Here is a 47019-nt window from a genome sequence, read left to right on the forward strand (position 1 = left end):
GCTCGAATCATTAGGCTATTCAGAAGAGTTCAAGCGCTTATGGATCTTCTACTTCTGCTACTGTGAAGGCGCATTCAAAGAGCGAGTGATCAGCACTCACCACCTAGTTGCTAGAAAACCTCGTTACTTTGGAGCAAAAGATGAAACGGTTTTGGATTATTAATCTCGTTCTGTTTCAAGCGACCTGGGTTTGCAGCGCATTCTTTACCGCGCAAGCCCCGTTCGTGGCGCCACTGCTTGTGGCCGTTCACTTCTTTCTCTCCCCTACTCGCAGTAGCGATCTAAAGATACTCATACTATTACCGTTGGGGTTATTGCTTGATAGCCTCTTACTCCACTTCGGCGTGTTTGCCGTCGACTCTGAAATCGCTAATCAATCGTGGTTCCCTGTGTGGCTTATCTGCCTGTGGATCATGTTCTTAATCAGTTTTAACCACAGCCTAAATTGGCTTTTAAAATGCTCGAAAGTGATCTTGTTTGTCATAGGGTTCGTAGCAGGTACTAGTAGTTATTGGGGAGGCATCAAAGCGGGCGCCCTTCTCACTACTTGGCCAGATGCATCGGTAGTCGCTGCCCTTGCAATAAGTTGGGGAATTTTGTTGCCCCTACTGGTGGCCGCCTACTCCAACCTAATACAACCGAAAATGGCAATAACGAGGTGACTTATGGCTTATCCACGCAACCCGACACAGGCGCTCAAATCTGAGAGCGTTAATGCTCGCGCTCATCAGCAAGCAAAAAACACACTTCTAAGCTTTATCACTCTCTCGTTAATTTTTGCTGTGCTGCTATTTTCCGGACACGTCAAAGCCTCTGCCGTCGATGATTTGAGCAAGCGCGGAGAGGGTGAAATGAGTTACCTGTTTTGGACCCTCTATTCTGCCGAGTTCTATACCGCTCCCAGCGGCTCTGAGCGAGCGTTAAAGATTGAATATTACCGAGCGATAGATAGCGAAGACCTTGTGGATGCCACTGAAGATCAGTGGAACAAACTCGGTTACTCCAACAGCAACATCCAACGTTGGTTAAAACCCTTGTATGCAATGTGGCCTAACGTTGAAGAAGGAAGCACACTTACCATCCGCGTTGCAGAAGACAACGTGAGTCGTTTCTACTTCGATGAACAACCCATTGGCACTATTCAAGACAAGAACTTTGGTGATGCTTTCCTTGCAATTTGGTTATCTGAAAACACCTCCGAGCCCGGTCTTCGTAAACAACTTCTAGGTCTGAATAAATGAACCCAAAAACAACAATAACCAAATTTGCTTTGGCACTCTTTTCACTGACTTGGCTAGTCGGGTGTGGCTCTGCAAGTTTAGACAGCCACGTAGACACAACGCCAGAGCTCAAGCTTGAATCCTTCTTTGATGGTGAGCTAATGGCTTACGGCATGGTACTCGATCGCTCTGGTAATCTACTGCGCCGCTTTGATGTTAAACTCATCGCGACGTGGGACGGCAACAACGGAGAGATAAAAGAGTGGTTCTCTTTTGCTGATGGCGAGCGCTCTACCCGCATTTGGAATCTAATTAAAACGGGTGAAAACACCTACTCTGGCACCGCCAATGATGTCGTAGGTACGGCTTACGGCGAAACTCAAGGATCTGCCCTCTATTGGAAATATGACCTAGAGATTGAAGTGGACGGCAGCACCTATGAAGTGGTGCTCGACGATTGGATGTTCTTGATTGACGACAAACGATTGTTCAACAAAACGGAAATGTCCAAGTTCGGCTTTAAAGTCGGAGAGGTCATCTTATACATAGAGAAGATTTGATTTAACCGCCATTTCTGGTTCTCAGTTTCAAAGACGACGGCCTTCAACTCAAACAATTCCACGACAAAACAGCCCACAATGAAAATTGTGGGCTGTTTTGTTTAATCCCTCGAATAGCATGCCTGCATGACCAAGCCTCTATGCTAAGATGCGCCACCAGCATACAAATGGGCTAGACTCTCAATAAGCAGTCCCCATTTGTTTCGCTAAGCGTAGATTCCCTACCATGAATAATTGAAAAGGCTTTAAAGCATGAGCAAGTTGACCTCAGCGGAGCGTAAAGCTCGCGACAATGAACGTTTCTCACAACGCGTAAACGACCGCAGAGAAAAAGGTGAAGACGTAGTTGCTTACGCACTGACCAACAAAAAAGCTGTAAAATTCCTGACTAAGTCAGAGAAGAAACGTTTAAACGAAATGAAGGCGACTCTCCAAGAAGAGAAGCGAGTTAAAGAACAAGAAGAGCTTAACCGAATCGAAGACGCGTTCACGATCAAACAGTTCGACGACGAATAATCACTTATGATTACTCAAAAGCGCTAGTTCTGCTTAGAAAACCTAGGCAAGCGTGCTCTTAAATTATTATGTCTGAGTGAGTACAAAAGTGTGCGACAATACTCAGCGTAAATTCATATTCAAGGTTTATTATGAAACTTCTAGTTCGTAACCTATCGCGCTCTACTTCTGAGCAAGACATCCGTGTACTATTTTCTGAGTTCGGTTCAGTAAAAGAGTGCAGCCTAGTTTTAGACCAAGAGACTGGCGACTCAAAAGGCTTTGCTTTTGTTGAAATGCCAGAGCAAGAAGAAGCTAAAGCAGCACTGAACAAGCTAAACATGACTAAGCTTGGCAAAAACACGATTCGTGTAAAAGTAGCTAACTCTTAATCGAGTAAACGCTTTGTGAGCCGCATGGCTTAGCTTAACAGCAGCACAAGCACAGATGATAAAGCCCGTAACGATATTACGTTTTTCAGCGCAATATCGTTACGGGCTTTTTGCTGCTCGCGATTCTCTTTTCACACAGTTCAAATACGCCTACAGCCCTTCATGTTCATCAATGGCACGTCTGGCTTCTGCCATTGAACACCCAGACTCCATCACTAACTGAGCGACCGTCATTGAGGGTGTTGCCGCCAACAGCGAAGCCAAACACACCACAGGTTTAGGCAATACTTTGTCGATTGCGATGACTATCCACTGATGAGCCTCATCTGATAAGTGTTCTTTTAACTCTAAAAGCTGCTGTTCTTCTCCAATGAGTAACCAATTTCGAGAACGGCGAATACGTTTTAGCTGACAACCACACGCCCCCGCATATTGCACAATGATTGTTTTATCTGGAACTCGGTGAACAAAGCTATTTAAAGGAACAGAAAACATAGGCCACTAATTTAACGAATTTCGATCACGATTTCCGTTTTTACGGAGTTCGCTATAAAGCAGTTTTTATGCGCTAAATGATGAAGTTTTTCAAGTTGTTTAGTCGTTGGTACTTTCGAACCTAAAAATACAATCTCAGGTCGCAGAGTGACCTTAGTGACAGACGAGCGGCCAGATTCATCTTCTTCCAGCACACCAATCGCATCATCGACATAAGAGTCGATCACGTACTTCTGCTGAGCCGCAATGCCCAAAAAAGTCAGCATGTGGCAGCTAGAAAGTGCCGCGATAAAGGCTTCTTCTGGATCAACATTCTCAGCCACCGAAAACGGCAGTGGCACCACATGAGGAGAAGATGAAGCAGGCACAGTAACTCCGCCATCAAATTCCCACGTATGACCGCGACTGTATTGGTTATCGCTAAAAACCTCATCGTACGCTTTTTGCCAGCGAATGACCGCTCCATATTCAGACATAATTAATTCCTTTTATATTGTGTAACGACTTAACGGTCAGCAGGATGATTAACGCCATCATTGGTCACCACATCACCAATATCAAACGGGTTTACTCCTTCCAAACAGCCGATGTTAAAACCATATTCGTTTGGGCTAGAACGGCGTTGATGGTGAGTATAAATTCCGCAGTTCGAGCAGAAGTAATGCTTAGCGGTGTTGGTATTGAATTGATAAAGCTTGAGGTGCTCTTCGCCTTTGATGATCTTAATGCCGTCCAGCGCCACAGAGCCCACTATCGCACCTTTGCGACGACAGATAGAGCAATCACAACGGCGCGGCTTTTCTATTCCGTTAGGTAGGCTGAGTTCTAATTCCACCGCACCGCAGTGACAGCTTGCCTTGTGAAAAGGTTGGATAACCGTGTTACCGACTACTTTCATTTTTCTCTCCAATCACGTCCTTGTATTCGAACTATTTTAACGAGAACCATTTACGTTGTCCGGAATGAAGCTTTAAATTTAGCACTTCCAGCACAATCAACTGATCGACAAAGTCATTAACAATTCTCAGTATTTCAACAACATCGCCCTACATTAATAATCGTTAATCTAAGCACAATCCGCCCTTAATTCTTGTGCAAGTAAGCTCCCAGTATTAATCGAAATATAGAGAGAATGAACAGTGAATATACTCGGATACTTACAAAAAATAGGTAAAGCACTGATGGTACCGATCGCGGTGCTGCCAGCCGGTGGTTTAATGCTGGGATTAGGTTATGCCATTGACCCAACAGGCTGGGGAGCCAACAGCCCGCTGGCAACCATTTTGGTTTATGGCGGTAAAGGCATCATGGATAACCAAGCGTGGTTATTTGCCGTTGGTGTCGCTTATGGTTTAGCAAAAGATAACAACGGTGCCGCAGCACTCTCCGGCCTATTGGGTCTGTTGATCATTGAGATGATTGTCGGTGATGTGAATGTTATTTCACAAATTACAGGCGTGCCTGTTGCTGACATGGGTGCACCTGAGCTTATCGCATCAAAAGCAGCTGTCAGTGCCTTTACTGGTATCGTGATGGGTATAGTTGCAGCCTCACTTTATAACCGCTTCCACACCATTAAGCTGCCCGCCGTTCTTGGTTTCTTTGGTGGTAAACGATTCGTCCCGATAGTGACGTCAATCGCCGCCATCGGTATCAGCTTGGTCATGGTTTATGTGTGGCCTGTTGTTTATGGTGCACTTGTTAACTTTGGTATCGCAATTTCTGAAATGGGTGCGGTGGGAGCTGGGCTTTATGGCTTCTTTAACCGACTTCTAATTCCTGTCGGTTTGCACCATGCTTTAAACCAAGTATTCATCTTTGATTTAGTCGGTATTAACGATATTTCGAAGTTCTGGTCAGGTACGGGTGAGCTCGGCGTGACGGGTATCTATCAAGGTGGTTTCTTCCCAGTAATGGGTTATGGATTACCTGCCGCTTGTTTAGCGATGTACCACTGTGCAAAACCAGAAAACAAAAAGAAAGTTGGCGGTATTCTAGGTGCTTCAGCACTAACCGCTATCTTAACGGGCGTAACAGAACCCATTGAATTCGCCTTCATGTTTGTGGCACCGGTGCTTTACGTTATTCATGCGTTCTTGGCCGCTATCTCACTTTACCTTGCAGCAAGCATGCAGTGGATCGCAGGCTTCACCTTCAGTGGTGGTTTGATTGATTTCGTGTTGTCTTACAACCTACCACTCGCCGTTAAACCATACATGCTTGTACTCCAGGGTTTATGTTTTGCTGCGATTTACTACTCAATTTTCCGATTCGCTATCCTAAAATTCGATTTAAAAACACCAGGCCGCGAAGATGCTGAAATCGCAGAAGTAAACCAAGCGTCATCGAATGAAAAAGCCGCTCAATATTTAAAAGCGCTTGGTGGACATGCAAACCTAACCAGTATCGATTCATGCATCACACGATTACGCCTAACACTTGAAGACATCAGCCTTGTTGAAGAAGCAACACTCAAAGCGATTGGCGCAATGGGCGTTGTTAAGATTGGTTCAAACAACCTACAAGTCATCATCGGGACAGAAGCAGAAGAAATTGCGCACGCAATGAAGCAGATTCCTGAAAGCCAAGACCTAACATCGGTCCCACTTCCGAGTTAAACCCAGCACCACTAAAGTACTGCACACGTTACTGTGCACATTACAACACTCAGGCCAAAGCGATTCGCTTTGGCTTTTTTTGTAGGCGGTAATGTGTGCTTGCACGGTTACTCACTTAAAATTTAGGACGACTATAGATTATGTGCATAGCATTCAGTTGGTTATAAGCAATAATCTTGATATGTTAAGCGGATAGATTCGTGCTTGCGCGATATTAAAATGTTAGGTGAGTATTTAAGGCTTAATATGATATTTAAAGATGTTAGTGAAGCAAAAGAACACGTTGTTAAATTGACGAATAAAGCTGAAACACTCGAGGAAATCAATTCTTCGATTGGCTATTTCCAAGGTATGGCGGATAAAGCTAAAGATGATTGCTCGAAAGAGTTGTGGAAAAGTGAAGTTGAGAAACTTGAGTTATGGAAGAGCAGTGACGATTTCAAAAATGGTAATTTCCCTCAAGGCATCGATGATCTTATTTTAGAAGTGGTTGAATGGAGAGCGACTCAATTCGCTTTTCAAACTGTCGAAACTAAAGGTCAGCTATTTAGAGAAAGTGGATTTCTTGCTCAGTGGTACCTAGGTTCAGTGTACGGTGTATTTACAATAATTGGGAAACTAATCAGTAAAGACTCTCGTGATAATTCATTACGAAAACTATGGGATGATGTATCCCCTATCATGCTCGATGATGGAGCATGTACACGGGCTGAAGTAGATTACATAAATCAAGAAATGCACCGAAGTCGAGGGCGATTCACAAATGATAATTCCTCGGTTCTACGGTTTAGAAATAAGCTAATAGCTCATAATGAAGCGAGTCCTGTTGTTAAGTGGGATGAAGTAGACCGCGAGTTATCTCTACTCATCCGAATGTGGTCATTGTTAGTTGCTTGGAGTTCGTTTGGGTTGTGTCAGCCATTTCGAACTAACGAACAGGCATTTATGTGTATCGAATCTTGCTTTCTAGACTCAGAACTTTCTTTATTAAAGGACGCTAGACAGAGGTATTTAGATCAGATTGAGAGTTGGAGCAAAAACTATGCTCACAATGGTGACCTAGATACCGGGCGTGGTGCGTTTTCTACATTTTCCGTGGATGTAAGCATTGTGCAACAACTCACCTAACAAGCATTTAAGAGTGATTCTCAACGCTTGGCATTTTTACTATGCATTGCGTTTAGTGTTTGAGGTGGTATGCGGTAGCTTCGGTATTGCGTTGTTACACCTTTACAGTACATTATACAAATGGATCAATGATGAAGTTTCCGGAAGGCGTTTATTTGTTTCATATTGAGTCCTTAAAAGACCAGTACTTTGATGAATTCGCAGCAGATTTAAATGCTCATGGTATTCAAGCGTCCGTTCATTCTAGACGTGATCCTGGACTATATGCATGTAACGAATGGTTAATACCAACAGCGATAATTGCCGGTATATCTGCTGGTTTTTTAAACGAGGCAGGTAAAGACCTATACCAAGTTGCTAAAAGTAAGCTAGCAGAGTTGTGTACTACAACAATAAAGAAACCAAGAATCGAGCCAGTTCTTATAGGAAGTGAAGGCAAAATTAATAGTGACAATCCGTACTCTTCCGGGTTCTCAATCTACTCTGAAGCAAATATGGGACGTAGATTTAAACTTTTAATTCCCAAATACTCTGCACAAGTCGACTACAACAAAATTGTTCATGCCTACCTAGACTTTCTCAAAGACTACAATGACGACATTGTTGCGGAAATTGATATTGGCATAGAGTTATTAACAATTTTGCCTTCATCTACAATACTTGTTCGCTATAACGAGTCGACGAAAAGCATCGAGTGGGTGGATCATATTCCTGCTCACATACGAGAGGGCATGAGTACTATTTAGAAATTTACATAACAAAAACATCAAGGTGACGCGTTACACTCGGCGGTTTTGATAAGGAGTTCAATGTTCTTTGCAGCACACATCACAAACTGTGAAACAAATGAGAGTAAAATTCCTCGGAAAACATCTTATAAAATAGGTTTTTCATGAAATTCAATAGTTTACTTTTCATCGTTTTCTGTTTTGTCTCCAGTTCAGCCATTGCTTCTACCAGTACCTTAGAATGTGTATATAAGAAGTATGCAGACCCAGAGGGTATCCATGTGACAAAGAATGATTTCATCCTTAGATATCTGATTGATCCCGATGCCGACAAAGTATATGTGCTGGGGAACAATGGTAGTAATGAGGTGGTAAAGGTTCCTGGAAATGACCATGTGTCATTTTTGGAAGCTACTGGAGCAGGGAATGTGATGGTCACTACGATTACAAATACAATGGATACAGTGCATAGTCGAAACACAGTTGGCTTTGGTGGTGACCTTATTCCATCTCAGTACTACGGGAAATGCACTGCCAAGTAACACACATATAACAAATAAGGATTAAGGTGTTGCGTAGCCAACACTAAATCCCAAGTGTTGAACAAGCCCGAAGTCACTTTATTAAGTAAATTGTACGATCGGATTTGAAGGGCACATCGCTTTGAGCGATTTTCTCAAAGCGAGCGAGGCCAAAATAAGGTTGCGATAGCAATCTTATCAATCAGTTAGCCATTTTTTCGTCTCTTTCTTCGTCACGTCTCCTCTGATTTCGTACATGTGGAGGTTCTTATGAGAATAGTATCTTTTACTGAAGTTAAAGATAGCCTCAAGGCTGTTTTGGATAGTGTCGTTAATGATGCTGATACAACAGACATTACACGTCGTGATTCTGAAGATAATGTGGTTATATCTTTAGCCTCCTACAAACATTCACTAAGGTTAACGCTCAAAATAGAGGCGCGCTCTTAATCCGGGGGTGTTGTCTCTTAAGATAAGATGAGCATGGTGACGCTTTACTACCGCATCAACCAGAGATAACCCTAGGCCATTGCCAAGCTCAGTGCGGCTTTTGTCAGCACGGAACATAGGGCGACAAACATTCATCTTATCGCTGTCTGAAATTCCAATCCCATTGTCTGCCACCGTGACACCAAAATAATCAACCACCACTTCAATTTCTCCCTTTTCAGGCGTGTACTTCACTGCATTTTCAACCAAGTTGAAAACAGCCCTGAACAGTAGGCTTTTATCACCCGATACTTCGCACTCTTGGTCTAAACGACAAACCAATTTTTGCTGTTTCATCTCAGCGATGGGGCTAATAAATTCGATGGCATCTTGGGCTATTTTCCCAAGGCCCACGCGCTCTGTGGCGATCGGTGTTTGGCCGCTATTTAACTTGGTGATCTCTAACATGCTATTAAACAGAGATAAGATAAGCTCAAGCTCGTCGTGACAAGCAGAAAACTGGTCTTGATGTGCTTCGGTCAGCGTTGGGTCTGAAAGCACCTCTTCCAATCGCAATTTCAGTCGAGCCATAGGAGTGCGCATGTCATGTGCCATACCGACCGTTAATGATTTTAAAGACTCTTCATTTTTGGCCATCTGCTCAATCATGAAATTGAGATGGATCGCCAAAATATCGAACTCATCATCTTGCTTAGATACTGGAATTTTTACGCGTTGTTCGCCACACAGCACTCGATTCATCGCTTGGTTGACTCTTTCCAAGCGCTTTAAGATTAGTACTGTGAAAAACAGAGCCGCAATCAACATCACAGCGATCGGTAATACTATTCCAGAGAAGACGATGGGAATCAGGGTGTTGCGGTATTCTTCTACCGCTCTTTGGTCAATACCGATAACAAGACGATGCGTATTTCCGACTGGAATATCAGCCGTCTCTGATACGACAGAACTCACGGGGTAAATAGAAACAGTGGCAGGGGTATTTGAGCGTTCTACCAAATGATAGTAAAAGTTGGTGTCAGAGGTCTGTTTAGCGGCCAGTAGCTTCTCAACATCGGCTTTGCTCTGTTTGGCGACATAGCTAAATTCAGAAGATTCATCTTGCAGTTGCTTGACCAATTGTTCTCGATGAAAAGCATCGGAGTCTTTGTATACCTGCCTAATCACGATGACATTAATCACCGTCACCAACACAAACAACCCAACTAAGGTTTTAAATACCGAGGAACGAGTGAGGGAGTAATCATCGACGAAGGACATAACCTGCCCCTCTCACCGTATGAAGTAGATCCGGGCATCCAGCTTCGTCAAGCTTCCTTCTCAGGTTCGCAACATGAACATCGATGACATTGGTTTTCGGATCGAAGTGGTAACTCCAAATCGCTTCAAACAAGCGCATTCTTGATACCACTTGCTCGCTGTGCTCCACGAAATACTGAATCAGTTGAAACTCTTTAGGCTGAAGTTGAAGTTCTTGATTCATGCACATCACACGGTGTGCTCGTAAATCTATTTTTAGGCAATCGTACGCGAGGCCGTTATCGCTAGAGCTTTGACGTTTAGTTCGATTGATAATGATATCAACCCTTGCGATAAGCTCGGCGAGCGCAAAAGGCTTTATCAGATAATCATCACTTCCCGCTTGTAGGCCATTCACGCGATCTTCCACACTGTCCATGGCACTTAAAATCAAAACCGGTAAGTTTTCTTCTGTGGCTTTAATGGCAGAAAGCACCTTCATACCATCCAAGTAAGGCAGCATGCGATCAAGAACAACCAGTTGATATTCAGAGCTCAACGCCATCATCAAGCCTTTCTTGCCATCTTCCGCTTGGTCGTCCGCATAGCCATGCTCTTCAAGGCCTTTGGCAATAAATTCTCTGGTGGTGGTGTCATCTTCGATGATTAATATTTTCACTGGTAGCCCTCTTTATCGAAGATAAATTTTATCGCAAACAAAATATTTATCGTCAGAAAAAAGAAAGGCTCGCGTGACTAATGCGAGCCAGATGCCGTTTAGGGGGTAAACGGCAATTCGGTAACTTGATAAATTGGTAAATTGGTAAATTGATAACAAAGCTTTATTTCATCAATAACGCTTCAATGACAATATAAATCCACCTGCATTGAGGTTTGATTTCCAATAGATTAACAATAATTAATCTCTGCCAGGTTTCTCGATCAAGCCACTAAACCTTTCGAACAGAAAGTCCAGAAACAACCGGATACGTTTTGGCTGATACTTCTTGCTGATGTACACCACATTCAAATCGGCACTGGACACCGACATCGCGGTATTGAAGTTCTTCATGTAGCCGTTAAGTAACGTCACGAGGCGTTGGTTATTGATATCGTCTTGCACATCCAACACTGATTTAAGCGCAATACCCTCGCCTTTTAATGCCCAGTATCGAATCACTTCGCCATCATCCGAGAACCGCTTAGGTACGACCGTGACAGCCTTCTTCATATCATGATCTTGGAAGTGCCAAGTTTTGAGTTCTTCATTGCTGCGGAGCATGGCCAAACAGTCATGTTCTGCTAAGTCTTGTGGCTTTAAAGGCGTCCCATGCTTGGCAAGATATTCCGGTGAGGCACACAACACTCGTCGGCTTGGCGATAAGCGTCTGGAGATAAGGCTACTGTCCACTAAGTCTCCATAGCGGATCACAATGTCCAAACCCGATTCGGCAATATTCGATAAGTGATCGTCCAAATATAAGTAAGGGATAACATCGGGGTATTGCTGACAAAATTCAGACAGGATCGGAAGAATGTACTGCTTACCGATATCCTTCGGCGCCGCTATTTTTAGGGGGCCTTTAACCTCTTTGACACCATTTTGAATCAGGTTTTCAGCTTCACTGACGTTATCTAATATCTCCAGACACGCCTTGTGGTACAGCTCCCCCGAATCGGTCAAAGACACATGACGCGTGCTTCTATTCAACAACTTCACACCATATCGTTCTTCCAGCGCCTGCAGCCTTGCTGTCATGGTTGCAGGGGAGAGACCCAGTTCGCGCCCTGCCGCCGCTAAACCATGGTGCTTCACAATACTGACGAACATAGCCATGTCTGAAAACTTATCCATACTCTTCGCGCTTCCGCCCCTTCGTCTTACTGCTCGATCTTAATGCTCGATTTGAATACCCAGCCACATTATTCATATTAACCGAATAATGAATTCATATTTTAGTCAATTATCAAATTTAGTCGAACAAATATAATGACAACCATCAGCAGAACAACGCAGGAATTCGGAATATGCAAATTGAGCATTCAAAACAAGAGAAACGTACTTTCGTCATCATTGGTGGCACATCAGGTATCGGCAAAGCATTGGCGATGCAATTGAGAAACGAAGACAACACAGTACATATTGCCAGCCGACACACAGGCGTTGATATCACCGATGAAAAGTCGATTTGTGAATACTTCGAATCGATTGGCGTGTTTGATCACTTGGTGATAACCGCGGGGTCATACGCTCCCGCAGGCAAAGTCACAGATGTTGCCGTTGAAGATGCAAAAGCAGCCTTTGACACCAAGTTTTGGGGAAGCCTAAACGTTGCGAAACATGCTGCGCGTTACATGACATCAAATGGCTCAATCACTTTCACCACTGGCATGTTGTCACGCAAAGTCGTTGCTGGCACTTACGTTAAAACCGCGATTAACGCCGCGCTAGAAAGCGTCACAAAAGTGCTTGCCAAAGAACTGTCACCGATTCGAGTCAACTCAGTGAGCCCCGGCTTAACCATGACAGAAGCGTATAAGAACATGGACGATTCCGCTCGTGCAAGCATGTACGACAACGCCAAAAACAACCTACCCGCAGGCAAGGTTGGCGAGCCTTCAGAGATAGCCATGGGTTACCTGTTCGCGATAAATAACCCATACGTCACAGGGTCAATCATCGATATCGACGGCGGCGCTCTACTCAATTAAGCCCTCATAGCTAAGCCCATCAGAAACAGTAATAAACATTAAAACGAGAGCGCCCAACATCGCGCCCTGTGCTACCAAAATTTGAATATAGGTACATCGTCATGAAACAAGAAACCGCCCATAAAGAAAAGATGCCATTCCAAGTTTGGATACTGACACTCGCAGCGTTTGCAATCGGCACGGCTGAGTTTGTTATCGCAGGCATCCTTCCACAAATTGCGACATCACTTTCGATCACCGAAGGTCAAGCCGGATACCTAATCAGTGCCTACGCGTTGGCTATCGTTATCGGTGGCCCGATCTTAACCATCTATCTTGCTCGCTTTAATAAGAAGATCGTGCTGATTGGCTTAATGGCACTGTTCATCATCGGTAACGTGTTGTCGGCCTTAGCGCCAAGCTACCCATTGCTGCTGGCAAGTCGCGTTATCGCAGGCTTGGTTCAAGGTCCTTTCTATGGCATAGGTGCAGTTGTCGCAACCAACTTAGTGTCTGAAAAAATGGCAGGTCGTGCCGTTGGCCAAATGTTCGCAGGCTTAACACTCGCTAACGTTCTTGGCGTTCCAGCTGGTACATGGGTCAGCTTGCAATTCGGCTGGCACACCACTTTCTTTACCGTGGCAGCACTTGGCACTATCGCGATGCTTGCCATTTTGACTTCGATTAAATCGGCCGGTCACAGTGAAGCGAAAGACATCAAAACTCAGCTTCTAGCGTTCAAAAATCCAATGTTACTGATCAGCTTAGCGATCACCGCTTTTGCTTGGTCTGGCTTCATGACGCTTTACGGCTACCTTGCGCCAATCGCCATGCACATCACAGGTTACAGTCAAGAATCCGTAACTTGGATCTTAGTGATAGTGGGTGTTGGCTTAATCATCGGTAACACCTTGGGCGGACGCTCTTCAGATAAAAACCTAGGCAAAGCTTCAATGTTTTGGGCTGTCGCAATGATCGTGTCATTGGTGGTGGTTGGCCTAGTGGTAGACAACAAAATCCTCTTCGTTGCCGCTGCATTTGTCTTTGGTATTGCATCATTTGCGAACGTTCCTGCCATGCAGCTTCGAGTAATGAACCACGGTGGCGAAGGGCAAGAGCTAGCAGCAACCGCGAATATCTCAGCGTTTAACTTAGCCAATGCCTTCGGTGGGTTCCTTGGCGGCATGGTACTCGACAGCCAGCTAGGTGCAGGAATGATTCCATTCGCAGCCGTTGTTGTCCCTGTTATTGGTTTACTGCTTATCGCGAAAGCCAACAAAGCTGAAAAACCACAAAGCAACTCAATATTTGCACCAACAGAAGCTAAATAATTTAAGAACTCCGTAACTTCAAAGTGCCAATTCATTATCAAACTGGAATTGGCACTGCACTAAAAATTCATAAAGGTAGACACCATGAACAAATTATTCGAAACATCAGAACTGAAAGGCCTAGAGCTGCAAAACCGCGTGGTTATGGCACCCATGACTCGCGCTCGCACTAGCCAACCTGGCAATGTGCCAAACGACATGATGGCGACTTATTACCAACAACGAGCAAGTGCAGGGCTAATCATCACTGAAGCCACACAGATTTCAGATGACTCCCAAGGGTACTCATTCACACCCGGCGTTTATACCGATGCGCAAATCGAAGGTTGGAAATCAGTAACAACAGCAGCCAAAGCACAAGGTGCCGCGATATTCTGCCAACTATGGCACGTGGGTCGCGTGTCTCACCCTACCTTTCAAAAAGGCGAGTTGCCGATTGCACCTTCAGCATTAGCGCCAATAGAAACGCAGGTTTGGATCTCTGATGAGAACGGAAACGGCAACATGGTGGATTGCATCCAACCAAGAGAGATGAACCAAGCAGACATCAATCGTGTTGTTCAAGATTTTGCTAACTCAGCGAAGAAAGCCGTCGAGGCAGGGTTCAACGGAGTGGAAATCCACGGTGGTAATGGCTACCTCATCGATCAATTCCTAAGAACCAATTCAAATAAGCGCACCGACAACTATGGTGGCAATCGTGAGAACCGACTTCGCTTTCTAATTGAAGTCGTGGATGCGGTAATTGAAGCGATTGGTGCTGACAAAGTGGGCGTACGTTTGGCCCCATTCATCACCTTCAAAGACATGAACTGCCCAGACATCGTGCCAACGATTTTAGAAGCGTCAAAGGAACTGCAAGCTCGTAACATCGCTTATCTGCACCTATCAGAAGCCGATTGGGATGACGCGCCTGTGATACCTGAAAGCTTCCGTGTAGAGCTAAGAGAGTTGTTCTCTAACACCATCATCGTTGCTGGCAGCTACACACCAGAACGTGCCGAAGAAGTATTGAGTAAAGGCTACGCCGATCTCGTCGCATTCGGTCGCCCATTCGTTGCTAACCCAGATCTAGTTTCACGCCTACAAAACGGCAGTGAGTTATCCGATCTTGATGGCGCCACTCTGTTCGGCGGCAACGAAAAAGGCTATATCGATTACCCAGCGTTGTAGCGAATTTGGAGGAGATGATGGTTTCTAACCACTAGAAACATTTCCGACAGGCAAAAGAAAGGCTCGCATGACTAGTGCGAGCCTTATGCAGTTTAGGGGGTAAACCACAATCTAGTTTAATCTTAAGATTAATTATTTAACTTATGAGCCATTATGCACTTGTGCGCATTGATATTCTATTTTTAAATGATTCACTGCAATTAATCAATCGATAAAAGTTAGAGTTTGGTCAATTTAAACCATACAGATTGAAATGATTTAGCGATCTACATCTCGAAAATTATCACAAATCCCATAAAAATCAGATCTATAGGCTTCTCATTTGCCAATACCCTTCGCCATTGGTCGCGAGTTGACTGTGTAAGTAATCCAGAGTGTCAGCCACCGTTCCAGCAATGCCTTGTGGTGGATTAAATAACAACAAACCACTACCGATTAGGCGATCATCACCTTTAGGATCTCGAAGGCGAAGCTCCGACTTAATCGGACTTGGTAGCAATCCATCTTTCACTGCGGTCACGCAGTGGTTCAGAATCAGTGAGCTCTTGTCGTCCGTGTAAAGTGGGTACCAAATTAGTGCAGATACCTTCTCAGATTGCTGATACGCCTTAACCAAGGCATCAATCACCGCGAGGTATTCAGAATCAGTTTCATAGGGTGGGTCGATAACAATCAGATGGTGGTTGTCATGTTTAGCTACGTCATCAGGTAACGCCTTAAGCCCATCACCGGCGCTAATCGTAAGCTTGCTCGAAATATCTAGGTTACATTGTAACTTCTCAATATTGGTTTGCAGTAAATCAGCTTCATCTTGCTGAATGTCTGAAAAATAGAAGCTATCTTGGCTGCGACCTTGTTGGTAAGTGATGGCGGCAGAACCCGGATACAAAGAGATAAGTTGATTCGGATTGTAGTATTCAAGAACCGACATAAAAGAAGCGAACGCCGGAGGAAGATAAGCCTTATTTCGCCACAAGTACCCGACCCCTTCTGCAAACTCCCCTGCGTGATTGCTTGGTGCGGTGGTGAGGTCATAACACCCTGTACCTGAGTGCGTGTCGATAACATTGAGGCGTGAATGCTGCTGCATTAATGACTGAACCAGTGCACTCAATACTGGATGCTTTAGCGCATCACCATGGTCGCCTACATGACATTGATGTCGATATTCCATTCCCTTGCCTCATTTCTACTAACGTCATCTAAACATACTTCATATCATGAGTGCTTGCCTGCTGAATCCATCGTTTTTTGAAATAGGCTCTCTTTTCTGTAACCAGTTGACTCTTATATAAAAATAAAGCCCCTGAACTTACTTAGGGGGTTAAGTGAGTTCAAGGGCTTTTATTATTGATTTCGGTTAATAGCGTAAGTAAATCGGCCTTCCGTACATAAGCTAGCTTAGCTTGACTAAGGGTACTCACCCTCAACTTCTACTGGCGCTTTCACTTGGTAGTGACAAGGCTGTAAGCCAAGTAACTTAGGCAGTGTGATACCGACAGAAACAGAAGACCACGTACCGCTGACAATGCCGACAACGAGTGCAATAGCGAAACCTTGCAGCGCAGCACCACCAAGTAGCCAAAGCGCTGATACGGTAATTAGCGTTGTTCCTGAAGTCACCATGGTGCGTGAGAAGGTCGCTTTAACCGATTCGTTAAGAAGGTTGTCTGTTTCACCGTTTGGATTGCCACGCAGCATTTCACGCACACGGTCGGCGATGATGATCGAGTCATTCAATGAGTAACCGAGAATCGCTAATACGGCCGCCAATACCGTCAGGTTGAACTCAAACTGAGTAAAAGCGAACAAGCCCAAGATGAGCGTCACGTCATAGATGATCGCAGCGAGTGCGCCCAGAGCCAAACGCCACTCAAATCGTACACTCAGGTACAGCATGATCATCAAGAAACACACCAATACCGCCAAGCCACCTTGGTCAACCATGTCTTGCCCTACTTGAGGGCCAACCACACTGCTGTTGAGCACTTTTACTTGGTCGCTGACCGTCGTCAAAGCATCCACTAAATTCGGTTGTGGGGTATCGGTAAGTTGGCTGTAACGAATCGTCCAACGATCCTGCTCTGCCATACCAACCACTTGCACGTCTTGTTGGAAAGCTGTATCGAGTTTTGTTTTTAACGCGTCTTTAGTTACCTGATCGGAGAGCTGAACTTCGGCAACCACACCGCCTGTAAAGTCCAAACCCCAGTTAAAGCCTTTCACTGCCACCAGCATCACTGAGCTCATGAACAGCACAATAGAGATCATAGACATCACCTTACGAAGGCGAGTCATATTGCTATCTGTAATATAGCGGTCTGAAATATTGCTGTTTGAATTAATCATTTTTGAAGTACTCATGCTTAAATCCTTACATCGTGGCGTTGGTCACGCCCCCAAACCAAATTGATGATTGCTCGTGAAGCAAAAATGCCCGTAAACATACTGGTTAGAAGACCTAAGCCCAGTGTCAGAGCGAAGCCCTGAATCGGCCCATTACCGATGGTATATAGAGCCACAGCAACAATCATGGTGGTGACGTTAGCATCAAAAATAGACGAGAATGCGCTATCGAAACCACGATCGATAGAGCTAGCAAAGCTGCGTCCTTCTTTCATCTTGTCTCTAATGCGCTCAAAGATAAGCACGTTGGTGTCCACCGCCATACCGACCGTCAGAACTAAACCCGCAATACCCGGCAGAGTTAATACCGCACCCGGTAGTAACGCAATCAAACCAAACAATGTGGTCATGTTCACAACCAATGCACAGTTCGCGACCCAACCTAAGCGGCGATACCATAGCGCCATAAACGTCAGAGTAAGACCAAGGCCAAGCGCCAGAGCAGCAAAGCCGTTGGTTACGTTTTCTGCACCCAGAGACGGGCCAATAGTACGTTCTTCAATGATGGTCACTGGCGCGGTCAATGACCCCGCACGCAGCAGTAACGCAAGCTCTTGCGCGTCAGCCAAGCTGCCAGCACCCGTGATTCTGAAACGGCTACCCAGTTGAGACTGAATGTTTGCCACACTAATCACTTCACTGTCTTGCTTGCTGTTACCCGCTCTATCACGGCTGTATTCGCTGTACACCGTTGCCATTGGCTTACCAATGTTATGACGTGAGAACTCAGACATCTTCTTACCACCAGAAGAATCTAGGGTAATGTTTACTTCTGCGCTGCCCATCTCACCAATACCGCTGCGAGCATCGATAATGTGTTCACCACTCAACACGGCTTTGCGAGCAACAACGACACGGTTGCCATCTGAATCTTTCAGTGTTTGAGTATTGCGAGTTGCATTGTCGTACACCGAATAGAACGCCAATGAAGCAGTAGCACCAATCACGTCTTTCGCAGCTGCAGGGTCTTGTACACCCGGCAATTCGATACGAATACGGCTTTCACCTTGGCGTTGAATCGATGCTTCAGTGATGCCGAGCTCTTCAATGCGGCTGCGCATGATTTGCAGGTTTTGTTGAACCGTAAGGTTGCGTAGCGTTCTTTGTTCTTCTTCAGACTGAGTTAACGTTAGCGACTTGTCGGAGCGGTTACGTAGCCATTGTGGGAACTCTTGACGAATCAGCTTCTGTGCTTTTTCGAAATCGGCGTCGGTACGGAAATCAAACTGAACTTGGTTGTTCACCACTTTACCGCGGGCATAACGCACTTCGCTGGTGATCTCGTCGACCATCGCTTGAGCTTGCGCGTGATAAACCGGTTCCATGTCCACTTCTAATAAGAACTGCACACCACCACGCAAATCAAGGCCTAGTTGAATCGGCGCGAAGCCCATGTCAGTCAGCCATTTGGGTGCTGCTGGTTCCATCGCTAGCGCAACCGTCGCGTTATCCAATAGGCGCTCATTCAGCACCTCTTTGGCTTTCGCTTGTTGTTCAGCGTCTTCTAAGATCACGACTAAACGTTTGTCTTTTTGAAATGCAGATTTTGCTTGGATGCCTTCGCTCGCAAGATATTGAGTAATTTGAGTGGCGTCGATTGTCTGTTCAGAACGATTGCTGATTTGAACCGATGCATTCTCACCAAACCAAGAAGGTAGAGCACTCAGAATCATGATGATAATGGTGGCGATAAGCACCACGTATTTCCACTTTGAGTAGTGGTTAATTTGTTTTCTTGGAATGCATTTTTTCACAGTCAAGATCTCTTCTTTTTACCAATCATCGTAAACACGTGCTCAAAAATAGCGCCGGAGAAAAGCAGTGACCGAGCATTTTAACCCGCTAGGGTGACCTGTTATTTACTACGATTGGTACAACTAATGTTTTGCGAACACGAGCGATGACTAGCCGCAACCACAACCAACTGATTGAGTAGTAATGCTAAAAATGGTGTGTCGCTATATTTGATTAATGGGCGAGTTCAACGGGCACAAAGTGACCACCGATACGACCAATTTAGGGTCAAATGATTAGCTAAGAAGTTCTCGGAAATGCGAGTATTGGATATTGCCCTCTTTCCACCCCGAAAGCCGGGAGGACGGAGAACTCACAATGCTGGTCCAATGCTGCTTAGTATCCAACATCGGTGTGTTGAAGAGCAGAGAAGCCAGTATTGAAGGAGGAGAGAAATCGATCAGTAGATGATAAGCAGGCTCAAGATCGGCCACGCTTTCTTGCTCGTTGCTGAGCATACGTCTAAAGGTTACCGCTTGGAGACTCGATTCAGTGTCGTGATAGTTGGAACTATCACCTAAAGACACAGTGTCAAACTGAACCTGATCGCATTCCATGTAGCTCGACGGGTTATCCGTAGCGGCTTGTTTACACTGTTTTTTCGCGGAAGATTGTTCATTCTGCGAAGACTGCTCTTGAGCGGAGTGGATTTGGAATGGCTTAGAAGGAAACGAATAGCCGTTAGAATTCACTAAGCCAAAGCTCAGTAAAAACAACATTAAGACTAATCGGGTACCCAGTTTAAGCAATCTAATATCCAAACAACATTCTCATAGATCGCCAATCTACAATACAAATGAAACGCTGTCTTGATTTAAAACATTTTTTTAGAAAATGATTCGATGCAACCGATTAAGCGCTCTCGCAATTTAGATTTACATAGATCTAAAAGTACTTAACAACAGGTGATGTATAGATGTTACGAATGGTAGAAACAAGAAAGCCAAGCGGTGCTCGCTTGGCTTTGGTTAAGTATTTTTTTTCAAGCTTTAGGCTTTAGGCTTTAGGACGCATGATGTTCTTAACCTTACGGCTATTTTCACCAAAGATGCGTTGTACAAGTTGATTCATGTCTTCACGAGAAATCGAGTTAACCGTCGCTTTCACGTTAAACAAGGCTTCTACACCATAGTCGTGCAAAAGATAACGAGACACGAACCATGCTTGGTCAACAACGATAGTATCTAAAGGCGTAAAGTCCGCTTCTAATTGCTTGCCTGCCACTCTAACTTCGTCTTGTGAGACACCCTTCAAAAGATCTGCAACCACTTTATCAATCGCCACTTCTATCTGATCAGCATTTTTAGGGTCGATCATCGCACCAATAAACCAGTCATGACTTGTTTCACCATCTTGGGATGCATAGTAAGCATAAGGTGAGTAATCTAGGCTTAAATCTTCACGTATGTACGCGTCTAAGCGAGTAGCAAGCACGCGTTGTAGCATGTCTTCCATAAAGACATCTTTAGCCGTTTGTCCTCTTACCATTCCAGTATGGGCTGAAGGCTCAGCAATGACTCTTAGCATGTACTCAGTACTGTTAGTAGTATTGACCGCCAAATCAATGCGCGCTTTAGATGGGTGCTTGTACGCGACGTTAAAGTCAGGCACATCAGCTTTTTCCAACGGAATAGAAGCCAAATATTGACGAACCAGAGGTTTCAGCTCACTTGGATCAATGTCGCCCACAATAACCAACTGATTATCTCGAAATTGACCAAACAACTGTTGATGGACGCTCTTTATCTCTTCAACAGAAACCGTTTCCACACTTTTACTATCGAGCAACACATGATCACTGTCCGCTTGATAGGTATTCTGGTTCATTGCATATGCGAACTGACCAGTCGGGCTTGCTAAGTAAGAATCTCGATTTTGAATGAACTCTTGCTTAACTGCCTCAAGTTGCTCTGGCGATACTTTGACTGATGTCACGATCGCATTGAGTGCGGCAAAAGTTTCCGCTAAGCCACTATTGTTGAGCTTAAACTCGACGCCATGGCGAGTAGAATCGATAAACGGATAAACCTGAATATCTTCACGATCAAGATGCGCATCGAGCTCTGTGCCAGTAAAACTGCCAACACCACTTCTACCTACAGCAGCAAGAGCCAATTCTGTCGCTGGGTATAAGCTAGGATCAAGTGCAGCCTTGCCGCCTAAACTCGTGTAATAAATACCTATGTCACCACCTGCAAGAGAATCACGCAAATACCACATATCGATACCATTGCTAAGCGTCCATTTTTGAACATATGGGTCTACATACATCTGTTCAACTAACTCAATGTCGCCTTGCGAACTCGGTACAGCAAAAGCACTGCTGGTCACCGAAAACAACGGTTTGGCACCCTTTTCGCTATAAGTTGCTTTTAAGCTCTCGATGGCTTGGGTAATCGCAACTTTATCTTCACTTTCATTCATACCAACCACTACGAAATAGTCGCTAGAAAGCAAAGCCTTAATATTGGCATTAATCACATCAAGATCGAGGTTTGCGACAAACTCTTCAAGGCTCGCTTCATAGTCTCGTTGTGATTGCACGACCTGTTCGTTCACTAAAGCCATCGCTTTCTGGTTAGCGTGCTGTACGCTGTCCATGTTGTCCCAGTCAATTTCTACATTATCGAGCAAATCTTGGTAATAGTGCTGCTCGCTGATGATCTCATTTTCAGAGACACCATAATCACGCAGAGATGCCAATGTCGCGATAAGCTCTTGTTGAGTCACCTCACGCGCGCCCACAGGGTAACCAACGCTGATCGATGAATAACGCTGATATTCCATAGAGTAATGCTCAGCCACCACCCATTGAGTCGCTAAGGCCGCATCATTGAACTTGGTATTGAGTCGCTGCCTGATCAGTTGCTGCGCGGTCTCATCTAGCCAAAGCTGATGTTGTTGTTCGCGAGTCTCTATCTCGCTTGAACCTCGGTTTATCATCAAAGAAATACTTGGGGTTTCCCCTTCTGCATACTCGATATAATCACCGTCATTGAAGTTTGTGATTCTTTGTTTTTCTGGCTTTGGAGTTTTACCACGCTGCCAATCTGAAAACTTCTCTTCAATGAGTGGGATAGCGATTTTTGTGTCGATATCACCCGAGACAATCACTTCAACGATCTGAGGTTGATACCACGTCTGATAAAAGCTATTTAGCCCTTGAGAAGTCACGTTGAGCACAGATTCTTTAGTACCAAGGGCATCTTGACCTTCATATTGACCACCCTCAATGAAGTGGTCAAAGAATTGTTCTGCAAATGGTTTGTCGTCTAAGCGTGCATAACGAAACTCACCAAGAATCACGCCTTTTTCTTTTTCAACTTCTGAACTTGATAGGTCCAGACCATCACCTATGTCTCGCATCCACGTCAGGGCAGACTGTAATTGGACATTATCAGGTAAATCTAATTGGTACACAGTTTCTTGGTAAGAGGTATAGGCGTTGATATCAGCACCAAAGCTAGCGCCTGCATCTTCGAATAGACGTATCACATCATTTTGAGAGAAATTCTTACTGCCATTGAATGCCATGTGCTCCAAAAAGTGCGCATAACCTTCTTGTTGGTCAGTTTCTTGGAACGAACCCGCGTGCACGACTAAACGTACAGAGACAGACTCTTCATGATCTGGATAAACATGATAGGTAAGGCCATTTTCTAGCTGACCCGAAGTCCATGCCGGATCCGGTTGGATTAAGGTTTCGGTGATATTTGATGTTGAACTACAGCCAACTAAGGTAAGGCATACTGCCGCCGCTAAATAATATGTTTTCATAACAACCTCTTAATGTCATTCATCGACAATATACAGATTGAGCTAACGATTATTATTTAATATTTAACCCGATGAATATCTTTGTGATCTAGATCTTCATTTTATAAATCACTGGGCGTTATGTAATATCGTTTTTAATCATTTAAGGTGACGTTGTGATAAGAACCGATTACCTGTCCCTAAACTCGTTTGCTACATTCCTTTTAGCCCATTCTCTACATACCTTTAAACAGCGCTTGCGAGGCGCGGCTGATGGGTAACTTTTGCCCAGACACATAAGCCGACATCTGACCTGAGAGCCCTTTCTTCACCTTATCGATGGCCGATACTTTCACTACCACTGAACGATGGATTTGCCAAAACTCATCAGGATTGAGCTGGGCGATCAACTCTTTTAGCGACACTCGAAGAATGAACTCCTCTAGCGTACCACCTTGGCCCTTTTTAAATATAGAGACGTACTTATCTTCCGCTTTGAAGTAAGCAACATCATCGACGGCGATTAGGTGAATGTCTTCCCCAATACTGGCTTTGAGCCACGTGAGATACTTCTTCTGCTGTTGATAAAGGGGCTGCGTTGGCTGTTGTGTCGACTGGGATAACTGTTGAAGCTGGTTCATTAGCGCCGCAATATCGGGCTGTTCCTGAGTGCTACCTGATTGCGTTTGGTTGCTCGACAAGCGCGCTTGCACCTTCTGACAGGTGGCAAATAAGCGTTCTTCATTGATCGGTTTAAGCAGGTAATCCATCGCATTGTGTTCAAAGGCTTTGACCGCGTATTCGTCATAAGCGGTAATGAACACTATCAATGGCGGCGAGTCGAGCTTGGTCAGTTGCTTAGCGAGTGAGATACCATCCAGCTCTGGCATACGAATATCGAGAAAAGCCACATCTGGCTTCAGCTGCTGAATACTCTGCATCGCCTCCAGACCATTTGTGGCCTTACTGACGATCTCTAGTTCAGGCCAAACTTCAGCCAAACTCTTGTCTAGGTGATGCCTTAACAGTGCTTCATCGTCTGCGATAATTGCCGTTACGTTCGGCTTTACTGCTGGGTTGGTCATTATTATTCCTTTAAATTCACACTGTAAATCGTCTGTTTGTAATCACTGCTATTAGAGTTTCGGCTCATCGCTCTCGGATCTAGTTTCGTTGATAAGCGGTAATAAGATAGTCGATACCACGCCGCCTTCAGCTTGCTCCGTGATCGTTAGGCTCGCTTTATCACCATAGAGAGTTTCGATGCGTTGGCGGATATTGCTTAACCCAACACCATGACCCGCGCTAATAGGTGGCGCTTTCAGCCCCGCACCATTATCGGAAACTTCAATTTTTAGCGATTGTACTTGTTGAGTAATGCAGATATTCACCTGGCCACCCGCCGCTTTGGGCTCAATTCCATGAGTTAATGCATTCTCGACCAATGATTGAATCAAGAACGGTGGAATCACTTGTAGGTTGCTGATGCCATGCGTTTCAATCGAAAACTCTAAACGCTCTGCCAATCGGATCTTCTGAATGTTGAGGTAAGCATCAATCAAATCAACTTCTTGAGAAACAGTAGATTGATCAGTACGGCTATTTTTTAATGTCACGCGCAACAAATCAGTCAACTTTTCTAGCATCAGCTTAGCTTTAGCGCTATCAGTCTCAATTAGCACACTTATGGTGGCGAGCGTGTTGAACAAAAAATGAGGTTCAATTTGGCTTTGAAGTTGCTTTAGCTGGCTCATCACCACGACTTTATCTTGGTCAGCTTGGCGGCGTTTGGCGATTTCTAACTCATTTTCAGCTCTGAGTTGCTCACCTTTGGTGTAGAAATAATAGTAACAAACCGAACAGAAAATCACGCCCAACAGCATCACGGATTTAAGATCTGAAAAGCTATCGCCAAAGGAGTGGTTTAACCAATAATGTGCGTTTAACGTACCCACTGTCATCGCCACCACCATTGAGATGCCCACTTCAAGCACTCTAGATTGAGTTTTAAATAACTTAACCAAAATGAAAGAAGAGCCCACCGCGCTATAACCAAAGCCAAAACTTATCGCGAGGTTAACAATAAAATCGCTCCCTCTTACAATTTGGGTAACAGCAGCAATCAAAAAGCAAAAGATGCTCGTCAGAGTAAGGCTTTTCAGCCACGAGTATTCACTATCGGAAGAAGTGTCCATTAAAATCGTCCTTTGATATTTAAAAGAATCATATGACTATCGGGTAAGTTGGCGTAAGCAGAATCACTTTTACCGCCTAGAAAGCGTGCAGCAAGTTCCAAATCCAACGATGAATCGCCATTATCTATAGCCTGATAGTTAAGCCACTGAGTGGCAATAAAGCCGCCGTCTTGAGGAGACAACATCACGTCGAATGTCGGTGTGATATCTTCAAGCCAGCCATGTGTTGAGTCCAAAGACCAGTGAAACATGATGTTGTGTTGAACCAAATTGGCGTGTTGATAACCTTGAGCGTAAGAACCTGCTAATGATGCTGTTAGCGGATTAACCGACAAAGACTCGGCACTTTCTATTGCGTTTTGCCACTCAGAATCACTCCAAGCGCGGCTATCAAACCAGTATTCCAACACTACATTGTGCCCCGTGTCATTGGCCCATGTTAATCCGACTAAGGCTTGATAAGCCTCGCCCTGCTCTTCGAGATAAACAGGTTTAAGTAGTGAGTTGGGCTGACTGTAACCAAGGCTTTGTCGCTGATAAACCACAGAGCCATGAAACTCCCAAGCGAGATTCAACACCGACACCAAACTCGCCCCAAGCAAGCCGTGACGCACGTCGTCATAATAAGCGACCCACTGATATTCATGATCGCCCACTAGGTTGTAACGACGCAAACCAATGCCTTGCTGCTGATTCTGCTTTTCGAATTCATTTACGTCTTGAGAAGCCCATGACGAATCACTGTAAAGCAGTGTCCATTCACCCGTCATATCGAACAGTGACGCCGCAGCCACACCCGCGCCCTCTTCAGCAACAATGCCCACAGGGTTTTGTCTGTAAGGCTTGATGATGTCTAGCGGTCGGTAGCCATAACCCACGCCCCAATCTAGGCGAACCTTGCCGAGAGTTACATCGAGGTAATGATCACCGAACGCTGAATTAGACAGCTCAACACCACCTTGCCAAAACAGCTCACGCACAATGAATTCCGATTCAAAGCTCGCCTCTTGTTGCGGAGGGTTATTGCTCAAAATATCATTGGCTTTCATTGCAAACAGACCAAGCCAATTGTTATATCCAACTTCAAGATCCAACAAGCCATTGAGTGACTGACGATTATCAGATGTTAAAGGGATAAAAGGCGACTCTCGCGATTCAACGGCTTCAGCACTCAGTTGCCAATCCCAAGCCAAGCTCAGATCGTCCGCTTGAATCGTGTAACTCACACAGGACAATGCAAGCAAGGTAGCGATTGAAGGCTTGATATGGAATCTACGACTAGAAGCTTTCATGGCACCCACCTAAAGCCCAGACACGCTATTACGCGATAAGTAAGCTGGGTTGTAATATTTGTCTGCCAAGGCTTGTTCACTCACCTCACGGTACTCAATCACGGTTTTCTTGCTTGGCTGAATCTTATCGAGCAAGGTCATCGACACCACTGTGGGTAATCCATCACGCACGCCTTCAGTAAACCACGCTTGTTTCGCCAGTTTTCCTGAACGCAGATACAGATCCGCTTTAACTGGGAATGCACGGTCTGCCGTTAACCACAGATCAATCGACTGGTAACTCGCCCCCTTGGTTTTCGCCGCGAGCTTTAGGTGATGGGTATCGAGTGTCTCGCCAGTCGGCATCTCAACTTGTTGCTCGGCAACCCACTCCCCTTGGTAGTCTTCGCTCCACGTCAGCGTAGAGATATCCCCTACCGAGGCTTCACCCAGCAGTTTTTGCATCGGTGTAATACGAATTGGTCGACGAGATTTCGGCATCAGCAACCAATAATTATCTTCGATCATCAGCATCTTTTGGCCCGCCTCGACAGCCGATTTGAACACAACCAACGACTCTCGGTTTGGTCTTGTGTAGACGTTGTATTCACGGGTTTTGTCTAGTTGATCATCTTGATATAGCGCCACCAGAGAAACCACCTTAGAAGCTTGTTCGCTGTTCAAGCGGTAGCTGTCTGCCTTAGCAATCATCTCGGTAACTTGCTGTGAATCGATAGCCCAGCTTGGTGCCGATGCTAGAGCCAAAGCCAACGCAGAACCTAAAATAGTGAGTGAACGAGTAAATTTATACATAAACCAGCGCCTCCGTGATTGGCTTATTTACGCCTTTGCGAGCAGAGAAATAAGCAGCCAGCAAACAGATCGTCAGCACACCCAAAGTGGCGTAACCAACCAATTCCAATGAGAAGTAAATATTGAGTGGGTAACCTTCGGTTCTTCCCGGAGGTGGTGGCATTTGCACATCAATCACCAGCAATAACACCGACATTAAACCGCTCACTAGTACACCTATCGCACTGCCAACAACCGCCAGTAAGCCCGCCTCTTTTAGAAAGCCCGCCACGATTTCAGAAGGGTAACTGCCGAGCGCCGACAAAGTGCCAATCTCACGAGTTCGCTCCGTCACCGACATGGTCATGGTATTAAATAAAGATACGAACACCACCAATGCCATCACTGCGCCCATGATGCCAAAGATACGGTCGTAAAGGTCTTTAACCTTGGTGTAGAAAAACGCACGATCTTGCCATGGAGTGATCTCAATATCTGAGCCTTGTTGACCAACTTGCTTGTCCAAAGCCAATTGGATGCGTTGTTGAACTGTCGAAGTCTTGTTTGTTTCAAATAGGAACACCGACAAGGTACTGACTTTGTCAGAGGCCAGAAGCTCTTGAGCTGTTGTGATGTGGACATACAGCTGACGTTTATCCAACTCAGGAACCCCTGTCGAGTAGATGCCCTGCACCTTGAAATCAAAGGCATTCAAAGCACCATCACTGGTGGTCGCGAGCAATGTTACCCAATCTCCAACGGCTACTTTGAGGTTACGAGCAAGATCGGTTCCCAGCATCACTTGTGGCTCTTGGCTGTCGTATCTTGGGGATTTCACATCCGAGAGCGTTTGCCCGCTACGCACATCAAGAAACGGGCCTTTCATATCGAACTCACGCTCATTGACGCCTGTTCCCATAAATATGGTCGACTTACTGCCATTAGATACCAAGCCACTAAAGTAAACTCGCGGCTGAACGCCACGCACGTCGCTGTCGCCAATAATGCTCTTGGTTAGCACTTGGACATTATCGAGACCATTACTCAGCGGCATATCTTCATCTTGTTCAAAGTAACCCGGCGTGCTCAAAGTAAGATGGCCAGTATCGCGCGCGGTCGATTCACGCAGAGATTCATAAGTGTAAAGCCCATAACCACCCGCGCTGGTCAATGCGAAAACCGCAATCGCGATGATCAACACTGAAAGTAAGCTGCGGCGGCCATTTCTTAACAGATTCAACCACGCCAAACGTACTGAGGTTGGAAGTAAAATGGAGCTAAAACCTTGTGTTAACTTGCCCATGAGATCGCCTCCGTTTCTGTGGTTTGTGGAGCCAATTGTCCGTCGATAAGTTCAATCACTCGGTCACAGCGCTGCGCCATTCTTGGGTCGTGTGTTGCGACGATAAAAGTCGTGCCCATTTCGTGTCCGAGCTCTTTCATAATGTCGATCACAAGGTTGGCAGTGTGGCTGTCTAGGCTCGCGGTCGGCTCATCAGCAATCACCAAGCTTGGGTTATGGATCAATGCTCTGGCTATCGCAACACGCTGTTGCTGACCTCCAGAAAGGTTATCTGGTCGATGATGAACGTAATCCCCCAACCCAACACGTTCTAGCATTTCTTGTGCTCTGGTCTGTTGTTCTTGCTTGGAACATTTGTTCAACATCAATGGATACGCGACGTTTTCCAAAGCCGTCATCACAGGAACAAGGTTGAAGCGCTGAAACACAAAACCCAGCGACTGACGACGAAAACGCGCAGCGGCGATCTGCTCGGTCGGGTAAGCTTGACTATCAATACTGATTTGGCCTCGATAGTCCATGTCCAACAAACCAAGGATATTCAAAAGCGTACTTTTTCCAGAACCCGATGGGCCACACAAGGCGACCATTTCACCACGTTGGATGTGTCCGTCGACTCCATCTAATGCATCAACACGTTGACCGCCAATCACATACGATTTGCCGATACCGTTAAATTCAATCATTCCATTTTCCTCTGATTACCAATTGATTCTTAAGCGTTCGCAAGCCGTTAATGAGCTTTAGTAAACCGTTATTTAGCATTCACGCCCGTTATTGTGCTTTCGCAGCTTTTATTTAGCTTTCGCGATTAGTGCCTTAGCGGTCATGGTTTCGATGTTGCCAGCATCAATACTTTCCATTTTCTCTAGCCACACTTGTGCTTGCTTGAAGTCTTCAGCACGAATCGATGCGGTAATGGCGTAACGGTAAATCCACGAGGTCGCCGCGAAATGTTGTTGTTGGAAATCATCTTCCGCGAGTAACGAGAGGAACAAGTCATAACCACGATCAAAATGGTTAAACATGTCTGGCAGAGAAGTGTAAGTCACCGCGGCCATAGCGCGAGTTAGGTAAGAATCTGGCAGCCCTTGAACACGAGGTTGCTCATGAATCGGTTGGTCTTCGTCTTTAAGTAGCATCAGAGATTTATCAATAGTTGATAAGCCCTTTTCCACATGCTTCATCTTGTTCCAAGGCAAGAACGCATCACGCCCCATTAAGGTTTCTGTGCTTCCGAGGTAAACCAAGGTTAGCGGCGTCGCGCCATCTTGTTGCAGCGTGTCGTTAAGACGCTCATACGCCACCTCGACCAAGTCTTCATTGCCTTGCGCCGCTTGGTTGTAGATATCGAGCACGTCTGAACTTGGGTTAGCCAAAGCTAACGACGGTGCAATTGAAGCTAGCCCAATCAAAAGTGAACGCTTAAGCAGAGAAGCGGTAGAGCTTGAATTAAATGAGTGTGAAGCAGTCATGATTTCTAATCCCTTTCAAATGTTGACGTTGAAAGGTTAACCACAAATTGTCACGCCGTTTTACCTATGCGACGAATGGTAATTACGAGGAGTGAATGGTTGAGTTGGGGCGAGAGTGGGAGAACAGAAGTGGAAAAAGAAAAGCCCGCGATACCTTCGAAGCACCTTTGCTTACTCGGAATCACGTGGCTTTTAATTGGTTTGTTAGTCCACTACGTTTGATAGCATCAAAACCGCCGAGTGAAATTAACCAACTTTCTTAATCATCGTCGCTGGGTTGTAACCTTTCTCGCCCTTGCTTACTGGCTCACTAGGGTTGTAATGACGCATCAGAACATTAAATTTACCCGTACTATTGCCTTCCATAGTTGGAATATTGTTCGGCTGACCTTCACATCCAAAACGGAGAGTATAAGTTCCATCACTGTTCATAACGGGTGCCATTTCACTCGAAATATTGGCTTTATCGTTAAACATACGCCCATCAGCGTTATAAACAGTCGCAGACCAGAATGATCCTGCTTTCGGATCTTTGAAAGTCGTCTCGTAACATGCATTCGCATCGAAGTACTGACTGGTTTGATAGATGTTATCTTCAACCATCGCACCACCCCAACCGCCAGCAGCGCCAACATAATTCATATAATCAGTTTGACCGCTTTCTTTGTTACCAAATGCCTTTGATTGGTCATAACCGTCACTGAAGTCAATGTTGCCAGCTTTATCCGTGGCCTTAAACGACGCCATGTCCCACTCTTTGACTTCAAACGGTTTCTCACTGCCTGTTTCAATCTTCAGGTTACGGCGTGCATCATCTTCAAGCGCACGGACAATGACAAACGCATGGTCAGTCTTAGCACTAATTTTATGACGACCCGAACCGTAGATCATTGGCTGAGTCTCGTGGTTTTCGTCAACAACTTGCAGTGACACATATTGGTCAGTTTCTGGAACCGTCACGTAGACATCATCGTTCGACATGTCGATGACAGAAACAGAGTAGAAGGTGTCTCGATTCATTCGCACAACGAACTGTTCTTCTGGAACGCTGCTCGGTACTGGCATCTCAAAGAATGTATTGATACCACCGGCTTTCTCTACCACCGCGCCAAGACGCATATTAGTGTATGCCTGAGCAAAATTATCTTCCGTGACTATAGTTGGCGCTGCAATAACGCTGCTTGAGAATAAAGCGATAGCAGTAAGGGAGAATAGTTTTTTCATAATAGCGACCTTTTACATTTCAAAGTTAATGTCATTTGGAAGAGTATTATTTGCTCTGCCGATAGTGGTTACTTTATACTTCCAGCATGGAAAGCGTGGAAAATAGGACTTGCCCAAATGGAAAGTATAGACTTAAATTTGCTGCGTACTTTTGTATTGCTGTGCCAATCGAATAGCCTTAAAAGGGCGGGGATGAAACTGGGGATCTCAGAGAGCGCAGTCAGCAAGCAAATGACCACGCTAAGAGAACAGTTGGGGCACCCACTTTTCGAACGCACCACGGAAGGTTTGAGACCTACTCATTACAGCAAATCTATTTTGCCTGATATTGAACAAGCCTTGTCCTTGATGCACTCCGCTACCTCACCGACTACATTCGATCCAGCCACTTATGAAGGGCCAATCACCCTTGCTTTCTTCGCCTACACACTTGAGTTTTCAGGTGTCAGCTTATTTAGGGAGCTCTCAAAAATATTCCCCAAAGCAAAAATAGAGCTGAAGACTTGGGCATCAGATACAGAGCAAAAATTAGAAGACGGTGATATCACCTTAGGTGTGCACTTTCTAAACGAAGACCGTAGTACAAATATCTTCCAAAAGCGCATCATGGCAGACCAACTGGTGATCGCCGTATCAAAGTCATTGGGGCTACTAACATGGGAAGAAGCGTTGCAGCTGCCTTTTATCAAGATCCGAAGCCAAGGTTGGAATGAAGAACGTTACCGATATTTAGAAATGTTGAGAAGCCGTGGTATTGACCCACACATCAGCATCACTGTGGACAATTTTTCAGTTGCGAGGCAAATTCTAGAACAAGGTAAGCACGCCTGCGTATTAAGCGATAGTTGGAAGGATGCTTCACTCAACACCATAGAGCCTCCCAAAGAGCTTAGGATTGATCTCAATCTTGTCTCCTGCATGCGTCTTGTCGATCGCCAAAGCCCTCTAAACCTTGCCGTTCATGACGTGATAAAAAGGGTCATGCTTCAATCTATATAGGTTTCAATCTAGATAGGCTTTAATCTAAATAATTAATGCCCCGAAACGAGTTAAAAAGGCTCGTTGTCACTTAATACAAACAAAAATAGCCGCTAATCAGCGGCTATTTTTAGTTATCTAAACGAAGCTTCAATTACTTCGATCTTTCTACTTCTTCGTCTCTTCTACTTTTTAGTCTCTTCAACGACAGCTTTCATCAATACTGATGTATCCATGCGGCCTTGTCCTTCAGCAGACAATGCCTTGTAAGCGTTGTTAGTCTTTTCAGTCAACGGAAGTTGGATGCCTTGACGTTCTGCTTCATCTAGGCAGAAACCTAAATCTTTGATCATCCAATCAATGGCAAAGCCGAAATCGAATTTGTCTTGCGCCATTGTGGTTGCGCGGTTTTCCATCTGCCATGAACCCGCAGCGCCGTTTTTAAGGCAATCGACCAGAGTTGGGATATCCAAACCTGATTTCTCTGCAAGTACCAAGCCCTCAGATAGGCCGTTCAATACACCTGCAATGCAAATCTGATTGACCATTTTCGCGCGTTGGCCTTGGCCGACTTTGCCCATTAGAACTGACGACTTACCGTAAGCTTCAAATACAGGTTGAAGGTCGTTGAATAGCTCTTGTTCGCCACCACACATGATGGTTAATACGCCGTTTTCTGCGCCCGCTTGGCCACCAGACACTGGTGCATCCATAAAGCGAACACCCGCTTTCTTCGCTGCCACTTCAAGCTCTTCAGACAGAACCGCAGACGTTGTGGTGTGATCAACAAGAATCGCGTTTGGCTTCATTGCGGCCAGAGCGCCTGTTTCGCTGGTCGTCATGCTGCGTACGTCGTCATCGTTACCAACACAGACCAATACTACATCAGCTTCGGCTACACACTCAGCCACGCTCTCAGCGGCTTTACCTTGGTGTTTATCAGCCCAGTCTAGCGCTTTGCTGTGAGTGCGGTTAAATACCGTTACTTCAAAACCGGCTTTGACTAGATGACCTGCCATTGGGAAACCCATAACGCCTAGCCCGATAAAACTTACTTTCATTTCTTTCTCCTTTTATTTGACCAAGTCATCGCTATGAAAAGATCGAACACTCTCAATCAATGCATCAATAAGCAAGGTCAAAGCCTTTGGCTGATATTTTCTTTCTTTGTACACTAAATACGCTTGGCGATCACCCCGATGATACTCAGGGAGCACTTGAATCAAATTCATCTCAGGGGATACGTGACGAAAAGGCAATGACGCGAGCCCCAGGCCTTTTTGTGCTGCGGCTGCCACCGCATGAATATCGTTAACGATGAACTTAGGTTTAATCGTGATCATCTGTTCTAAGCGATCGGATTTGTAGAGCGGCATATCAAACACATCATCGACATTAATCCAGTCTTGCTGCTCTAGATCGTCCGGTTTCTCAATTGTCTCACGCGAATCTAAATAGTCTTGGCTCGCGAAAAATCCGTGTTTGGCTTTGAAAAGTGGCCGAGCAATCATGCCTTCCATATCCGAGATCTTAAACGTGATCAGTAAGTCACGGTCGGTCTGTGGAATGAGCTGCTGCTGGCTCAAGGTAAGATCGAGCTGAACATTCGGATATTGAGTGAGAAATTGCTCTACCGTCGACCGTAGAAAGCCACTATAGAAGTTATGAGGCACTGCGAGCTTTATCTTACCTTGGATAGCGTCGCGCTCTTCAAGCAAGCTATTAAAGCCGTGGTGAATCGACTCCATACCGCTGCTCAGTGCAGAAAACGCCGCCTCGCCGTCTTTGGTGGCCACCAGCTCACGACCTTTCTTTTCTAGAAGCCGGATATTAAGGCGCTCTTCCAATGCGGTTAACCGGCGCGACATAGTCGACACAGGCAATTGCAGCCGTTTCGACGCCGATAATAAAGAGCCCTCTTCAACCACTGCACAAAATAAGAACAGATCGTCAATGTTTCCAAATATGGAATTCATACTTCTATATGTGCCTATTTTTCTCATTAATGGATAAATGTAACCTTATCCCATCAACAACAGAAAATCACGGGAGAAACATAATATGAACAACAAACAATTTTGGGTAACCGCGATTTTATCCTCCCTGACCATGGCAACTATCATGTCTGGGTTAATTTCTGGCTACAAAATGGGATTCAGCCCCGAGTGGCCACCAATCTGGCTGCAAAGCTTTTTCATTGCTTGGCCGTGTGCAATCACACTCAACCTCACCGTGCTCCCTTTGATCAGAAAACTCTCAGCATGGATTTGTCGCCCGAGAACGCTTTGCGTACCAGAGATCACGGAACGATGATCAAGGGCTAATGTTCAGGAGCTATGACCTAGGTTCTGCGATCAAAGAGATGCGTTCAAAAAGCTCTGCTCATGGATAAACGCCTGAATTACGCCCATAAAAAAACCGAGCACTAGGCTCGGTTTTTTGTATTCTACATTCTACTCACAAGAGCAAAGCTATCAATTATGATTGATATTACAGCTCAGCGTTGTGGTAAACCTGCTGAACGTCATCACAGTCGTCAAGCATGTCTAAGAATTTCTGGAACTTCTCAGAATCTTCTTCAGCTACTGGCGTCGTTGTTTGAGGAACAAAAGTGATTTCCTCAACATCTAGAGTTAGCTCTGGGAACGCAGTGTTTAGTGCAGTCTTCGTTTTGAAGAACTCAGTCGTTGGAGCGAATACAGTGATAACACCGTCTTCTAGCTCAACGTCAGTCACGTCTACGTCTTCCATCATTAGCGTTTCTAGGATGATCTCGTCATCTTCGCCTTTGAACTGGAACACAGCTTGGTGAGCGAACATGTGAGAAACAGTACCTTCAACACCGATTTTCGCACCAGTCTTAACGAAACATTGGCGAACGTCTTGGAAAGTACGGTTGCCGTTGTCAGTTAGACAGTCAACGATTACGCTTGTGCCACCTGGGCCAAAACCTTCGTAACGAGCTGGTTGGAAGTCTTCACCGCCGCCGCCGTTCGCTTTATCGATCGCTTTTTCGATAACGTGAGCTGGTACTTGGTCTTTCTTCGCTTTAGCAATCAGGTGCTTAAGAGGTAGGTTCATGTCTGGATCAGAGCTGCCGTTCTTAGCCAGTACGTAAATCTCTTTACCGTATTTAGAATAAACTTTAATTTTTGCGCCTGCAGTTTTCGCCATTGAGGCCTTGCGCACTTCAAAACTTCTTCCCATCGGGATCTTCTCTCTGATTCAATTAACGGTGCAAATTCTAGCAAATTACTGTGTCATTTCAATTCTACAGCATTGCTGGGCAAGGTTTGTCTGCGTTTATGCGACACCCATTACCCGTTTGTATTTTTCTACAGACTGTTCAAACCAAGCCTTTTCTTCTGGGTCACCTAGCTTCATTGCTTCTTCAACAATGGCTTCAGGGCCACATTTCGCTTGCTTCAGTTTCCATACAAGAAACGATGCTTGCTTATCCAGTTCGATTTTATTTTTCTCGCTGGGTGGAAGGAGTGAAAGGTTGATAGACATTATTAGCCTTCGTCTGTAATACACTTGGCCGAGAAATATAGCATAGAGCAACCTCATAAAACCAATACTATGAGCAGCAGAAAGGGTTTATGAGACAAGAAACCAAGCAAGTGCTGATGCAGGTCAAGCTAGTTTGAGAGAAGTGACGCCCCATGATGCGAAAGTATCACTTATTCGACTCACCTAATGAGCCGAATAATGAGATATTCGAATCATTGAGGCTGGATAAGTACGTATCCACCCCAGAAGGACTACTCACTCGCCGCGAACACATCGCAGCGTGAAGCGCAGATGAAATCATTTTTGTGGAGGCCTTTGATTGAGTGGCTCCACCAAGTAACGGTGACTTTGCCCCACTCCAATAAGATAGAAGGGTGATGGAATTCTTCTTCTGCTAACTCTGACACTTTGTTGCTGAATGCCCATGCTTGTTTGTAGTTCTTAAACTTAAACACCTTCTCAAGCTGTGGGATGCCGTCTCTTTCCATGATCTGCCAATCAGACAACTCCAATAGTAAAGATTGTTGCTCATCTTTACTCAGGGCGATCGCGTCGATACTGCAGGCTTCGCATTTTTGTTCATTCAACATGTGTCGGTTCCTTGGGTTCAAAAAGTGGTGGTAGTAACCCCGCATCAATCGCGAGATCAGCTTGCTGTAATAGGCTTTCCTGACTGATTTTGAAGAGCTCAGACAGCTCATCGATCACATAGTATTTCGGCTGCATGATGTCGATGCGGTAAGGCGTTCTTAAAACCGTTTGCAGATCGAACCGCTCACGAACGGCCAAATCCCCTCCCAACGCATACATGGTTTCCGCCGGAGACGAAAGAATGCCGCCGCCGTAGATTTTCAATTGCTGGCCTTCTTTTACTAAACCGAACTCGACCGTAAACCAATACAAACGGGCAAGATAAGCACGCTGTTTAGATGTAGCGGCTTGGCCTAGTTTTCCATAATGCTCAGTGAAAGCCGCGAAATCGGCATTGGTGAGCATGGCACAGTGGCCGAAAATTTCATGAAAGAAATCAGGTTCTTGTAAGTAATCGAACTCATCTCGCGTTCTCAGAAATGTCGCAACAGGGAATTTCTTATTGGCAAGCAAATCAAAGAAATGGTCGAAATCGATCAATGCAGGCACAGGTTGAACTTGCCAACCTGTTGTTTCCATTAGCACTTTGTTTATCTCTGGAAGCTGGGGGACTCTATCTAATGGCAGATCCAGCAGGGTCAAACCGTGCAAGTAGGCATCACATGCGCGGTCATTAATGACGTCCAGTTGCCTTTTCACTAAGTCGTGCCAAATGGCGTCTTCTTCGAGGCTCCACTCAACCCATCCCTCTTGGCTCACGGGCTTAGAATGATATTGAGTCATTACACACCTCCTTTCGAATGTCTCACTTTAAGCCTATCTCCACTCCTTATATCCGCCAATTTGCGCGATGTTTCGAAACAGGCAGCCGTGTAACATTTTATTTACACAATTCCGATAACCCCTTATTTTGCTGATCTTTTGACTTTGTAAATCCTAAATACCAGACTGAAAATGTTAACTTTTTGTTGAAGGTAAAGAAATGCACGAAAGCAATAAGCCCATTTGGCAGCCAAGCGCGCAGCGTATCGCCGATGCCAACTTAACCCGATTTATCGATAGCCTTGAACAGTCTGGGTTATACCTAGATAGGGACGTAAAAAGCTACGCCGAACTCCATCAATGGTCTGTAGATCAGCCGGAATCGTTTTGGCAAAACGTGTGGCAGTTTTGTGGAGTAGTCGGCTCGAAAGACTGTATTAACAAGGCAGAAAACGAGACCATAAAAGATCAAGGTGAGAGCCGCTGGCAGCAGCCTCAATCGAATCGTGATGCGGTTTGGTTTCCGAATGCGCAGGTAAACTACGCCGAGAACTTACTGCGTTTGGCGCACACCATGTCTGATGAGCTTGCGATTTGGTTTGAGAATGAGCGTGGCGAGCAGCAGAGTTATACATGGAAAACCCTGTGTGAAGAAGTCTCTAACGTTCAACAATGGCTCGTGAATTGTGGCGTAAAACAAGGCGATGTAGTCGCCGCTTATACCCCTTATCTGCCGCAAACCGTGGTCGCTATGTTGGCAACCACCAGCTTGGGGGCGATTTGGACATCAACCTCGCCTGACTTTGGCGTCGAGAGTGTGATTGAGCGATTTGGCCAAGTGAAACCTAAGGTACTGTTCACCTGTGACGGCTACACCTTCAATGGCAAAACGTTCGATATGACGGGCAAGAACCGTGAAATCATCGAGCACTTAACCGAGCTAAAACAGGTGTGTCAGATCGGTTACTTGGGAAGGAGTGACTTTGAAAATGATGTGTCGACCCGAAGCTGGCACAGCATCATTCACCACTATCAGCCAAAACCTCTTCGATTTACTCGTGTCGGCTTCAATAAACCGTTGTTCGTGCTCTATTCCTCCGGTACCACCGGAAAGCCAAAGTGTATTGTACATTCTGTTGGCGGCACCACCATCAACCACCTAAAAGAGCATCAACTTCATTGCGATATTAAACCAAGAGATCGCGTGTTCTACTACACCACTTGTGGTTGGATGATGTGGAACTGGCACGTATCTGCGCTCGCGAGCGGTGCTTGTTTGGTTATCTTTGATGGTAGCCCAGTTTACCCACAACCCAATGTACTCTGGGACTTGGCACAGCTCGCGAATGTGTCGCTATTTGGTACCTCAGCCAAGTACCTAGAAGCGATTGAGAAAGCCGAACTCTCACCGATCGACAGCCACTATCTGCCTCAATTAAGAACACTGTGCTCGACGGGTTCAGTGCTCTACCCAGAGCAGTTCGATTACGTCTACAAACACATCAAGCAAGACCTGCATTTAGCTTCCATTTCTGGCGGCACGGATATTTGTGGCTGCTTTGTGTTGGGTAATCCAATCTCGCCAGTGTATCGCGGTGAGTGTCAACAAGCAGGGCTTGGCGTCGACATCAAGGTGTTCAATTCGTCTGGTCATAAGGTTAATCACGAACGTGGTGAGCTGGTGTGTACCAATTCCCTCCCCAACTTCCCTGTTGGCTTCTGGAATGACAGCGGAGAGCACTACCACAACACCTATTGGTATAGGTTCGATAATGTGTGGCATCACGGTGATGAAGTCGCGCAGAGCGTTCATAACGGTTATCTGTTCTACGGACGAGGCGACACCACACTCAACCCCGGTGGCGTGCGAATTGGAACTGCCGAGATCTACCAGCAAGTGAACACTATTGAGGGCATCATAGATTCCATCGCCGTCGGTAAAGATGTCGACCGCAATGAGCAGATATGGCTGTTCGTTCAGTTGCAGCAAGGTGGGGTTCTAAATGAAACGCTATTGGCCGCCATCAAGCACAAGCTCAAGTCCTCTTGTTCACCAAGGCATGTGCCGAGCCAAATTTTTGCGATCAGCGATGTGCCAAAAACACGCTCAGGCAAACTGGTGGAATTGGCGGTAAAGCAGGTAGTGAATGGCAAGCCCGTCGAGAACATCGGCGCAATAGCCAATGCGGATGTGCTCGATGAGATAAAGCGCGTCATTTCGCTTTAGCGCGTATATCTCAAGAGTTCCAAACTAGAAGAGAGTAACTTCCAACGAAAAGCCCTCCACGAATGAACATCGTGGAGGGCTTAATGATCTTAGCTACCGATGGCTCTTAGTCTGGGTTATGCTTTCGCATCCGCTTGATTCTCTGGCATTGCTTCAATGAACTCGGGCAACTGGTTACACGCAGCAACAATCGAGTTAATCAACGGATAAGGCGACATATCAACACCAAAGCGTAGCGCATTGTAGACTTGCGGCACTAAGCAAATATCGACGATACAGGGCGAATCCGTGAGGCTATACACTGAATCGCCGTGTTTTTTTCGGTGTTTGGTCAGCTTCTCTTCTAACGCTGAAAACCCTTGGCTCATCCAATAGTAAAGCCAATCCATTTTCGACTCTTGCTCGCATGACAATTCTCGCTCCAAATACTGCAACACGCGCAGGTTATTGAGAGGGTGAATTTCCATCGCAATATCCTGAGCCATCGCCAACGCTTGATAGCGCAATGGTGCTTGCTCAGGAATCAACAAGGTGCCTGGGCAACTCTCACACAAATAGCTTTCGTCCAAGTATTGCAAGATCGTCAGCGACTGATTGAGTTGAACTTCACCATCCACTAGCACTGGCACTAATTCACTGGCGTTGAGCTCGCGATATTGTGGATCATGCTGCTCGCCGCCATTACGCACCAAATGCACCGCTTTCGACTCATAATTGAGTTGCTTTAGGTTCAATCCAATTCGCACTCGATAGGCTGCAGACGAGCGCCAGTAACCGTAAAGTATAATGTTCTTGTTCACGATGCTCTCGCTCATACAGAAATCCTATTACGTGGATTATAGCGCTCGATATTGACTCACTTTTTGGTCAATCGCGCCAAAGATCGAATCACCCGCTGTATCAAACATCTCAAGCTTAATCGAATCACCAAACGACATGAATTTAGTCGACGGCTTACCATCACGAATCGTCTCTATCATGCGTACTTCAGCAATGCATGAATAGCCTACGCCACCTTCCGCAATCGATGTGCCATGGTCAGTACCTTGCTTATTCGATACCGTACCCGAGCCAATGATCGCACCAGCCGACAGCGGACGAGTCTTCGCAGCATGGACAATCAGCTCAGCGAAATTGAAGGTCATGTCCACACCCGCATTCGGGCAACCAAAAGGCGCATCGTTGTAGGTTGAAGTCAATGGCAGGTGCACTTTGCTACCTTTCCAATGTTCACCCAGTTCATCAGGCGTAACGGCAACAGGAGAAAACGCTGAAGATGGCTTAGACTGGAAGAAGCCAAAGCCCTTGGCGAGCTCTGCCGGAATCAAGCCACGCAAAGACACATCATTCACCAACATCAATAGACGAATCGAATCATGCGCTTGCTTAGCACTGGCTCCCATTGGCACATCTCCGGTGACAACCGCGACTTCACCCTCAAAATCGATACCCCATTCGTCACTGGCAAATTCAATATTGTCGCGCGGACCAATAAAGGCATCTGATCCGCCTTGATACATGAGCGGATCAACCCAGAAGCTTTCTGGCATTTCAGCACCACGAGCCTTACGCACCAGCTCAACGTGGTTTACATACGCGCTGCCATCTGCCCATTGATAAGCGCGTGGCAGAGGCGATTCACAATATTGAGGTGCAAACACTTCACTGCCCGTCACATGACCGGTATTGAGTGAGGTGTATAACTCCTCTAACTGAGGAGCAACACTGTCCCAGTTATCCAAGGCTACTTGCATGGTTGGCGCCAAATGCATCGCGTGGAAAATCTCCGTCGCTGGCACACACTGTTTGAGATCTTTACTCACGACCATCAATAGACCATCGCGTGTACCATTTTTCTTGGTTGCTAATTTCATCTTTGTCCCTTACTTCTCTTGCCAACTGTAGACATATTCTTTGTTCTCAACGCTATCGAGTTCATCGGAAAACTGCAGAGCATGGCGGGTATCAATCATCACAGCCACTTCATCGGTGAACTTCTTCTTATACGCTTGCCCAGCCTTAAAGGCTTTCGGGTGAGGCCCATGAGTGAAGCCCGCAGGGTGGAAAGTCACCATGCCCGCTTCAATATTGTCACGGCTGAAGAAGTCACCAGCGTGATAGAACAGCACTTCGTCATAATCGTCATTGTTGTGGTAAAACGGCACTTTCAGCGCACCGGGGTCGCTCTCTATCGGGCGCGGCACAAAGGTACAAACCACAAAGCCTGCACCAACAAAGGTGGTGTGTGCAGACGGTGGCAAGTGGTAGCGATGTGACATCAAGGGTCTGATATCGCGCCAGTTCACTTTCACCACGGCCAAATCACCATGCCAGCCAATTGCGTCTAAAGGATTGAACGGATAAGTAATCACACTAACTTTGTCGTGGCGTTTCACCTGAACTTGGGTTTGATCTTCTGAATACTGAGCACGGAATTGATCGTTGATCGACGGAATTTCAAGAACCGCTGGATCAAACACCGCGTGATTGCCGACCATACCTTTCTCTGGTAATGAATAAGCCGCGTCTGTGTTTTCTATCATCAAGATAAACATCGGCTCGCTTGGCTCTAAACGCCAGTTGGTTGAGCGCGGGATCATCACGTAATCCCCTTCACTCACTTCTAAATGGCCATAGTCGCAATAGAGTTCAGCACTGCCTTGATGAATGAACAGTAGCTCATCACCGTCGGAATTACGCACCAAGAAATCCATCTTCTCGTCCATGCGCCACACACGAATTTTGCAGTCCGCATTGTGCAAGAGATAAGGCACCGCCCAAGGGGTTATCTGACTGGCTTTTTCCACCAGCGTAAAATCAAAAGCGCGAGGGCGCAGATCGCCCTCCCACTCCGACCAACCTGTTGGGGCATGCTGGTGATGAAAATGAGCGGCGGGGCCGAAAAATCCACTTCGGCCCGCCTCTCGCTCATAAATTGCCTCTTCGGGGAAGTCGGCATGCGCTTGTTTAGAGCACACACCCTCCCGATGAGGAAACGAGATCCATTTATGCATCGTCTAATACTCCTCGACGAATCTGGTCCTCTTCAATCGATTCAAACAGCGCCTTGAAGTTACCTTCGCCAAAGCCTTCGTTGCCTTTACGCTGAATGATTTCAAAGAACACAGGCCCGATTACTGTCTGTGTGAAAATTTGCAGCAAGATGCCGTCTTTGGTCGGCGCGCCATCAATCAGAACGCGTAGGTCACGCAACAGATCGGTATCTTCCCCGTGGCCTTTCACACGATCGTCAACTTTCTCATAGTAGGTATCTGGGGTTGGCATAAAGTCCATGCCGCGATCACGCAGAGTCTTCACGGTTTTGTAGATGTCATCCGTTGCGAGTGCGATGTGTTGGATACCTTCGCCGTTGTACTCGCGAATGAACTCTTCGATTTGTGATTTGTCGTCGGAAGACTCATTGATAGGGATACGGATTTTGCCACACGGTGAGGTCATGGCGCGGCTCACAAGGCCTGTCAGCTTGCCTTCGATGTCGAAGTAGCGAATCTCACGGAAGTTACCAAGACGTTCATAGAATCCGGACCACACATCCATATTGCCTTGCTTAACGTTGTGCGTGAGGTGGTCGATTTCATACAAACCAACATTGGCTTCGGCCATGCGCTGTTCCGCATCGTCATAGAATCGGAAGTCAACATCATAGATGCTCTGCTTGCCATAACGATCCACAAAATAGAGCAGGCTTTCACCGATGCCGTAAATGGCAGGAATGCTCAGTTCCATCGGCCCTATTTCTGTTTTGTACTCTTCACCGCCGCCCTTAAACGCTTGCTCCATTGCCGCCGTTGCTTCGTTGACACGAAACGCCATGCCACATACCGATGGCCCATGCACTTTAGCGAACGCTTCCGCTTGGCTGTGAGGCTGTTCATTGACGATAAAGTTGATGTCACCTTGTCGATACAGCCAAGCCTCTTTTGACCGGTGCTTGGCGATCTCAGCAAAACCAAGTGACACAAACAGCGCTTTAAGTTGCTCAATTCCCTTGTGGTCGACAGCTGTGTATTCAACAAACTCGAATCCATCCGTACCAAGCGGGTTGTATGACTCCACCATGAACTTTCTCCTTGTACCTATCGGTTTTGTATTACTGGTTTTTATTACGTGACTTCTTGTTGCTTGAAGAAGTATTGCGTGTTTTTTGTCCGTAATTAAATTTGGCCCACAAGCCGACAGATTGGAATGGATGGAGAGAAATGGACAGTCACGCTAAAAACCCGTCAATTTGTAAAATATTTGTTACACGCAAACTCTATTCACAAGAAAGTGAGTGCTATCAAGGGGTTGAAAGATGGTGATTTGATTTACAGCAGAGCAAGAGATGTTATTGAATTGTTACATGCATCCTTTAATCAGCTAAGGTAATAAATCGAATATTAGACTGATGATGCAAAAAAGCCGCTGTAGTCAGCGGCTTGATGAGTTCTAGAGCGAAGCTAATTCGACTATAAGATTCGCGTTAATCCCAGTTGAGAATCGACCAATTCGGTTGATCGGCTAAAGCTTTCAAACGCGGGCATGGATTTACCAGATAGGCAAAATCAGCGTGTTCACACAAAGGTAAGTCGTTGATTGAATCCGTATAAAAGTGAATGTCCGAGTAGTTAGTTTCTTGATTGTCTAACCACTCTTTTAAACGCGTCACCTTACCTTCACGATAACTTGGCACACCTAATATTTGAGACGTGAAACGGCCTTGGTTTTCTACCAAGTCGATACCGAGTGCATTCTCGATACCAATCTTGCGACCAACGGCTTCTACTAAAAAAGTGACGCTCGCCGAGATGATCAACATGTCGATATCATCACGCTCTAGCTGCTCAATTAATGGTTTCGACTGTTTGAACTGCTTAGGTAAAATATGCTGTTCAACACACTCTTCCACCAAGGCGGTGACTTGCTCTGTTGGCATGTCAGCGAGTGGCTGCATGGCGAACGTGAGATAATCTTCCATGTTTAACTTACCTTCCGAATACAGCCCCATTAAGCGCTGGTCTTCTTCAATAAAGTTTGACGCTGTGGCAATGCCCTTTTCAACCAAGAATTCATTCCAAAGCATCGCTGCATCAGCGTTGATCAGCGTTTCGTCGATATCGAATACATACAAAGGTTTGAACATCTTAGGCTCTCACAGGTTGAATTTCGTTAAGGTTAAATGCACCAAGTTTTAGAAACAGTTCTAATGGGCTGCATGCTATAACGGGATTGTGACAGTTAAAGCGCATTTTCGTGGCAGTTGTGTTTCACGCCGATGACAATGCCACATGCTTATTTTTAAAATACAAAAACTTATGAGTAGAACAATATTGATAAACTATGTATTTGTTAACCAAGTGCTCATTAGGAAAAAGAAACTCCAACTGGTTCAGTCGGAGTTCTTATTTGGGAGAGTATGCTTTAGAGAGACATCAGCGACTTGAACCTAAACGATTTGCTGCTCATGTCCTTTGTTTGATTCCGCCTCTTTCGACAAGAAGCTGGCAACGATATCTCTCAGTTTGCCTTGATTGACAGGCTTGGGTAAAAACTCATCCATACCCACATCGAAACACAGATGTTTGTCTCGCTGTACAACGTTAGCTGTCAGCGCCACGATAGGAATATGTTTAGATGTCCCCTCTTCGAGCGCTCGGATCTGTTTGGTTGCTTCGAAGCCGTCGAGAACTGGCATCTGACAATCCATAAAGATCATCTCGTATTCATTAGCCTGGAATTTTTCGACGCCAATTTCACCGTTATCGGCAATATCGACCTCAAACCCAAGCTTCTTGAGCATCATCTTGGCAACTTGTTGGTTAACTCGTGAATCTTCAACGACCAAAACCGTACCACTAAATTCTCCAGCAACCTTAACAGGTTTAGATTCGGTTTCAGTTGGATCTTGTAGGGCATTATCAGAGACAGTTGGCGCCTCTTGTACAACCGCCGCAGGTTTGGTCAAAGAAACAGGCTCATTGTCTTTAAACGCGACCTCTCCCCTGTTCGGATAGGTAAAGACTGCAGTATCAGCGGCTCTCGCGAGCACCTCACTGATGGTCCATTTAAGCTGATTATCTTGATAAGGCCGCGCAATGTAGGCTACAAAACCCACTTGTTTGGCGCGGGCTTCATCTTGCTTTCTAGGATCAGCAGAGATCATCACTAGCTTAGGACACTCATTACCAAAGCGTTCGACTAAGCTTCTCGCCAATTGGAAGCCATCAACGGACGGCATCACTTTATCAATCAGCACCAGATCATAGGGTGATGAATTAACCACAGACTCTGAGACCAGCTCTAACGCTTGGTTTGCCGTTTCACAGCACTCAGACTTAACGCCAAAAGATTGAAGCTGTGTAGACGTTATACGCATGTTCAACTGGCTATCATCCACCAGCAAAACCGAAACCTTGTTGAAATCGATATTGCGTTCATCCACTTCTAAACACGGGTCAAAATCAGCCGTGAAATAGAATGTACTTCCCTTACCTTCGACACTGGTGAGTTCAAGCTTACTACCCATCAATGTCACGATCTTCTCGCATATCGTGAGGCCAAGCCCTGTGCCTCCGTAAATACGCGTAGTACTGCCATCGGCTTGTTGAAACTTATCGAATACCGATTTCTGTTTGTCTTCCGCAATACCGATACCAGTGTCTATAACCTCAAATTTAACTCTGAACTTTTGCTGAGGCTCTACCACTTCTTCTAGGCGAAGTGAGAGTGTGACATGGCCACGCTCGGTAAACTTGATAGCGTTACCAACTAAGTTATTTAAGACTTGTCTCAATTGAGTCGCGTCGCCAATGACCATGGTTGGAATTTTAGGGTCAATAGCTAATTGGAATCGAAGCCCTTTCTGTTCAGCTTTCACTCGGAAAGTCGATTCAACGTCTGCCGCAATGCCCATCATTTTCATCGGCTCTTGCTGAAGCTCTAACCGTCCCGCTTCGATCTTCGAGTAGTCGAGGATGTCGTTGATTAAGTCGAGTAGCGTAAGCGAAGAGGTATTGAGCATGTTGATATACTCTTTTTGCTCTTTCGGCATATCCATTTCAGAAAGAAGAGAAGACAACCCGATGATCCCGTTCATTGGGGTTCGGATTTCGTGGCTCATATTGGCAAGGAATTCACTTTTATTGCGGTTGGCAACCTCAGCAACATCTTTGGCTTTTTCCAGCTCTTGATATTGTTGACGAATACGCTCAATAGACTGGTTATAGCTGCTCTCGAGTGTCGAGATCTCATCTTTATAAGTAGAGTGAGTTGGCGTTATAAAGCGCGGTTTGTTGTCTTCGACCTGCTGCTGGTTGATCTGAGAAGACATGGTCATTAAGCGTTTCACCACAAGGCGATAGACAATCGCTAAACACACCAGAGACAACAAGAATATTTTGACGGCTTCGAAGGCAAGCAACAATAGCACTCGTTCTTCAAAGTCATTGAGAATCATACTTAAGTCAGATTGCACCGTGAGTGTCGCCAATGGGAAGTCCGTGCCGCCCATCTGGTGCACCATTTCCCAAGACTGGGAATAAGATTGACCTCCGGTCTTTTGACCTAACTCTAGGATTTTTTCATCGGGGCTTTCGATCAGGAGGTAGCTAACAGATGGCAAACGAAAGATGCCTTTTGCTTGCACAAACAGTTGCGCACGGTCTTCAACCCAGAACATAGCAGCTACGCTG

48 protein-coding genes and 1 pseudogene (1 of these 49 cut by a window edge) are annotated in these 47019 nt (G+C 45.6%); 18 read left to right on the forward strand and 31 right to left on the reverse strand.

All coding sequences use genetic code 11. The features are described from left to right. The 6 genes from BCT34_RS01490 to BCT34_RS01515 all read left to right on the forward strand — a co-directional run. Window positions 1-163, forward strand: partial view of a cyclopropane-fatty-acyl-phospholipid synthase family protein gene (locus BCT34_RS01490; protein ID WP_076654111.1) — the 3' end only. It extends 1118 nt beyond the left edge of the window; the window shows 163 of its 1281 coding nt (coding positions 1119-1281); the start codon falls outside the window, past its left edge; it ends in the stop codon at window positions 161-163. Further along, window positions 141-662 carry a DUF2878 domain-containing protein gene (locus BCT34_RS01495; protein ID WP_076654113.1) on the forward strand — a complete coding sequence of 174 codons (522 nt, stop codon included), beginning with the start codon at window positions 141-143 and terminating at the stop codon, window positions 660-662. Before BCT34_RS01490 ends, BCT34_RS01495 begins: the two co-directional genes overlap by 23 nt. A gap of 3 nt (window positions 663-665) precedes the next feature. Beyond that, entirely contained in the window at window positions 666-1241 is a 576-nt protein-coding gene (locus tag BCT34_RS01500) for a chalcone isomerase family protein (protein ID WP_076654114.1), read from the forward strand. Continuing rightward, entirely contained in the window at window positions 1238-1780 is a 543-nt protein-coding gene (locus BCT34_RS01505; RefSeq protein ID WP_076654115.1) for a DUF3833 domain-containing protein, read from the forward strand. The genes BCT34_RS01500 and BCT34_RS01505 overlap by 4 nt, the downstream gene beginning before the upstream one ends. Window positions 1781-2032: 252 nt before the next feature. Next, entirely contained in the window at window positions 2033-2296 is a 264-nt protein-coding gene (locus tag BCT34_RS01510) for a DNA polymerase III subunit epsilon (RefSeq protein WP_076654117.1), read from the forward strand. Between the two features lie 131 nt (window positions 2297-2427). After that, complete coding sequence (locus BCT34_RS01515; protein ID WP_076654119.1) at window positions 2428-2667, forward strand: RNA-binding protein; 240 nt, start codon at window positions 2428-2430, stop codon at window positions 2665-2667. Between the two features lie 150 nt (window positions 2668-2817). Here the strand turns inward: BCT34_RS01515 and BCT34_RS01520 are convergent, their stop codons facing one another. Genes BCT34_RS01520 through BCT34_RS01530 form a run of 3 tightly spaced genes read right to left on the reverse strand, consistent with a single transcriptional unit; the run spans window position 2818 to window position 4060 of the window. Then, a complete protein-coding gene (locus BCT34_RS01520) occupies window positions 2818-3162 on the reverse strand; it encodes a ribosome recycling factor family protein (protein WP_076654121.1) in 345 nt (114 codons plus the stop codon). 11 nt (window positions 3163-3173) lie between these two features. Further along, window positions 3174-3638: an OsmC family protein gene (locus tag BCT34_RS01525; protein ID WP_076654122.1), complete on the reverse strand. Its 465-nt coding sequence runs from the start codon at window positions 3636-3638 to the stop codon at window positions 3174-3176. Between the two features lie 29 nt (window positions 3639-3667). Next, complete coding sequence (locus BCT34_RS01530) at window positions 3668-4060, reverse strand: GFA family protein (RefSeq protein WP_076654124.1); 393 nt, start codon at window positions 4058-4060, stop codon at window positions 3668-3670. A 241-nt stretch (window positions 4061-4301) separates the two neighbouring features. Here BCT34_RS01530 and nagE point away from each other — a divergent pair, with 241 nt between their 5' ends. The 5 genes and pseudogenes from nagE to BCT34_RS01560 all read left to right on the forward strand — a co-directional run. Beyond that, window positions 4302-5780, forward strand: a complete 1479-nt coding sequence (gene nagE / locus BCT34_RS01535; protein ID WP_076654126.1) for an N-acetylglucosamine-specific PTS transporter subunit IIBC — start codon at window positions 4302-4304, stop codon at window positions 5778-5780. 204 nt (window positions 5781-5984) lie between these two features. Further along, the gene (locus BCT34_RS01540; RefSeq protein ID WP_131828410.1) at window positions 5985-6908 is read left to right on the forward strand and encodes a hypothetical protein; all 924 of its coding nucleotides are present in this window, start codon (window positions 5985-5987) and stop codon (window positions 6906-6908) included. Window positions 6909-7039: 131 nt separating this feature from the next. Continuing rightward, window positions 7040-7654 carry a hypothetical protein gene (locus tag BCT34_RS01550; RefSeq protein WP_131828411.1) on the forward strand — a complete coding sequence of 205 codons (615 nt, stop codon included), beginning with the start codon at window positions 7040-7042 and terminating at the stop codon, window positions 7652-7654. 146 nt (window positions 7655-7800) lie between these two features. Then, complete coding sequence (locus BCT34_RS01555) at window positions 7801-8178, forward strand: hypothetical protein (RefSeq protein WP_076654132.1); 378 nt, start codon at window positions 7801-7803, stop codon at window positions 8176-8178. Window positions 8179-8427: 249 nt separating this feature from the next. After that, window positions 8428-8553, forward strand: a pseudogene (locus BCT34_RS01560) (type II toxin-antitoxin system prevent-host-death family antitoxin); the annotation flags it as partial. A gap of 24 nt (window positions 8554-8577) precedes the next feature. Here BCT34_RS01560 and BCT34_RS01565 read toward each other — a convergent pair. The 3 genes from BCT34_RS01565 to BCT34_RS01575 form a co-directional block, all read right to left on the reverse strand. Further along, entirely contained in the window at window positions 8578-9867 is a 1290-nt protein-coding gene (locus tag BCT34_RS01565) for a HAMP domain-containing sensor histidine kinase (protein ID WP_076654134.1), read from the reverse strand. Further along, window positions 9851-10525 carry a response regulator transcription factor gene (locus BCT34_RS01570; protein ID WP_076654136.1) on the reverse strand — a complete coding sequence of 225 codons (675 nt, stop codon included), beginning with the start codon at window positions 10523-10525 and terminating at the stop codon, window positions 9851-9853. The genes BCT34_RS01565 and BCT34_RS01570 overlap by 17 nt, the downstream gene beginning before the upstream one ends. A gap of 240 nt (window positions 10526-10765) precedes the next feature. Continuing rightward, on the reverse strand, window positions 10766-11701 hold the full coding sequence (locus tag BCT34_RS01575) for a LysR family transcriptional regulator (protein WP_076654138.1): 936 nt from the start codon (window positions 11699-11701) through the stop codon (window positions 10766-10768). Between the two features lie 173 nt (window positions 11702-11874). Between BCT34_RS01575 and BCT34_RS01580 the strand changes: the two genes are divergently transcribed. The 3 genes from BCT34_RS01580 to BCT34_RS01590 all read left to right on the forward strand — a co-directional run bounded on the left by BCT34_RS01580 (window position 11875) and on the right by BCT34_RS01590 (window position 15041). After that, window positions 11875-12558: an SDR family oxidoreductase gene (locus BCT34_RS01580; RefSeq protein WP_076654140.1), complete on the forward strand. Its 684-nt coding sequence runs from the start codon at window positions 11875-11877 to the stop codon at window positions 12556-12558. Window positions 12559-12659: 101 nt separating this feature from the next. Beyond that, window positions 12660-13868 (forward strand): MFS transporter, encoded by a 1209-nt coding sequence (locus tag BCT34_RS01585; RefSeq protein ID WP_076654142.1) that lies wholly within the window; start codon window positions 12660-12662, stop codon window positions 13866-13868. A gap of 84 nt (window positions 13869-13952) precedes the next feature. Then, window positions 13953-15041: an alkene reductase gene (locus BCT34_RS01590; RefSeq protein WP_076654144.1), complete on the forward strand. Its 1089-nt coding sequence runs from the start codon at window positions 13953-13955 to the stop codon at window positions 15039-15041. Window positions 15042-15348: 307 nt separating this feature from the next. Here BCT34_RS01590 and rlmJ read toward each other — a convergent pair whose 3' ends face one another. The 13 genes from rlmJ to BCT34_RS01655 form a co-directional block, all read right to left on the reverse strand. Then, window positions 15349-16215 (reverse strand): 23S rRNA (adenine(2030)-N(6))-methyltransferase RlmJ, encoded by an 867-nt coding sequence (rlmJ, locus tag BCT34_RS01595; protein ID WP_017077084.1) that lies wholly within the window; start codon window positions 16213-16215, stop codon window positions 15349-15351. Between the two features lie 236 nt (window positions 16216-16451). After that, window positions 16452-17405, reverse strand: a complete 954-nt coding sequence (secF, locus tag BCT34_RS01600; protein WP_076654146.1) for a protein translocase subunit SecF — start codon at window positions 17403-17405, stop codon at window positions 16452-16454. A 2-nt stretch (window positions 17406-17407) separates the two neighbouring features. Continuing rightward, entirely contained in the window at window positions 17408-19207 is a 1800-nt protein-coding gene (gene secD, locus BCT34_RS01605; protein WP_083702825.1) for a protein translocase subunit SecD, read from the reverse strand. A gap of 270 nt (window positions 19208-19477) precedes the next feature. Further along, window positions 19478-19960: a hypothetical protein gene (locus BCT34_RS01610; RefSeq protein WP_076654183.1), complete on the reverse strand. Its 483-nt coding sequence runs from the start codon at window positions 19958-19960 to the stop codon at window positions 19478-19480. Window positions 19961-20237: 277 nt separating this feature from the next. Then, a complete protein-coding gene (locus tag BCT34_RS01615) occupies window positions 20238-23018 on the reverse strand; it encodes a M16 family metallopeptidase (protein ID WP_076654147.1) in 2781 nt (926 codons plus the stop codon). Window positions 23019-23233: 215 nt separating this feature from the next. Further along, window positions 23234-24082 (reverse strand): response regulator transcription factor, encoded by an 849-nt coding sequence (locus BCT34_RS01620; RefSeq protein WP_076654148.1) that lies wholly within the window; start codon window positions 24080-24082, stop codon window positions 23234-23236. A gap of 51 nt (window positions 24083-24133) precedes the next feature. After that, window positions 24134-25192, reverse strand: coding sequence for a histidine kinase (locus tag BCT34_RS01625; RefSeq protein ID WP_076654149.1), 1059 nt, complete (start codon window positions 25190-25192; stop codon window positions 24134-24136). After that, a complete protein-coding gene (locus BCT34_RS01630) occupies window positions 25192-26484 on the reverse strand; it encodes a hypothetical protein (RefSeq protein ID WP_076654151.1) in 1293 nt (430 codons plus the stop codon). The genes BCT34_RS01625 and BCT34_RS01630 overlap by 1 nt, the downstream gene beginning before the upstream one ends. 9 nt (window positions 26485-26493) lie before the next feature. Continuing rightward, the gene (locus tag BCT34_RS01635; protein WP_076654153.1) at window positions 26494-27276 is read right to left on the reverse strand and encodes an outer membrane lipoprotein-sorting protein; all 783 of its coding nucleotides are present in this window, start codon (window positions 27274-27276) and stop codon (window positions 26494-26496) included. Beyond that, window positions 27269-28558 carry an ABC transporter permease gene (locus tag BCT34_RS01640; protein WP_076654155.1) on the reverse strand — a complete coding sequence of 430 codons (1290 nt, stop codon included), beginning with the start codon at window positions 28556-28558 and terminating at the stop codon, window positions 27269-27271. Before BCT34_RS01640 ends, BCT34_RS01635 begins: the two co-directional genes overlap by 8 nt. After that, entirely contained in the window at window positions 28546-29244 is a 699-nt protein-coding gene (locus tag BCT34_RS01645) for an ABC transporter ATP-binding protein (protein WP_076654156.1), read from the reverse strand. The genes BCT34_RS01640 and BCT34_RS01645 overlap by 13 nt, the downstream gene beginning before the upstream one ends. A gap of 108 nt (window positions 29245-29352) precedes the next feature. Beyond that, entirely contained in the window at window positions 29353-30033 is a 681-nt protein-coding gene (locus BCT34_RS01650) for a hypothetical protein (protein ID WP_076654158.1), read from the reverse strand. 246 nt (window positions 30034-30279) lie between these two features. Continuing rightward, window positions 30280-31257, reverse strand: a complete 978-nt coding sequence (locus BCT34_RS01655; protein WP_076654159.1) for a DUF1254 domain-containing protein — start codon at window positions 31255-31257, stop codon at window positions 30280-30282. 117 nt (window positions 31258-31374) lie between these two features. Between BCT34_RS01655 and BCT34_RS01660 the strand changes: the two genes are divergently transcribed. Then, a complete protein-coding gene (locus BCT34_RS01660) occupies window positions 31375-32256 on the forward strand; it encodes a LysR family transcriptional regulator (RefSeq protein ID WP_241902829.1) in 882 nt (293 codons plus the stop codon). A 164-nt stretch (window positions 32257-32420) separates the two neighbouring features. Here BCT34_RS01660 and BCT34_RS01665 read toward each other — a convergent pair whose 3' ends face one another. Both BCT34_RS01665 and BCT34_RS01670 read right to left on the reverse strand, forming a co-directional pair. After that, complete coding sequence (locus BCT34_RS01665; protein ID WP_016797821.1) at window positions 32421-33296, reverse strand: NAD(P)-dependent oxidoreductase; 876 nt, start codon at window positions 33294-33296, stop codon at window positions 32421-32423. 12 nt (window positions 33297-33308) lie between these two features. Then, complete coding sequence (locus BCT34_RS01670; protein ID WP_076654163.1) at window positions 33309-34211, reverse strand: LysR family transcriptional regulator; 903 nt, start codon at window positions 34209-34211, stop codon at window positions 33309-33311. Window positions 34212-34296: 85 nt separating this feature from the next. Between BCT34_RS01670 and BCT34_RS01675 the strand changes: the two genes are divergently transcribed. Continuing rightward, complete coding sequence (locus BCT34_RS01675; protein WP_017099503.1) at window positions 34297-34548, forward strand: DUF2798 domain-containing protein; 252 nt, start codon at window positions 34297-34299, stop codon at window positions 34546-34548. A gap of 177 nt (window positions 34549-34725) precedes the next feature. Here the strand turns inward: BCT34_RS01675 and BCT34_RS01680 are convergent, their stop codons facing one another. From BCT34_RS01680 to phhA, 4 genes are all read right to left on the reverse strand, one after another. Next, a complete protein-coding gene (locus tag BCT34_RS01680) occupies window positions 34726-35442 on the reverse strand; it encodes a YebC/PmpR family DNA-binding transcriptional regulator (RefSeq protein ID WP_010432326.1) in 717 nt (238 codons plus the stop codon). Window positions 35443-35538: 96 nt separating this feature from the next. Continuing rightward, window positions 35539-35748 carry a DUF3283 family protein gene (locus tag BCT34_RS01685; RefSeq protein WP_010432323.1) on the reverse strand — a complete coding sequence of 70 codons (210 nt, stop codon included), beginning with the start codon at window positions 35746-35748 and terminating at the stop codon, window positions 35539-35541. 251 nt (window positions 35749-35999) lie between these two features. Next, complete coding sequence (locus tag BCT34_RS01690; RefSeq protein WP_017630282.1) at window positions 36000-36338, reverse strand: 4a-hydroxytetrahydrobiopterin dehydratase; 339 nt, start codon at window positions 36336-36338, stop codon at window positions 36000-36002. Further along, a complete protein-coding gene (phhA, locus tag BCT34_RS01695) occupies window positions 36328-37122 on the reverse strand; it encodes a phenylalanine 4-monooxygenase (RefSeq protein WP_076654165.1) in 795 nt (264 codons plus the stop codon). Before phhA ends, BCT34_RS01690 begins: the two co-directional genes overlap by 11 nt. Window positions 37123-37321: 199 nt before the next feature. Here phhA and BCT34_RS01700 point away from each other — a divergent pair, with 199 nt between their 5' ends. Then, complete coding sequence (locus BCT34_RS01700) at window positions 37322-39328, forward strand: acetoacetate--CoA ligase (protein ID WP_076654166.1); 2007 nt, start codon at window positions 37322-37324, stop codon at window positions 39326-39328. A 116-nt stretch (window positions 39329-39444) separates the two neighbouring features. On the opposite strand, the gene maiA is transcribed toward BCT34_RS01700, so the two are convergent. Genes maiA through hppD form a run of 4 tightly spaced genes read right to left on the reverse strand, consistent with a single transcriptional unit; the run spans window position 39445 to window position 43408 of the window. After that, window positions 39445-40143: a maleylacetoacetate isomerase gene (gene maiA, locus BCT34_RS01705; RefSeq protein WP_076654168.1), complete on the reverse strand. Its 699-nt coding sequence runs from the start codon at window positions 40141-40143 to the stop codon at window positions 39445-39447. Window positions 40144-40164: 21 nt separating this feature from the next. Next, window positions 40165-41202, reverse strand: a complete 1038-nt coding sequence (locus tag BCT34_RS01710) for a fumarylacetoacetate hydrolase family protein (protein WP_076654170.1) — start codon at window positions 41200-41202, stop codon at window positions 40165-40167. A gap of 9 nt (window positions 41203-41211) precedes the next feature. Next, window positions 41212-42342, reverse strand: a complete 1131-nt coding sequence (locus BCT34_RS01715) for a homogentisate 1,2-dioxygenase (protein ID WP_076654171.1) — start codon at window positions 42340-42342, stop codon at window positions 41212-41214. Then, entirely contained in the window at window positions 42335-43408 is a 1074-nt protein-coding gene (gene hppD, locus BCT34_RS01720) for a 4-hydroxyphenylpyruvate dioxygenase (RefSeq protein WP_076654173.1), read from the reverse strand. The genes BCT34_RS01715 and hppD overlap by 8 nt, the downstream gene beginning before the upstream one ends. Before the next feature lie 126 nt (window positions 43409-43534). Between hppD and BCT34_RS24575 the strand changes: the two genes are divergently transcribed. Next, window positions 43535-43717 carry a hypothetical protein gene (locus tag BCT34_RS24575; protein WP_076654175.1) on the forward strand — a complete coding sequence of 61 codons (183 nt, stop codon included), beginning with the start codon at window positions 43535-43537 and terminating at the stop codon, window positions 43715-43717. Between the two features lie 94 nt (window positions 43718-43811). On the opposite strand, the gene BCT34_RS01730 is transcribed toward BCT34_RS24575, so the two are convergent. Continuing rightward, complete coding sequence (locus BCT34_RS01730; protein ID WP_076654177.1) at window positions 43812-44471, reverse strand: HAD family hydrolase; 660 nt, start codon at window positions 44469-44471, stop codon at window positions 43812-43814. 303 nt (window positions 44472-44774) lie between these two features. Further along, window positions 44775-47019, reverse strand: a 2245-nt coding sequence (locus BCT34_RS01735; RefSeq protein WP_076654185.1) for a response regulator, incomplete at its 5' end; no start/stop codon positions are given.

Source organism: Vibrio sp. 10N.261.45.E2 (assembly GCF_002875705.1).
Taxonomy (GTDB): Bacteria; Pseudomonadota; Gammaproteobacteria; order Enterobacterales; family Vibrionaceae; genus Vibrio.

What these genes read in the sequence shown, in the direction of transcription:
- BCT34_RS01495 (WP_076654113.1), top strand. Translation starts at nt 141, where the DNA reads ATGAAACGGTTTTGGATTATTAATCTCGTTCTGTTTCAAGCGACCTGG.
- BCT34_RS01500 (WP_076654114.1), top strand. Translation starts at nt 666, where the DNA reads ATGGCTTATCCACGCAACCCGACACAGGCGCTCAAATCTGAGAGCGTT.
- BCT34_RS01505 (WP_076654115.1), top strand. Translation starts at nt 1,238, where the DNA reads ATGAACCCAAAAACAACAATAACCAAATTTGCTTTGGCACTCTTTTCA.
- BCT34_RS01510 (WP_076654117.1), top strand. Translation starts at nt 2,033, where the DNA reads ATGAGCAAGTTGACCTCAGCGGAGCGTAAAGCTCGCGACAATGAACGT.
- BCT34_RS01515 (WP_076654119.1), top strand. Translation starts at nt 2,428, where the DNA reads ATGAAACTTCTAGTTCGTAACCTATCGCGCTCTACTTCTGAGCAAGAC.
- BCT34_RS01520 (WP_076654121.1), bottom strand. Translation starts at nt 3,162, where the DNA reads ATGTTTTCTGTTCCTTTAAATAGCTTTGTTCACCGAGTTCCAGATAAA.
- BCT34_RS01525 (WP_076654122.1), bottom strand. Translation starts at nt 3,638, where the DNA reads ATGTCTGAATATGGAGCGGTCATTCGCTGGCAAAAAGCGTACGATGAG.
- BCT34_RS01530 (WP_076654124.1), bottom strand. Translation starts at nt 4,060, where the DNA reads ATGAAAGTAGTCGGTAACACGGTTATCCAACCTTTTCACAAGGCAAGC.
- BCT34_RS01550 (WP_131828411.1), top strand. Translation starts at nt 7,040, where the DNA reads ATGAAGTTTCCGGAAGGCGTTTATTTGTTTCATATTGAGTCCTTAAAA.
- BCT34_RS01555 (WP_076654132.1), top strand. Translation starts at nt 7,801, where the DNA reads ATGAAATTCAATAGTTTACTTTTCATCGTTTTCTGTTTTGTCTCCAGT.
- BCT34_RS01565 (WP_076654134.1), bottom strand. Translation starts at nt 9,867, where the DNA reads ATGTCCTTCGTCGATGATTACTCCCTCACTCGTTCCTCGGTATTTAAA.
- BCT34_RS01575 (WP_076654138.1), bottom strand. Translation starts at nt 11,701, where the DNA reads ATGGATAAGTTTTCAGACATGGCTATGTTCGTCAGTATTGTGAAGCAC.
- BCT34_RS01580 (WP_076654140.1), top strand. Translation starts at nt 11,875, where the DNA reads ATGCAAATTGAGCATTCAAAACAAGAGAAACGTACTTTCGTCATCATT.
- BCT34_RS01585 (WP_076654142.1), top strand. Translation starts at nt 12,660, where the DNA reads ATGAAACAAGAAACCGCCCATAAAGAAAAGATGCCATTCCAAGTTTGG.
- BCT34_RS01590 (WP_076654144.1), top strand. Translation starts at nt 13,953, where the DNA reads ATGAACAAATTATTCGAAACATCAGAACTGAAAGGCCTAGAGCTGCAA.
- rlmJ (WP_017077084.1), bottom strand. Translation starts at nt 16,215, where the DNA reads ATGGAATATCGACATCAATGTCATGTAGGCGACCATGGTGATGCGCTA.
- secF (WP_076654146.1), bottom strand. Translation starts at nt 17,405, where the DNA reads ATGAGTACTTCAAAAATGATTAATTCAAACAGCAATATTTCAGACCGC.
- BCT34_RS01610 (WP_076654183.1), bottom strand. Translation starts at nt 19,960, where the DNA reads ATGTTGTTTTTACTGAGCTTTGGCTTAGTGAATTCTAACGGCTATTCG.
- BCT34_RS01615 (WP_076654147.1), bottom strand. Translation starts at nt 23,018, where the DNA reads ATGAAAACATATTATTTAGCGGCGGCAGTATGCCTTACCTTAGTTGGC.
- BCT34_RS01620 (WP_076654148.1), bottom strand. Translation starts at nt 24,082, where the DNA reads ATGACCAACCCAGCAGTAAAGCCGAACGTAACGGCAATTATCGCAGAC.
- BCT34_RS01625 (WP_076654149.1), bottom strand. Translation starts at nt 25,192, where the DNA reads ATGGACACTTCTTCCGATAGTGAATACTCGTGGCTGAAAAGCCTTACT.
- BCT34_RS01630 (WP_076654151.1), bottom strand. Translation starts at nt 26,484, where the DNA reads ATGAAAGCTTCTAGTCGTAGATTCCATATCAAGCCTTCAATCGCTACC.
- BCT34_RS01635 (WP_076654153.1), bottom strand. Translation starts at nt 27,276, where the DNA reads ATGTATAAATTTACTCGTTCACTCACTATTTTAGGTTCTGCGTTGGCT.
- BCT34_RS01640 (WP_076654155.1), bottom strand. Translation starts at nt 28,558, where the DNA reads ATGGGCAAGTTAACACAAGGTTTTAGCTCCATTTTACTTCCAACCTCA.
- BCT34_RS01645 (WP_076654156.1), bottom strand. Translation starts at nt 29,244, where the DNA reads ATGATTGAATTTAACGGTATCGGCAAATCGTATGTGATTGGCGGTCAA.
- BCT34_RS01650 (WP_076654158.1), bottom strand. Translation starts at nt 30,033, where the DNA reads ATGACTGCTTCACACTCATTTAATTCAAGCTCTACCGCTTCTCTGCTT.
- BCT34_RS01655 (WP_076654159.1), bottom strand. Translation starts at nt 31,257, where the DNA reads ATGAAAAAACTATTCTCCCTTACTGCTATCGCTTTATTCTCAAGCAGC.
- BCT34_RS01660 (WP_241902829.1), top strand. Translation starts at nt 31,375, where the DNA reads ATGGAAAGTATAGACTTAAATTTGCTGCGTACTTTTGTATTGCTGTGC.
- BCT34_RS01665 (WP_016797821.1), bottom strand. Translation starts at nt 33,296, where the DNA reads ATGAAAGTAAGTTTTATCGGGCTAGGCGTTATGGGTTTCCCAATGGCA.
- BCT34_RS01670 (WP_076654163.1), bottom strand. Translation starts at nt 34,211, where the DNA reads ATGAATTCCATATTTGGAAACATTGACGATCTGTTCTTATTTTGTGCA.
- BCT34_RS01675 (WP_017099503.1), top strand. Translation starts at nt 34,297, where the DNA reads ATGAACAACAAACAATTTTGGGTAACCGCGATTTTATCCTCCCTGACC.
- BCT34_RS01680 (WP_010432326.1), bottom strand. Translation starts at nt 35,442, where the DNA reads ATGGGAAGAAGTTTTGAAGTGCGCAAGGCCTCAATGGCGAAAACTGCA.
- BCT34_RS01685 (WP_010432323.1), bottom strand. Translation starts at nt 35,748, where the DNA reads ATGTCTATCAACCTTTCACTCCTTCCACCCAGCGAGAAAAATAAAATC.
- BCT34_RS01690 (WP_017630282.1), bottom strand. Translation starts at nt 36,338, where the DNA reads ATGTTGAATGAACAAAAATGCGAAGCCTGCAGTATCGACGCGATCGCC.
- phhA (WP_076654165.1), bottom strand. Translation starts at nt 37,122, where the DNA reads ATGACTCAATATCATTCTAAGCCCGTGAGCCAAGAGGGATGGGTTGAG.
- BCT34_RS01700 (WP_076654166.1), top strand. Translation starts at nt 37,322, where the DNA reads ATGCACGAAAGCAATAAGCCCATTTGGCAGCCAAGCGCGCAGCGTATC.
- maiA (WP_076654168.1), bottom strand. Translation starts at nt 40,143, where the DNA reads ATGAGCGAGAGCATCGTGAACAAGAACATTATACTTTACGGTTACTGG.
- BCT34_RS01710 (WP_076654170.1), bottom strand. Translation starts at nt 41,202, where the DNA reads ATGAAATTAGCAACCAAGAAAAATGGTACACGCGATGGTCTATTGATG.
- BCT34_RS01715 (WP_076654171.1), bottom strand. Translation starts at nt 42,342, where the DNA reads ATGCATAAATGGATCTCGTTTCCTCATCGGGAGGGTGTGTGCTCTAAA.
- hppD (WP_076654173.1), bottom strand. Translation starts at nt 43,408, where the DNA reads ATGGTGGAGTCATACAACCCGCTTGGTACGGATGGATTCGAGTTTGTT.
- BCT34_RS24575 (WP_076654175.1), top strand. Translation starts at nt 43,535, where the DNA reads ATGGATGGAGAGAAATGGACAGTCACGCTAAAAACCCGTCAATTTGTA.
- BCT34_RS01730 (WP_076654177.1), bottom strand. Translation starts at nt 44,471, where the DNA reads ATGTTCAAACCTTTGTATGTATTCGATATCGACGAAACGCTGATCAAC.